The organism is Terrabacter sp. RAF57, assembly GCF_052113925.1.
Taxonomy (GTDB): domain Bacteria; phylum Actinomycetota; class Actinomycetes; order Actinomycetales; family Dermatophilaceae; genus Terrabacter.
This window is the reverse complement of the sequence record NZ_JBFRDT010000016.1, coordinates 56,075-98,616: the sequence shown is the minus strand read 5'-3', so window position 1 is coordinate 98,616 and position 42,542 is coordinate 56,075. Positions and strand designations below refer to the sequence as shown.

The following is a 42,542-nucleotide window of genomic DNA, read 5'->3' as shown; positions in this document are numbered from 1 at the left end:
AGGACCGCGACGACGAAGTCGACGAGCCGGGCGTGCGCGTCGTGCAGGTCGGCGGCCAGGGACGCGACGTGGTCCCAGTCCTGCTCGATCTGCTGCGTGCTCCGGCTCTGCTCCATACCCTTGATCGTACAGGTGTTCGAACGCCCGGACAAGGCTTGTCCACACGAAAACGTCTGTCCCGCAATGGTTTACCTCTCAACGGGACGCGCCGGACGGCATACCTCTGCGGCTGGACGGCCGCTCGTGGGTAAGGATGGGGCATGCCAGAGCCCACGCGCCCGCAGACCCCGGACGACACCATCGGGGCGCGTGACCTCACCGCCTGGCACACCCGCTTCGGCCGGTGGCTCGTCGACCTCTTCGCCGTCCTGGCCCGAGTCTCGCGCCCCGCCGCACGACGCGTCGCATCGTGGTCCTCCGCGCACGTGGCTTTCGTGGTCTTCGCCGTCATCGCACTCGTCGTCATGGTCGCCCTCGTCGAGGGCATCGAGACGGTCTACGAGGGTGTCGTCGGGCGCGACGGGCTGACCGCCGTCGACCAGCCGGTGCTCGATGCGGCGATCACGCTCCGCTCTCCCGGGCTCGACTCCGCGGTCACGGCCTTCACCGACGTCGGCGGTCCGGTCGGCATGCCGATCCTCGCCCTCGTCGCCGTCGCGATCATCACGTGGCGCCGGCGCCGGTGGACGCCGATCGTCCTCACCGTCATCGCCGCGGCCGGGTCGCTCGCGATGACGATCGTCGGCAAGAACGTCGTCGACCGTGCGCGCCCACCGGCCTCGCTCGCCGTGCCACCGCTCGAGCTCTCGCCGTCGTTCCCGAGCGGTCACACCCTCAACGCGACGGTGCTGACGACGATCGTGGTCTACCTCGTCCTCATCGAGACGACGGCCGCCTGGCAGCGGACCCTCGCGATCACGATCGGCACGATCTTCGTCCTCACGATGGGGCTCTCTCGGGTCTTCCTCGGGCACCACTGGCTCACCGACGTGCTCGCCGGCTGGCTCATCGGCTTGGCCTGGGCCCTCGCCGTCATCACCGCCCACCGCCTCTGGCTCACCCTGCGAGAGCGGCCCGAGACGGTGCGCGGCGAGGCCACCGACACCACGGACACCGCTGTCGCGTGACTACTCCTTGACCGCGCCCTCGAGCGAGCCGGAGATGATCCGCTTCTGGAAGACGAAGAACATCAGCGCCACCGGGATCGTCATGAGCACCGCCGCGGCGAGCTTGAGCGGGTAGCGGTTGCCTGCGCCCAGCGCTCCCGTGAGCAGCCCGGCGACACCGGTCGTCAGGGTGTTCGTCTCGGGCGAGGCCCGCGACACGAGGAAGTGCGGCAGCTCGTTCCACGACGACTGGAACGCGATGATCGTGATGGTGATGAGCGCCGGCTTCGCGACGGGCAGCACGACCGACCAGAAGGTTCGGAAGACGCCGGCCCCGTCGAGCTTGGCGGCCTCCTCGAGGCTGACCGGGATCGACTCGAAGAAGTTCTTCATGATGAAGACGCCGGCCGCGTCGGCGACGAGCGGCAGGATCATGCCGCTGTACGTGTCGTACATCCCGAGCTGCTTGATGATGAGGAACTTCGGGATGAGCAGCACGACGCCCGGCACCGCCAGCGTCACGACGATCGCCAGGGTCACCGCCCCGCGGCCGCGGAACCGCAGGCGCGCCAACGCATACCCGGCGAGCGAGTCGAAGAAGACGCGTCCCGCGGTGACGAAGAGCGCGACGACCACCGAGTTGGTGAACCACAGCCCGAAGTCCTGCTGGAAGAGCTGCTGGTAGGCCGCCGTCGTGAAGTTCGACGGGATGGGGTTGAGTGGGTTGGCCGTCGCGTCCGGGTCGGTCTTGAAGCTCGTGCCGATCTGGATGATGAAGGGGAAGAGGTAGAGCAGCGCGAAGACCGTGAGCGCCGAGTAGCCGAGCGCCTTGAGGATCGCCGTCCGCCTCGCGTTCGGTCGTGGAGCCGCCTTCGGCGTCTCGGGCTCGGGGAAGCTGACGTGACGGTCGGTCAGGGTGGTCTGGCTCATGTCGTCGGTCCCGTCGTCGACGTCGGGTGCTGGGGTGGTGCGCCGACGGGCTGGCTGCGCAGCCGCCCGAAGAAGCCGCGCGTGCTCGAGTCCCGGTCACGCAGGATGAGCGACTGGATGGCGGTGAAGACGATGATGATCGCGAAGAGCACGAACGACATGGCCGTGCCGGATCCCCACTGCCCGTTGTTGATCGACTGGTCGTAGCTGAGGAAGGCCGGGGTCAGGGTCGTCTTGCCCGGGTTGCCCTTGCTCATGATGTAGACCTGATCGAAGACCTGCCACGTGCCGATCAGCCCGAGGGTCAGCACCGTGAAGAGCGTGGGGCGCAGCAGCGGGATCGTGATCGAGCGCATCGTCCGCCAGCGCGACGCGCCGTCGATCGACGCGGCCTCGTAGACGTCGGCCGAGATGTTCTGCAGTCCCGCGAGGAAGAGCAGCATGTAGCCGCCGGCAGACACCCAGATGACGAGCGCGATGATCGTCAGCATCGCCACGGACGGGCCGGAGAGCCAGTCCCACCAGGTCAGCCCGAGGAAGTCGCGCGACGTCAGCGCCGCCGGACCGGCGCCGTCAGCGCCACCGCCGATCCCGACCCAGCCGAGCATGATGTGGAGCACGCCGCGCGGGTCCGCGAACCACTGCGGGCCGTCGATGCCGAAGATCCCGAGCAGGGCGTTGACCGAGCCGCCGCCGGCGAAGAGGAAGAGGAAGACGGACGCGATCGCGACCGAGCTCGTCACGGACGGGAAGTAGTAGGACGTGCGGAAGAAGCTGAGGCCCTTGAGCCGTCGCTGGTTGAGCAGCAGCGCGAGGGCGAGGGCGAGCACCGTCTGGATCGGCACGACGATGAGCACGTAGTAGAAGTTGTTGCGCAGCGACGTCGCGAAGTCGCTCCGGGTCAGGGAGTCCTCGGTCAGCAGCTGCCGGTAGTTGTCGGCCCCGACGAAGGAGACGCCCGAGCTGAGGGGTGAGCCGCGGCCGTTCCAGTCACTGACGCTCACCCAGAAGGCGATGAGGATCGGCGCGACGAGGAACAGCCCGAGGACGATGATGACGGGGCTGACGAAGAGCCAGCCCGAACGGGTCTCTGACGCGCGTGCGGATCCGCCTCTGCGCATGGTGGTGCCCTCCTGGTCAGAGGAGTGGCGTGGGGACCGGGATGGGGGCCGGCCGCCACGCCGGGGGTGGGGTCGGGAGGACTTACTTGAGGACGGYGTCGCCGTTCTTCTGGAGGCGGGCCAGCATGGCCTTCGGGTCGGCGCCCGGCAGGCCCTGCAGCTGCGTGTCGAAGTCCTTGAGCACGGGGTCCATGCCGGCGACGGTGACCGGGCCCTGGGCGTACTCCGCTCCGGCGAGGAACGCGGCCTCGTCGGGGAAGGCGGCCTTGTAGCCGTCGGAGGCCGACTTCAGGGACGGCATGACGCCGAGGCCCTTGGCGAGCGCGAGGGCCGGCTCGGCGGTCGAGAGGTACTTGACGAGGTCGACGGCCGCGGCCTGGTTCTTGCTCGCGGAGGCCACGCCGTAGCACTGCGTGAACGACAGCGTGCCCTTGCCCTTCGGGCCCTCGGGCAGCTCGAAGGCCTTCCACTTGAGGTCGGGGAAGTCGCTCTTGACGGCGCCCTTGATCCAGTTGCCCTCGATCGTCATGGCGGCCTTGCCCTTGCCGATGGCCTCGCCGCCCCAGCCGGAGTCGACGCCCTTCGGGTAGGACGTGGAGCCGCTCGCGAGCAGCTTCTGCACCTCCTGCAGGCCGGCGAGGTTCTCCGGGGAGTCGGCCGTCATCTGGGTCTGGTCGGCGTTCGTGATCCAGCCGCCGGCCTGCTTCATGAAGGCGCCGACGCGGTCACGCGTGTCGCCGATGACGAGGCCCTTGACGCCGCCGGTCGTCAGCTTCTTGGCGACGGTCTCGAGGTCGGCCCACGTCTTGGGGACGTCGGCGTCGGTCAGCCCGGCCTTGGTCCACAGGTCGGTGTTGACGATGAGGGCAAGCGTCGAGAAGTCCTTCGGCGCGCAGTAGAACTTGTTGTCGTACGTGAAGGTCTTGACGAGGCCGTCGTAGAAGTCGCTCTTCATGTCGAGCTGGTCGCCGTAGGCCAGCATGTTGCCGGCCTTGGCGTACGTCGGGAAGACGTTGGCGTCGGTGAAGAAGACGTCGGGCGGTGAGCCGGCCGCGAAGCCCTGCGTCAGCTGCTGGTTGATGTCGGAGGCGGCGACGACCTCGACCTTGTTGCCGGTCTGGGTCTCCCACGCCTTGACGGTGTCCTGCTGGAGCTTGACGTCGGCCGGGCCGTTCGAGGTGATCATGAACTTGATCGTGACCGGGCCGCTCGCGGGGGGCTGCGTCGCGCCGCTGCCGCCGCCGTTGTCGAAGCCGCCTCCGCCGCCGCACGCGGCGAGCGCGAGCACTCCGGTGAGGCAGGCTGCGACGGCCGCCGTGGTGGTCTTGCGTGACATCGGTGTCTCCTGTTTCGGGTGTGGTGTGGGTCAACGGCACGTGCCCCGTGGATCAGGGGCGTATGCCGGGTGGGTCGTCGTCGGACCGCGCTTGCTTGGCGGTGGGTCGGGTGTCGGCACGCGTAGGGGCGGCCGGCTCGCGCACGCTCGAGGCGCGCACGGTCAGGGAGGGCTCGAGCAGCACCGGGCCGGGCGTCGACGTGGGGTCGACGAGCATGTCCCAGGCGGTGCGGGCGGCCTCGGCGACGGGCTGGTGGACGCTCGTCAGCTGCATGGCGGCGGCCACGTCGGTGTCGTCGAAGCCGACGACCCCCACGTCGCGCCCGGGCTCGAGGCCGCGGTTGCGCACGGCGCGCAGGACGCCGAGGGCGAGCAGGTCGGAGGCGCAGACCACGGCCGAGTCGGGTCCGAGCCGGTCGAGCAGGCGCGCGGCGGCGTCGGTGGCCTCGTCGAGGTCCTGGACCGCCTCCGCGGTCGGAGCATCGCCCGTGACGCCGAGCTCGGCGAGGCCGTCGGACCAGCCCTGCCGGCGGTTGTCACCGACGGGTGAGCCGGCGGGCCAGCCGAGCCAACCGATCTGGGCGTAGCCGGCCTCGGCGAGGTGCCGCACGGCCTGGAGCACGCCGGCGTGGCCGTCGACGTCGACCCAGCGCGTCAGCTCGGGCAGGTCCCACACGCGTCCGAACGACACGAACGGCACGTGCTGTTCGAGCAGCCAGGGCGGGCGGGGGTCGGAGTGCCGGGTGTCGGCGAGGACGAAGCCGTCGACGAGGCCGCTCGCCAGGGTCTGGCGGTAGCCCGCGATGACGTCGTCGGGGTCGGGCGCGAAGGCGACGAGGTGGCTGGCGTGCGACGGGGCCGACACGGTGAGCTCGACGAGGAACTCGTCGAGGATGTGGCCGAGGCGGCGGTGGCCGGACGGGTTGACCTCGAAGCCGTAGGCCGAGGCGCGCTGGCGGCGCAGCTGCTGCGCGGACACGTGCGGGGTGAAGCGCAGCCGCTCGATCTCACGGAGCACCCGCTCGAGGGTGTCGGGGGCGACCTTGTGCGGCCGGTTGAGGGCGTTGCTCACCGTCTGGCGCGACACGCCCGCAGCCTCGGCGACATCGACGATCGTCGGGCGCGACGGGGTGACGACAGCGTCGCGCCCGGCCTCTCGGCTCTCGTCGGTGGTCACCCGTCACGCTCCCTTGCGCTTGGTCGCGGCCCGCCTCGGGGCCGTGTTGATCGTTCAAACCAGATCAGACTTGAACGTTCATACGTGAGGGAGCATGCTCTTGTCTGCCCCGATGGTCAAGCGTGCTTGACCATTCCGTGACAGGTTGGTCGGGCGCCCTCGGCGTCCCCCAGCACCCCTCCGGCAACGACCCCTGCTCCCGACGGAAGGCCCCTCGGTGTCCGAGCGCGACGCGCCGCTCCCCCCTCGCCAGCCCTGGCTGCACGAGCTGTCCATCGTCGTCGACGGGAACGCGACGGTGCTCTCGGACCGCTCGGGTGACGTGCTCCCCGGCACGAGCCAGGGGCTCTACGTCGACGACCGGCGCATCCTCGGCACGCTGCGCCTCGAGGTCGCGGGAGAAACACCGGACTTCGTGGCCGAGCGCGCGTCGGGCGCCGCCGCCGACTACGCCGCGGCCGCGCGCGGGCTGGGCAACCCCGGCCCCGACCCGACCGTCGAGGTGCTCCGCAGCAGGCGCCTGCTCGGCTCGGGCACCCGAACCCTCACCGAGCACGTCGCCATCACCTCGCGGGCCGCGCAGACCGTGCAGGCTCCCCTTCGACTCGTCGTCGCCGGCGACGGCCTCGACATCGGCGCCGTGAAGTCCGGCCACCTCAGCGGGCCCCCCACCGCGGCCACCGCGACGGCCAACGGTCTCGTCCTCACCGACGACTGGCACCGCACGACCGTCGCCCTCGAGGAGCTCCCCCCGGGCGCCACGGTGGCCGTGCGGCCGGGTGACGACGGTTCCGTCGCGCTCGAGACGACCCTCGTCGTCGAGCCCGGACGCACCACCTCGGCCTGCCTGCGCATCACCACGGAGCGGCTGCAGGCTTCCGCCTTCGACGCCGACCCCGGCTCCGACGCGCTGGCCTGGGACGACGTGCGCGTCACCGCCCAGGACCACCGGCTCGCACGCACCGTCGAACGTGGCCTCGACGACCTGCGCCACCTCGTCCTGCGCGACCCGGAATCGCCCGATCACGTCTTCGCGGCAGCCGGAACCCCTTGGTACCTCACGCTCTTCGGCCGCGACTCCCTCTGGACGGCACGCCTGCTGCTCCCCTTCGGCACCGACCTGGCCGAGGGGACGCTGCACACCCTCGCCCGACGCCAGGGCACGACGCACGACCCCGTGACGGGCGAGGCGCCCGGCAAGATCCCGCACGAGCTGCGGCGCCACGTGCACCGCGACACGACCACGGGGATGACGCTGCCGCAGGTCTACTACGGCACCGTCGACGCGACCGCCCTCTGGGTCTGCCTCCTCGCCGAGGCGTGCGACTGGGGCCTGCCGCCCGAGCGCGCCCGCCCCCTGCTGCCGCCCCTGCGGGCGGCCGTCGCCTGGCTCATCGGCGACGGTCAGCCCGGCGACGACGGTCTGCTCAAGTACCTCGACACGTCGGGTACCGGCCTCGCCAACCAGGGCTGGAAGGACTCCGGCGACTCGATCCGCTGGCGCGACGGCACCGTCGCCGACGCCCCCATCGCGCTCGTCGAGGCGCAGGCGTACGCCGTCGAGGCCCTCCGCGCCGCCGCACGCCTCCACCGGTCGCTCGGTGACGACGACACCGAGGCCGCCACCGAGGCCGACGCCGCGGACGCCGCGGCGACCGCTCTCGAGGGCCGGGTGCGCGACCGCTTCTGGGTCGACACCGACGCGGGCCACCACCTCGCCATCGCCCTCGACGGCGCGGGCCGAGCGGTCGACGGGCTCGGCTCCAACATGGGCCACGTGCTCGGCACGAGCGCACTGACCCCCGCCGAGGCGGCTTCGGTGGCGGCCACCGTGACCGGTCGCGAGCTGCTCGACGACTTCGGCGTGCGCACCTTCGGCACCGGCAACGGCGGCTTCAACCCCATCGGCTACCACACCGGCTCGATCTGGACCCACGACACCGCGATCACGGCGATCGGTTTGTCCCGTGAGGGATTCGGCGCCGAGGCGAGCGAGGTCGCGCGGACCCTGCTCGCGTCGGCCGAGGCCTTCTCCTACCGTTGGCCCGAGCTCTACTCCGGTCTCGCGCTGGCCGGTGCGCCGACGCCCTACCCGGCGTCGTGCCGGCCGCAGGCGTGGTCGGCGGCCTCCGCCGTCGCGTTGCTCACGGTGGCGCTCCGTCCACGACCCGACGCGGCCACCCGAACGCTGCACCTCTCGCCGGTGCGACCCGCCCCCTACGGGGCGCTGCGCGTCGAGGGATTGCGCTTCTGCGGCGGCCGCGTCGACCTCGCCGTCTCGGCCGACGGTGATGTCGAGGTGCTCAGCGCACCCGACGACGTCACGGTCGTCACCGACTGAGGCGACGGCATACTCCACGGCATGTTCCCGGAGGGCCGGGGCTCCTAGGATCGGCAGGGTGAAGCCGGCGATCATCCTCGTGTCCGAGACCCGCTGCGACGAGCTGCTCGACGAGTTCGGGCGCTACGCCCGCGACTACGAGCTGCCCACCGCCACCTCCGCGCACGAGGCGAAGCTGGCCGCGAAGCGCGTCGTCGCCGAGGGCGGCCAGGTGGCGATGTTCGTCACCGAGTCCCGCCTGCCCGACGCCGACGTGCACGAGGCCTTCCACTGGTGGCGCCAGACGGTGCCGACCGCCCGCCGGGTCATCGCCGCGCACGTGTCGACCTTCAGGGAGGACGCCGAGCGTCTCCGCGGTGGCATGGCCAAGGGCAAGTACGACGCCTACCTGCTCGCGCCGCGGGGTGCCCGCGACGAGGAGTTCCACACCGCCATCTGCGAGCTGCTGTCCGACTGGGGCTCGACGGTGGCCGAGCCCGAGGTCGTGGCGGTTGCCCTCGTCTCGCCCGACGAGGACGCCCTGACCCTGAGCATCCGCGACTACCTCGACCGGATGGGCCTGCCCAACCGCGTGTACGCGCCCGAGAGCGAGAAGGGCCGGCACGTCCTCGCGCTCGTCGCTGCCGAGAGCGGCGAGGCGGAGTTCCCGCTCTTCATGGACCTCAACCAGCGCGTCGGCAGTGCCAGGAGCGTGCGCGACGTCGCGTCCGCGATCTACGGCCGCCCGGCCGACGTCGACGTCGACCGCGTCGTCGACGTCGCCATCGTCGGAGCCGGCCCAGCGGGTCTCGCGGCCGCCGTCTACGCCTCGTCCGAGGGACTGAGCACCGTCGTGCTCGAGGCCGAGGCCGTCGGCGGGCAGGCGGGCACCTCGTCGATGATCCGCAACTACCTCGGCTTCCCGAGGGGCATCAGCGGTATGCGGCTCGCCCAGCGGGCGCGCAACCAGGCCATCCGCTTCGGCACGCAGTTCTTCTCCGGCTGGCCGGTGACGTCACTCGTGCCCGGCGAGGTGGACGCCGAAGGCGTCCTCGCGCCGCACCGCCTCCGCACCGAGGGCGGCGACCTGCTCGCCCGCGCAGTCGTCGTGTCGGCCGGGGTGAAGTACCGCCGCCTCGACGCGCCGGGCATCGAGCGCCTCGTCGGGCTCGGCGTGCACTACGGCAGCGCCATGACGGCGGCCCGCGAGATGGAGGGGGCCGACGTCGTCGTCGTCGGTGGCGGCAACTCGGCGGGGCAGGCGGCGATCCACCTGGCCCGCTTCGCCCGCACGGTGACGATCCTCGTGCGGCGCGCATCGCTCGCCGAGACGATGTCGAGCTACCTCGTCGGCGAGATCGCCTACAACCCTCGGATCTCCGTGCTCGCCTGCTCCGAGGTCGTCGAGGGTGGGCCCGGCGAGGACGGCCGGCTCGGGTGGGTCACCGTGCGCAACACCGCCGACGGCACGCAGGAACGGCGCGAGTGCCGCGGCCTCTTCCTGCTCATCGGCGCGGCGCCGCACTGCGACTGGCTGCCCGACGAGGTGGTCCGGGACGAACGGGGCTTCGTCCTGACCGGCCGCGACGTGCCGCAGGACCGCTGGCGCGACGGTCTGCCGCCCGAGAGCCTCGAGACGACGGTTCACGGCGTCTTCGCGGCCGGGGACATCCGCGCGGGCTCGATGAAGCGCGTGGCGTCGGCGAGCGGCGAGGGCGCCTCGGTCGTGCCGCTCGTGCACGCCTGGCTCGACCCGTCGCACTGACGACCGGGACGAGGACGAGCGGTCAGAGGCGGATGAGCTGGCCGTCGCGGAACGAGTAGCGGTAGGCCGTCGTCGTCGCCGCCGGCAGGTTGGCCGGGTGAGCCGCGTGGTTGCGGTGCGGGTGCGGCGTCGGTGCGGACGCGGTGCGGACGGGCGTCAGACCGCCGGCGACGCCTGCGGCGTGCGCCTCCCCGGCCCCCAGGGCCGTGGTGCCGACGAAGGCGACGGCAACGGCAGCGCCGGCTGCGCCGAGGCCACGACGGAGCGTGGCACGGAAGGTCGAGGGAGCAGTTCCGGGGCGGGGTGTCGTGTCCATGTCCCCACGTTCGCGCCGGTGCCTGTGGGGCATCTGTGCCCGGGTGATGCATTCGGCATGGGCTGGGCGGCCTTGTGCCGCAGCGGCGTTCAGCCCCGGAGGGTACGTTCCATCTCGTCGGCCACCACGAGCGCGGCACCGGTGCCCTCGGCACGCATCCCCGCGATCGCTCCCTCGCGGTCGGCGTCCGACCGGTTCTGGCTCAGCTTGGCCTTGCCCTCGACCGACTGGACGACGACCTCGATGCCGACGATGGCCCGCAACCGCCCGCGGACGTACTTCGGCGGGGCATCGGTGACGGACCACGGCAGCTCGCGCCCGGACTCGTGCCGCTCGGTGAGCCGGGTGACGACGTCGAGCACCCAGTCGGGGTCGTCGTGGACGGTGACGGCGCCACGCAGCTGGACCTCGGTGTAGTTCCACGTCGGCACGACGCGTCCGTGCTCGGCCTTGGTGGCGTACCACCCCGGGGAGACGTACGCGTCGGCACCGCCCACGACGACGAGTCCTGGCGACCCCGGCGCGATGCGCGCCCAGTGGTCGTTCGCCCGGGCGAGGTGGCCGACGACGCGGTCGCCGTCGACGATGACGGGCAGCAGGGTGGAGTCCGGACGACCGTCGGGCCCGACGGTCACGAGGCGTGCGGCCGGATGGGCCGCGAGGAAGGCCGTGACGTCGGGGTCGGCCATGGCGTTCGCCGTGGGCACGTACATCCTCCGATGGTGCCACGCGCCCGGTGGGCGAAGCTGCACGGAGCCCGCCGACGGGGGTCGACGGGCTCCGGGGTGTGGGATGGGCTTCAGCTGTGCCGGTGCGGGGCCCTACGGGGTGCCGCGGTCCAGGGACGCGGGCTGCCGGCGTGCGGCGCGGGCACGACGTGCAGGTCGGCGCCCCCGGGACGCTCGGCGGAGGGGTCGAGCCGCTCGGCGAGGCTGCGCAGCAGGAGTGCGGCCCGGACGTGCCGGCGGGTGCGACCCGACTTGGGGGCGTGGTGGCGGGCGGCGACGCGCTCGACGATGCGGTCGCGGGCGATCGCCTCCTGGGGCGACAGGCTCAGCGTCCCGGTGCTCATGCGAGGCTCACCTGCGCCCGCTTGACCCGGATGTCGCCGCTGCCCGAGTGTACGACGAGGCGCGCCTGGGCCTCGGAGTCCCCCGGTCCCGAGGTCTCCTCGAGGTCGATGTCGACGTCGCCGGTGACGGTGTTGAGGTCGAGGTAGGCCGCGACCCCGTGGGCGACGGCGATGGTGACGTCGCCCGTGCCGGTCCTGGCCCGGACCTCGCCGCCGTGCACACCGTCGAGGCTGACGTCCCCCGTGCCGGTCGTCAGCTCGAGGTCGCCGGTCGAGGCGCCGATGTGGAGGTCGCCCGAGCCCGTCTTGGCCTTGACCGCCGCGTCGGAACGGCGGAGGGAGATGTCGCCGCTGCCCGACGTCAGGTCGAGGCGGCCCCCGCCCGTGCCGACGGTGATGTCGCCCGAGCCGGTCTTGGCGTCGAGGTCGCCGCTCGCCGACTGGAGCGTGATGTCGCCGGAGCCGGACTTGAGCCGGGCCGAGCCGACCTCGTGGAAGGTGAGGTCACCGGCCCCGGTGGCCGCGCGGACCTCGCCGAGCAGCCCGGCCGCCGTGATGTCGCCGGCCCCCGTCTTGGCATCGACCGTGCTCGACGCCGGCAGCTCGACCTCGACGTCGACCGAGCCCTTGGTGCCGAGCGAGAAGAAGCTGTCGCGCAGCTTCGGCGCCAGGACGGACACGTCGTTGCCGTGGGCCTCGACCGTGAACTTCTCGGCGATCTCGGCGCCGTGCTTGCCGTGCGGGTGCAGGCGGACGGTCGTCGTCGGACCGGTGCCGACGGTCAGCGTCAGGTCGCCGACGAGGAGCTCGGCCTTGAGGGTGATGGGACCCGTCGTGTCGAAGCGGGTCTCGAGGGTGGTGCCCATGGGAAATCCCCTTTGCTCTGTGGTCGTGAGGGTGGCGGTCGTGCTGTCGGTGCGCTGGCCGTGAGGCGTCTCGGTGCCGGTCATCGGACCCAGCCCTGCACGCGCTTGTTGGAGGAGCGGTTGCGGCCGGGGGCGCCGGGCCCGAACTGCGGGCCGGGCGGCATCGGCGGGAAGCCGGGCATCGGCGGCACGCCGCTCCCGGTGGCGGCGCGGACCGCGTTGACGATCCACGTGTTGAGCGACTGGCCGCGGCTCGTCGCGAGCTCCTCGGCCCGGACCTTGAGGGCCTCGGGCAGTCGGAGCGTGATCCGCGACGTCTCGGCACCCTCGTCCTCGGGTGACACCACCGTGGTGTCAGCGGTGTCGATCGCCTGGGTGTCGTCGGCGAGAGCCGACGGGCCGCCCCCGACGACGACGAAGACGGGCTCGCGGCCCTGCAGGCGGACCTCGACGGACGTGCCGTCGAGCTCGTTGGTGATCTCGGCCGCAGCGTGCGAGAGGGCGTCCATGAGAGCCAGGCGTGCTGACGAGTCGAGCGCGAAGCCGATCCGCTCGGCGGCCTGCTCGGTCTCCGGACCCATCGCCCTGGCCGCCTGGGCGAGATCCCGACGCAGTGCGTCGACGTACTCGGTGATGTCCATGTGCATCACTATGACACCACCGTGGTGTCACGTCAACACCATGATGACGCCGACGTGTCACGGGGTACGTTCACCCCACTCCTCACGCCTCGCTGAAAGGTGCCCGATGCGCAGCCTCGGAACCTCCGACCGCCCGTCCGTCCGCGCCGTCTCGTCCGCCATCGAGAAGGTCTCCTCGCGCACCCGGGCGCGCCAGTTCGTGCGGGTCATGAACCGGATGGGCGCGTCGCCCGCGGCGATCCTGCCGTTCGTCCAGGACTCCCCGAACTTCACGAACCGCCGCTTCGAGGGCGAGGAGCCGTCCCTGCGTCCGCGGGTCAAGGCCCAGACGAGCGCCCTGCTCGCGGCGATCCGGGTCAGCGGCCGGGGCCGGCCGGCGGGCACCGTGCCGGTCGTCACGGCGAAGCCGCCCCGGCAGCCGGGCGAGCTCGCCGTCACGTGGTACGGCCACGCCACGAGCGTCCTCGAGATCGACGGTGCCCGCTTCCTCATCGACCCCGTCTTCAGCGAGCGTGTGTCGCCGATCCGGCACTCCGGGCCGAAGCGGATGCACCCGGTCCCCGGGTCGATCGCCGACCTGCCGAGCATCGACGCCGTCCTCATCAGCCACGACCACTACGACCACCTCGACCAGCCGTCGATCGTCCGGCTCGAGGAGACGCACCGGCCGCACTACGTCGTGCCCCTCGGCGTCAACGCCCACCTGCTCGCCTGGGGCGTGCCCGAGTCGCGCATCACCGCGCTCGACTGGCGCGGCCAGACCGAGGTCGCCGGCATCCGGCTCACGTGCACCGAGGCGCGGCACAACTCCGGGCGCGGGCTCGTCGACAGCCAGACGCTGTGGGCGGGCTGGGCCCTGCACGGCCCGCGCCACACGGCCTACTTCGCCGGGGACTCGGGCACGTCGAAGCGCTTCGCGGCGATCGGCGCGGACCTCGGCCCGTTCGACGTCACCCTGATGCCGGTCGGGGCCTACGACTCGTTCTGGCCCGACATCCACATGGACCCGGAGCAGGCCCTCGCCGCGCACCGCGACGTCAACCGCATCGGCGACGAGGCCCACGCCCTCACCGAGGACGCCGCGGGCGTGGCCGACGACTTCATCGAGGGCGACCAGCGCATCGACACGCCGGGCGGCACCCACGAGGAGGGCGATCCCACCGAGACGACCCGCACCGTGCAGACCGCCGCACGCGAGTCGCTCCTCATCCCGATCCACTGGGCCACCTTCAACCTCTCGATGCACTGGTGGGCCGAGCCCGTACGCCGCATCCGCCGGGCCGCGGTCGAGGCGCGGGTCCCCGTCGCCTTCCCCCGCGTCGGCGAGCGCGTCGACCTCACGACCGGTGACGCCGTCAGCGTCGCGGCCGCCCACGCCGAGCCGTGGTGGGAGGACTGCGCGGCGCCCGAGGACCGCGACTGAGGGTCGGGAACTCGGGCGGCCCGCCCGACGCTGGACGAGAATGACGGCAGCCCGCACTCGCGTGGCCGCCCGAGCCGTGAGGCACGACAGGCAGGAGAAGCCCGTGCAGCTCCCGATCCTCCGACGGATGGGCGCGTCGACCGCGACCCAGCGTCAGCGCGCGAGCGCGTCGCCGAACTACCGCGACGGCGAGTTCCGCTCCCACGAGCCCACGCACGTCGTCGCGACGTCCGAGGCCGAGGGCCCGGGCAGCATCCTGACGACGATGGTCCGCGAGTTCGGCCGCGGCCGACCCCGGGGCACCGTCCCGCTCGTGACGCCCCGGCACCCGCACGAGCCCGCCGACCTGGCGGTCACGTGGTACGGCCACGCGACGAGCGTCGTCGAGCTCGACGGGCGACGCTTCCTGCTCGACCCCGTCTTCGGCAAGCGGGCCTCGCCGTCGCTCGTCGCCGGGCCCAAGCGCCTCCACCCGGTCCCGGGCCGCATCGCGGAGATCCCGCACCTCGACGCCGTCGTCATCAGTCATGACCACTACGACCACCTCGACGAGCCGTCGATCCGGCAGCTCGAACGCACCCACCGCCCGCACTACGTCGTGCCGCTCGGGGTCGACGCGCACCTGCTGGCGTGGGGCGTGCCCATCGGGCGCATCACGAGCCTCGACTGGCGCGAGGAGACCGAGATCGCGGGCATCCGCATCACGTGCTCCGAGGCCCGACACTTCTCGGGCCGCGGCTTCGTGCGCAACCAGACACTCTGGGCGGCCTGGTCGCTGCGCGGGCCGCGCCACGCGGTCTTCTTCGGGGGCGACTCGGGGCCGACCCACCGCTACGCCGACATCGGTGCCGACCTCGGACCGTTCGACCTCACGATCATCCCGATCGGCGCCTACAGCGTGCACTGGCCCGACATCCACCTCAACCCCGCAGAGGCGATCGACGCGCACCTCGACGTCAACAAGGGTGAGACCGACGCGGTCCTGCTGCCCATCCACTGGGCCACCTTCAACCTCGCGACCCACTGGTGGAGCGAGCCGATCCGCTGGGCGCGACGAGCTGCCGCCGAGCGTGGGGTGCGTATGGTCGCCCCCCGCGTCGGGACGCGGATCCAGTTGAGCGACAACGACATCGACGAGGTCGTCGCCGCGCATCAGGACCCGTGGTGGGAGTCGTGCGCCGACCCCGAGGACCACGACTAGGAGCCCATCCGCTCCGACGGAGCGGCGTCAGCGCTCGCCCTGTGGGCTCTCGAGCACGCCACCGCTCGCGTATGCCGGGTCGTGGCGGTCCGTCGGCTCGCCCGGCGTGCGGAAGATCCACCCGCGCATCGCCAGGAACCTCGCCGCTGTCGACAGCAGGTTGGCCACGGCGACGACGAGGGTCTGGACGAGCGTCCCCGCGGAGGGGGCCACCGTGCCGAGCACGGCGAGCGCGACGGTCGTGGCGGCATACGTGATGGCGAAGATGACGAGCGCCTGGCCGTGGTGCGTCACGAGGTTGCGGCGCCCTGACACCCCGAAGGTCCACGCCCGGTTGAGCCCGGTGTTGACGACCGTCGCGATGACGAGGGCGACGCCGTTGGCCGGCTGGGACGGGGCACCGCCCCGCACCAGGGCCGCGAAGAGGCCGAGGTGCAGGGCGGTGGAGATGACTCCGACGCCGGCGAAGCGGATGACCTGCTGCGAGAGGCGGGCTCGGGACACCGACGCGGAGTCCGACGTGCTCGTCACGGTGGTCCCCGCCGTCACTGGAGGGGCTGGGTCAGGTCGTAGAACGTCGAGCCGTCGATCGTCACCGAGGTGAAGTTCGCCTCCACCCACGAGCTGATCTCCGACGAGGCACTGCTGCCACCGTTCTGGTTGCCGAAGCCCCTGCCGCCACCGGCGAAGTAGTGGATCTGGCCGTTCGCGACGTACTGCTGGAACTGGGCGAGCGTCGGGCTGGGGTCGGAGCCGTTGAAGCCGCCGATCGCCATGACGGGCAGCTGCGTGCCGAGCTGGAGACCGGCCGCCGTCTGGGATCCGACTGCTGCGGCGACCCACGTGTAGTGTCCGGCATCGGCCGAGAGGGCCGCGACGACTGCGGTGCTCGGCGTCGAGGCGTCGAGCAGACCGCCCATGCCGCCGCCACCGGGGCCACGGCTCGACCCGGCGGGACCGGCCGTCACGATGGAGCCGCTGTGGCCCTGGGCGGTGGTCGACACGGCATACGCCCCCGAGCCGGCGAGGCCGGCGACGAGCGCGGCCGCGAGGACGAACGGGACGGCACGGGCGTGCATCCAGCGGGTCGCGAGGATGAGCAGGGCGGCAGCCATGCCGACCGCAAGCACCGAGATGCGCAGCCAGTCGCCGTAGGCCGTCGTCCGCGACAGGAGGATGAAGCTCCACGTCGCGGCGGCCGCGGTCGCGGCGGCGAGGGCGATGGTGCCGACCGCGCTCGAGCGGCGCTGCCAGGCCTCGACCGCACCCATGCCGACGACGGCACCGATCGCGGGGGCCAGGGCCACGGTGTAGTACTCGTGGAAGATGCCGGCCATGAAGGAGAAGACGAGCATCGTGACGACGAGCCAGCCTCCCCAGACGAGGTAGGCGGCGCGGCGCAGGTCCGTGCGCGGGCGACGGCCCCGCAGCCAGACGCCGGCCGCGAGGAGGATCAGCGCGCTCGGGATGAGCCACGAGATCTGGTCGCCGACACTCGAGGAGAACATCCGGAAGAGACCGGTCGAGCCCCACATGCCGCCACCTGCGGTCGGGCCGCCACCGCCGACCGAGCCGGTCTCGTCACCGCTGAGGCGGCCGAGGCCGTTGTAGCCGAAGGTCAGCTCGAGGAACGAGTTGGTCTGGCTGCCACCGATGTAGGGACGGGCCGAGGCCGGGACGAGCTCGACGATCGCGACCCACCAGCCGGCCGAGAGCACCATCGTGCCGACGGCGAGCAGCGAGTGGACGATCCGCTTGCGCAGCGTCGTCGGGGCGGCGATGAGGTAGGCGAGCCCGAAGAAGGGCACGACGAGCAGGACCTGGAGGGTCTTGGTGAGGAAGCCGAGGCCGATGAAGACGCCGACGATCATCATCCACTTCGGCGAGGCCTGCTCGATCGCCCTGATCGTGGCCCAGGCGCCGAGCGCCATGAGGAGCGTCAGGAGCGCGTCGGGGTTGTTGAAGGTGAACATCAGGACCGCGACGGGCGTCAGCGCGAGGACGACACCGCCGATGAGTCCGGCCGCCGCACCGAAGTGGCGCTTGACCGTCGTGTAGACGACGCCGACGGTCGCGACGCCCATGAGCGCCTGCGGCAGCAGGATCGCGAAGGAGCTGAGGCCGAGGAGCCGCACCGAGAGGGCCATCACCCAGAGGGAGGCCGGCGGCTTGTCGACGGTGATCGAGCTCGCGGCGTCGGAGCTGCCGAAGAAGAAGGCCTTCCAGCTGTCGCTGCCGGCCTGGACGGCCGCGGAGTAGAAGGAGTTCGCGTAGCCGCTCGCGGTGAGGTTCCACGTGTAGAGCACGAGAGTGACGAGCAGGAGGCCGAGGAGTGCGGGGCGTGCCCACGACGGGTCGGCGTCGGCTCCGCGCCACAGACGCTGGAGTCGGCCGGGACGACCCGCACGGCTGGCCGGCTGGGTGGTCTGGGGGCGGGCGTCCACCGGCCCGACGGGCGCCGGCGTGGCGCTGCCCGCTGTGCCGGTCGCGCCCGTGGTGGTGAGGGTCATCGTGTCCATGGCTCAACGTTCGGGCGGGCGGCTGTGCCGTTCCTATGACCCGACTTTGGTGCCGGCATGAGGTCCGGGTCGCACTCCGGGCTCACGCCGGAAGCGCGCCATGGCGCACTCCCCGTGGCGTCGAGGTCGGGATGACGGCGGGAAGTGCGCCACGGCGCGGGTCGTCCGGGTGGGGCCCCCGGGCGCGGTCAGGGGGCGGCGGGGAGGAGCAGGCTGAAGGTCGTGTCGCCGGGGCGGCTGTCGAGCTGGACGCGACCACCGTGCGCCTTGCTGACGGCAGCCACGATCGAGAGACCCAGACCGGTGCTGCCACCGTCCCGCACGCGCGCATCATCGCCACGGGCGAAGCGTTCGAACACGTTGGGCTGCAAGGTAGCCGGCACACCTGGTCCGTCGTCGTGGACGGCGACCCGCACCCACTCACCCTCGGGGCGCACCGACGTCGTGACGCGGGTGCCGTCCGGTGTGTGCGTACGCGCGTTGGCGAGCAGGTTGGCCACGACCTGGTGCAGGCGGGCACCGTCACCCGTCACTTCGACGGGCTCGGGCGGCAGGTCGAGGTCCCAGTGGTGGCCGGGCGACGCGGCGTGCGCGTCGCTCACGGCGTTGATGACGAGCATCGACATGTCGACCGTGGTCTCCTCGAGGGGGCGGCCGGCGTCGAGGCGCGCGAGCAGGAGCAGGTCCTCGACGAGGGAGCTCATCCGGTCGGCCTCCGACTCGATGCGGCCCATGGCGTGGGTCACCGTCGGCGGGACGGGGTCGGGCTCGCGGCGCGACAGCTCGGCGTAGCCCTTGATCGAGGCCAGCGGCGTGCGCAGCTCGTGCGAGGCGTCGGCGACGAACTGCCGCACCCGCTGCTCGCTCTGGTGGCGCGCGTTGAGCGCCTCGTCGACGTGGTCGAGCATCTCGTTGAAGGCCGCGCCCACCTGACCGACCTCGGTGCGCGTGTCGGTGTCGATGGGGTCGACCCGAGCCCCGAGCGCGACCTTGCCCGAGTCCAGCGGCGTCTGCGAGACCTTGGTCGCGGTCGCGGCAAGCCGCCGGAGCGGCTCGAGGTTGCGCCGGACGAGCCACGTCCCGAGGACGGCCACGAGGATGATGCCCGCGGCGACCGTGCTGATCGCGAGCACGACCATGCGCCCCACGATGGCGTCGGTCGGGGCGGTCGAGATCCCGGCCACGTAGGTGCCCAGGACCTCGTTGCCGGTCTGGAGATTACGGATCGGACGGGTGGTCGCGACCACGCGGTAGCGCCCGGCGTCCCCGAGATCGAGGGTCTTCGGGACCGATCCGAGGCCAGCCGCCTTGACCATGGCGATCTGGGCGCTCGTGAGACTCGTGCGCTCACCGGACCGGTAGACGTAGCCCGCGTCGCCGTCCGTCGTGAGGAAGACCTCGGTCCGGTCCGCTCCAGGACCGCCGACGGCGACCCCGTCGTTGTCGCCACCGCGGACCGGATGGAGGAGGGAGTCGGAGAGCTGCTTGTCGACCTGTCCGATGAGGGACTGGCTGAGCGCCGTCACGGTGAAGACCGCGGTCATCATGCTGAGCACGGTGAAGAGAGCGAGCATCGAGGCGACGAGCTTGGCGCGCAGCGTCCAGGCCGACCACGGCCGGACCTGGTCGCGCGCGTGGGCGAGGCGCCGGCGCAGCGGCACGCGGGCCTCGGCACCGCCGTCCTGTCCGGACTCGGGACGCACCGCGGCCTCGGCAGGAGCCGGCGCGGCATACGTCATCCGGTCGTCGGTGTCGTCGTCGAAGTCGTCGCGGAAGCCGACGCCCTCGGGGAAGAGGTCGGGCGCGGTCGCGCCGTCGTCGTCGGGCAGGTCGGCGCGGTCCGGCAGCTCGGTGCCCGCCTCAGGCGGCCGGCTTGAGGACATACCCGGCTCCTCGCATGGTGTGGATCATCGGCTCGCGACCCGCGTCGATCTTCTTGCGCAGGTAGGAGATGTAGAGCTCGACGACGTTGGCCTGGCCGCCGAAGTCGTAGTTCCACACGCGGTCGAGGATCTGCGCCTTCGAGAGGACCCGCTTGGGGTTGCGCATGAGGTAGCGCAGCAGCTCGAACTCCGTTGCGGTCAGGTGGATCTCCTCGCTGCCGCGCATCACCTCGTGGCTGTCCTCGTCGAGGGTGAGGTCACCGACGACGAGCACCGAGTCGGACGCCGACACGGCGATGGTCGTGCGGCGCATGAGGGCACGGACGCGTGCGACGACCTCCTCGAGCGAGAAGGGCTTCGTGACGTAGTCGTCGCCGCCGGCGGTGAGGCCCGAGACGCGGTCCTCGACCGCGTCCTTGGCGGTGAGGAAGAGGACGGGCACGTTGCTGTTGTCGGCACGCATGCGTCGCAGCACCTCGAGGCCGTCGAAGTCGGGGAGCATCATGTCGAGCACGACGGCGTCGGGGTCGAACTCGCGGGCCGCGCGCACGGCCTCCATGCCGGTGCCGGCGGCGCGCACCTCCCAGCCCTCGTAGCGCAGGGCCATGCCGAGCAGCTCGGTGAGGTTGGCCTCGTCGTCGACGACGAGCACCCGCACCGGGGATCCGTCGAGTCGCTGGAGTCGGGCCGCTGCGGGCTTGGTCTTCTCGCTCATGTCATCCAGTGAAACCCCTGGGCCTGTGCCGTGACCAGTACCTTCCTGTGCGAATCCTGTGGAGCGACTGTCCCGAAGTCCCAGCGGCTCGATGGCTGCGCCACAGCACCCGCACAGGCAGCCGCCCGACCGTTGGCCCCATGAGCAACGAGTCCACGCCACAGGTCCCGGCGTCGCAGCCGACGCCCGCGCTGCCGCAGTTCGACCCGAACGCGCCTGTCGCCCACCACACCGACGACACCCAGCAGCTCCCGTCGGCGACGACGACCGAGATGCCGGTGACCCCGCCGGCCACGCCGTACGCGTATGCCGTGTCGCCGGGGGCCGCGACCCCCCTCGTCGGTCCCGACGTGCCGCTCTCACCCACCGGCCTGCCCGTCCGCGAGAGGGCGGTCCGCGAGAAGGCGGTCCGCGAGAAGGCGGTCCCCGAGAACCCCGCCGGCGTCGCGGGGACCGGTGACGGGCCTCGCTGGAACGCGAAGAAGACCGCGGTGACCGCCGGGCTCGCGCTCGTGCTGACGTCTGCGGGCGCCATCGGTGCCGCGGCCGCCATGCCGGCCGGGTCGACGGGCGGGGACACGGGCTTCCGCGGTCCGGGCGGCGGCCGCGGCTTCCACTTCCCCGGGGGCCAGCAGGGCCTGCAAGGCCTACAGGGTCAGCAGGGTCAGCAGGGTCAGCAGGGTCAGCAGGGCCTGACGAACCAGAACCCCAACCAGCAGGGCACGACCCCGCAGCAGCTGCCCAACCTGCAGAACGGCGTGCCGGGCGGCGGACTGAGCGGCATCGACCCGAACCAGCTGGGCCAGCTCGACCCACAGGACCTGCTCCAGCAGCTCGGTCAGGGCATCGACCCGTTCTCCGACCAGGACCCCAGCCAGGACCCCAGCCAGGACCCGAGCCAGGACGACTCGAGCTCGTCTGGAAGCGCCACGACGACCTGATCACCGACGCAGCGCTGCCGCGTACTCCTCGAGAGCCCGCGTCGCCCGGTCGACCTCCTCCTCGAGCCGGGCGACGAGGGCTTCGTCGGCCAGGCCTCCCGCGGCCCCGAGGTCCTCGATCTGGTGGCACAGGTCGGCGAGGGCCGAGGCCCCGAGGTTGGAGGCGGTCCCCTTGAGCCCGTGCGCGATCCGGCCCTGCATCTCGGCGTCGCCCTCGGCGCGCGCGCCGACGAGGTCGGACAACCGCTGACGCGAACCCGAGCCGAAGCGGTCGATGAAGCGCAGCAGCAGCGAGGGGTCTCCGGGGTCGAGGTCGCGCAGCTCGTCGAGGCGCCTCAGGTCGAGCACCTCCGAGCCGGCCGCCGCCGCAGCAGCCGCCACGGAATGCGGGCGCGGCGCGGGTCCCGAACCGGTCCAGCGCTGCAGGGTCGAGGCGAGCAGCGCGACGTCGATGGGCTTGGTCAGGAAGTCGTCCATGCCCGCCTGCAGGCACCGCTCCCGCTCGCCGGCGATGGCCGAGGCGGTCATCGCGATGACCGGGAGGCGATGGCCCGGCTCCTCCTGGGCCCGGATCGCCCGGGTCGCCTCGTAGCCGTCCATCTGGGGCATCTGGCAGTCCATGAGGACCGCGACGACGTMGTCACCCCGGGCGGCATGGGCCGCGACGCCTTCGACACCGTTGCCGGCGAGCACGACGGCGTAGCCGAGGCTCTCGAGAACGCCCTGCGCCACGAGCTGGTTGACCTCGTTGTCCTCGACGACGAGGACCGTGCCGAGGTGCCCGTCGGGACCCGGCGGCGCGACGACGGACCTGGCCGTCAGGGGCTCGGGCACGAGGTGGCGACCTGCGACGTCGGCCATCGCGTCGAAGAGCGCGGACGGCATGACGGGCGCCGTGAGCGTCGCGTCGACGCCAGCCTCCTTGAGCGTCGCCACGTCGGGAGGCGGGACGTGCGCGCACACGAGGAGGACGCGTACGCCCGCGAAGCGTTCGTCGGAACGGATCATCCGCGCCACCTGCAGCCCGCCTGAGCCCGAGCCCGGGTCGTCGAGCACGACGACGTCGAGCGGGCTGCCACCGCGGTCGGCCCGGTCGAGCTGGACGAGACCGTCGACGCCGGAGCCGGCCGACGTGACCGACATCGACCATGCGGAGAGCTGCTCCTCGACGCGGACGCGGTGCGGCACGTTCGAGCCGACGACGAGCGCCCGGAGCCCCGACACGGCCGCGGCCTGCGACTCGGAGCGGCCGAGGCTGCGGGCCGAGGCCGGCCCGAACGCCGCGGTGAACCAGAAGGTGCTGCCCTCCCCCGGCTTGCTCTCGACGCCGATCTCGCCGCCGAACGCCGTGACGATCTGCCGGCTGATGGCCAGGCCGAGCCCGGTGCCGCCGTATTCGCGGGTCGTCGACGAGTCGCCCTGGGAGAAGGACTCGAAGAGTCGGGACCGCACCTCGGGTGCGATGCCCGCCCCGGTGTCGGTGACCTCGACCCGCAGCACGGGTCCGGTGTCGGTCACGTGGTCGAGCGCGAGGTGGATGACGACGCTCCCCGAGTCGGTGAACTTCACGGCGTTGGTCGTGAGGTTGGCGACGACCTGCCCGAAGCGCACGGGGTCGCCCGAGACCATGAACGGCACGTCCGGACCGTGGGTCACCGAGAGGTCGAGCGACTTGGCCCGGGCCCGTTCGGCGAGCAGGGCGACGCCGCGCTCGAGAACGGCGGCCGGGTCGAAGTCGACCGACTCGAGCTCGAGCCGTCCGGCCTCGATCTTGGACAGGTCGAGGATGTCGTTGACGAGCTCGAGCAGCACGTGGCCCGCCTGGTCGATGCCGTCGGAGAGCCGTCGCTGGTGCGGGGTCAGCTCGGTGCGTCCGAGCAGCTCGCTCAGGCCGATGACGCCGTTGAGCGGGGTGCGGATCTCGTGGCTCATCGTCGCGAGGAACTCCGACTTGGCCCGGGAGGCCTCCATGGCGGCGTCACGCGCCTGGGCGAGCCGCTCGGCCGTCCACTCCCGGTCGGCCACCCGGGCGAAGAGGGCGGTGATCTGGGAGATCGTCACGGCGTCCGACTCGACGGGCGGCGCTGCGCTGCGCATGTCGAGCACGACGACGCAGGCCACGCGGTCCTCGTTGACGACGGGCACAGCGACGATCGTCGACCCCTCCGGTGACGGCTGCGCCACCACCGACAGGCTGGCCGCAGCACGCGACGCGAAGGCGAGGCCGAGCTCGACCGGCAGGGTGCTCGACTCGATGCCCTCACCCGCCAGGACGGGGACCCCGAGGGTGCCATCGGCGTCGGCGACCGCGGCGAGCACGGGACGCCAGGTCGTGTGCCGGGCCACCTCGGCCAGGACGGCCGGGAGCGCCTCATCGAGCGTCGCCGCCTCGTTGGCCGCGGTCGCCATCGCGGTGACGAGGCCGAGGGCCTGCTCGGCGTCCTTCTTCTCCGTGATGTCCTGGGTCGTGCCGCCCATCCGGATCGCACGACCCTCGGGATCGCGCGTGACGAGCCCTCGACCGCGGATCCAGGCGATGTCACCGGACGTGCGGACCACGCGGGCGTCGAACTCGAACGAGTCCGTGGCGACGAGCGCCGCGCCGACGACCTCGGACACGTGGGCCCGGTCGTCGGCGTGGATGCGGGCGAGGAAGCCCTCGTAGGTGGGGGTGAGGTCGGTGCGGTCCAGCCCGTAGATCCGGTAGAGCTCGTCGGACCACGACACGCGGTCGGCCGTGACGTCCCACTCCCAGCTGCCGATCTTGGCGATCGACTGCGCCTCGGCGAGCTGGTCGAGCAGCTTGCGCTGCGCGCTGTGCTCGCTGACCCGGTGCATCCAGCCCCGCCGCGCGCCCGAGTCGTCGACGAGCGGCGTGTGCGACACGAGCGCCCAGAAGCGGTTGCCATGGGCGTCGAGGAGGCTGCACTCGATGTTGTCGCCGGGCTCGCCCCGGGCCGCGAGCTCGGCGAGGTGGTGGCGGAACTGCTCCTTGCCGATGTCGTCGACGGCGTCGAAGACGGAGAAGCCGACCATGTCGTCGGGGTCGCGACCGAGCAGCTCGGCCATCCGGGCGTTCGCGAAGAGGGTGCGCCCCTCCCCGTCGAAGACCCACAACCCGTCGGGCGAGGCGGCCACCATCCAGCGGAAGAGGTCGTCCCCCGCCGACTCGCGACCGCCCGCAATGCCCGACATGTCCCGATCCTCGCGCATGTGGGGCCGCGGCGCCCGGATGGCGCGCTCTTTTCGGCCCGGGAGGCCGGGCGAGCCGCAGGTGAGCCTCACCTTCGGTGACAGCGTCCCCGGCGGGTGCCACGATCGACGGGCACCGCCCCACCGTCGATCGGAGCACCACCCATGTCCGACGTGCGAGCGTCCGACGAGCCCACGCCCCTCGACAACGGCCACGACCGCGAGGAGCCGCACGACGCCAACGTCGGCGCGCGCCTCAACTGGCTCCGGGCCGGCGTCCTCGGCGCCAACGACGGCATCGTGTCGACCGCCGGCGTCGTCGTCGGCGTCGCGGGTGCGACCGCCGACAAGGCCGCGATCATCCTCGCGGGCATCGCCGCCCTGTCCGCCGGTGCCATGTCGATGGCTGCCGGCGAGTACGTCTCGGTCAGCACCCAGCGTGACTCGGAGCGGGCGCTCCTGACGCTCGAACGCAAGGAGCTGCACGAGGACCCCGAGGGCGAGCTCGAGGAGCTGACCCAGCTCTACGAGGCCAAGGGGATGCGACGCGAGCTGGCAGCCGAGGTCGCGCGCGAGCTCACGGCCCACGACGCGCTGACCGCGCATGCCGAGGCCGAGCTCGGCATCGACCCGACCGACCTGACCAACCCGTGGCACGCTGCCGGCGCCTCGATGCTCGCCTTCGTCGTCGGCGCCATCCTGCCGATGCTCACCATCACCTTCAGCCCGGCCTCGATCCGGATCCACGTCACGGTCGTCAGCGTCGCTGCGGCCCTCGCCCTCACCGGCGCGGTCAGCGCCCGCCTCGGACGCAGCCCGGCCACCCGGGCGGTCCTGCGCAACGTCGCCGGCGGCCTGCTCGCCATGGGCGTGACGTATGCCATCGGCGCGGTCGTCGGGGTCAACATCGGCTGAGCGCGCGGCCACTTCACGGCCCGCACGCGGCATACGACCCGATCAGCGCCCAGCGGGCTGTAGAGTCGAGGTGTCCCAAGCGCCCGTCCGTGGCGCAACCGCCGGTCCGGCGCTCGGGGCACAGGGCGCGCGAGCCGCGTCCACCGGGACTCGAGCCGAGTCCGCCGCCGACACCGACCCAGTCAGGCACGGTGTCGTCCGGGGGCCCAGCCCGCTCGACGTCCTCCGCGTCATCAGGAGGAACATGGCAACGCGCGTCCGCCGCCGACCGACCGACGGCCAGGGCCCCAAGCAGGGGCAGAACGGCCAGAACCAGGGTCAGCGGAAGGCCACCCAGCGCAAGGACGACCCTGCGCCGCTCATCCCCGTGCTCGCGCGGCGGGTCCGCGAGGTCGAGTCCCGCGTCTCGAGCAAGGGCAAGGCCAGCCCGACGAACCGGACCAAGTTCCTCGTCGTGGCCACGCTCATGCGGTCCGAGCGCGCCCGGGTCCGCGAGGACGTGTCGATCCCGTCGGCCACGCGAGCCGACCTGCTCAAGCGCCTCGACGGCATCGCGACGATCCTCGCGCAGATCGCGGCCCGTGACACGAGCCTGCTGACGCTGCTCGACGCGAACGCCAAGCCCGGCCCCGCGGCCCAGCAGATGCGGCGCGACTGGCTCCTCGAGTCGGGCGCCGAGCTCGCCGAGGAGGACCTCGTCATCCAGGCGCCTGAGCCCCCGCGGCCGGTCGTCCCGCCGCAGATCGCGGCCCGCCAGGTGATGCCGCAGTCGGTGCCGTCGCGGGCGCTCGCCAACCCGTTCCTGACGCCCGACGTCGGTCGCGCCCAGAGCGACTACCTTCCCAACCGGCTCGCCGGGTGGGACCTGCTCAGCCCCCTGTACCGCGCCTTCGAGCAGGGCGCCGGCGGAGAGGCAGCGTCGATGGACCTGCCGCCGACGCCGCAGATCGACCGCTTCTCCCCACCCGGGTCGCAGCTCATGGTCCACCAGTCCCGCTTCCTCCAGAGCGTCCAGGAGGGCCACCGCACCTTCCTGCTCGCCGACGAGCCCGGTCTCGGCAAGACGGCCCAGTCGGTCATGGCCGCCTCGATCGCCGGCGCCTACCCGATGCTCGCCGTCGTGCCGAACGTCGTGAAGATCAACTGGGCCCGTGAGGTCGAGCGGTGGACGCCGCAGCGCCGGGTCACCGTCATCCACGGCGACGGCAACGACGTCGACGCCTTCGCCGACGTCTTCGTCGTCAACTACGAGATCCTCGACCGGCACTTCGGGTGGCTCTCGAGCTTCGGCTTCCGCTCGATGGTCGTCGACGAGGCCCACTTCATCAAGAACCTCCAGTCGCAGCGGTCCCAGCAGGTCCTGGCGCTCGGCGACCGGCTGCGGTCGACGACGCCCGGCGGCGACCCGCTCCTCATGGCCCTCACCGGCACGCCGCTCATCAACGACGTCAAGGACTTCGACGCGATCTGGCGCTTCCTCGGCTGGATCAAGGACGGCAAGCCGACCGCCGAGATCACGCGGCGCCTCGACGACACCGGGCACACGCCCGCCGACCGCGCCTTCTACCCGGAGGCCCGTCGCGCGGTCATCGACATGGGCATCGTGCGCCGCCGCAAGGTCGACGTCGCCAAGGACCTGCCCGACAAGCGGATCGCCGACATCACCGTCGAGCTCGACGACGACCTCGGTCGGTCGATCCGCGAGGCCGAGCGCGCCCTGGGGCGCCGTCTGGCCCAGCGCTACCAGTCCCTCCTGGCCGCCGGCGACGGTCGCGAGGAGGACGGCGAGCCCGACACCGCCCTCATGCGTCGGGTCGCCGCCGCGGAGCTGCGCGCCGCGTCGGCCGAGAAGGGCACCGACAACGTCTTCTCGCTCGTGCGCCGCATCGGCCAGGCCAAGTCGACGCTCGCCGCCGACTACGCCGTGCAGCTGTCGCACTCGGTGGGCAAGGTCGTCTTCTTCGCCAAGCACATCGACGTCATGGACGCCGCTGAGCGCGTCCTCGCCTCGGCCGGCCTGCGCACCGTGTCGGTCCGCGGCGAGCAGACCTCGAAGCAGCGCCAGGAGGCGATCGACGCCTTCCAGAAGGACCCCGAGGTCGCCGTCGCGGTCTGCTCACTCACCGCCGCCGGCGTCGGGCTCAACCTGCACGCCGCCTCCAACGTCGTGCTCGCCGAGCTGTCGTGGACCGCGGCCGAGCAGCAGCAGGCGATCGACCGGGTGCACCGCATCGGCCAGGACGAGCCCGTCACGGCCTGGCGCATCCTCGCCTCCGGCACCATCGACTCCAAGATCGCCGAGCTCATCGATGCCAAGCAGGGGCTCGCCGCGCGCGCCCTCGACGGCAGCGACGAGGACATCACGTCGGGCGACACGCTCCAGCTCGACGCCCTCGTCGAGCTGCTGCGCCAGGCGCTCGTCGAGCCCTGACGCCCAGCTGACTCGGGACCCTGGTCCCGTCCCCGCACCCCCGGGGCGGGACGTATGGCCCTACCTCCTCACCGGTCCCCGCGATGGACTGGACCCGCGCCGCTGACCTGCGGCCCGAGGAGGAGACATGAGCACCATGCACGCGATCGTCTACCACGGCCCCGGCCGGAAGACCTGGGACGAGGTCCCGAAGCCGACGGTCCAGGCCGACACCGACGCCGTCGTCCGGGTCGACAGCGTGACCATCTGCGGCACCGACCTGCACATCCTCAAGGGTGACGTCGCGGCCGTCACCGAAGGTCGGATCCTCGGCCACGAGGCGGTCGGCACCGTCGAGGAGGTCGGCCCGGGCGTCAAGAACGTCAAGCCCGGCGACCGCGTGCTCGTCTCCTGCATCACCGCCTGCGGCGCGTGCCGGTACTGCCGTGAGAGCAGCTACGGCCAGTGCATCGGCGGCGGGGGCTGGATCCTTGGCCACACGATCGACGGCACACAGGCGGAGTACGTCCGCGTCCCCTTCGCGGACACGTCGACGTACGCCGTCCCCGAAGGAGTGACTGACGAGGAAGTACTCATGCTCGCCGACATCGGGCCCACGGGCTACGAGGTCGGTGTGCTGAACGGCCGGGTCCGTCCCGGTGACGTCGTAGCGGTGGTGGGCGCCGGCCCGGTCGGGCTCTCCGCCATCATGGGTGCCAAGCTCTTCAGTCCGGCGCACGTCGTGGCCATCGACCTGGCCGATGCCCGACTCGAGGCGGCCAAGCAGTTCGGGGCCGACATCACGGTGAACCCCTCCCGCGAGGACGCCGTCGCGATCGTCCGGGACCTGACGCAGGGTCTCGGCGCCGACGTCGCCATCGAGGCGGTGGGGGTGGCATCGACGTTCGAGCAGTGCGCGGCTCTGGTGCGCCCCGGTGGCACCGTCGCCAACGTGGGCGTCCACGGCGGCCCGGCCACCCTGCACCTGGAGGACCTCTGGATCAAGAACGTCACCATCACGACGGGTCTCGTCGACACCTACTCGACGCCGACCCTGCTCCGGCTCCTGGCCACCCACCACATCGACCTGGCGCAGTTCGTGACGCACCGTTTCCCGATGGCCGACTTCCTCGACGCCTACGACACGTTCGCCCGCGCGGCGGACACCGGAGCCCTCAAGGTGGTGCTGACGCGCTGAGGGGCGCGGGACCTCAGAGGTCGACGTGCATGATCCGCAGGCCCACGCGCTCCCCGGTCGGGAGCTCGTGGGCCCGCGGCACGGTGCCGACGACCGTGAAGCCGAGACTCTCGTAGAGCCGCACCGCACCCGTGTTGGTGGCGACGACGGCGTTGAACTGCATGGCGGCATAGCCGGACTCGCGGGCCCAGTCGAGGGAGTCGACGACGAGCGCCCGCCCGGCGCCGAGACCTCGGGCCTCGGCCGACACCATGTAGCTCGCTGTCGCGACGTGCGACCCGGGGCCGGGACGGTTGCGCCCCATCTTCGCCGTGCCGAGGACGCGATCGCCGTCGACCGCGACGGTGACACGTCCCCCGGGACCGTTCTCGAGCCAGATGCCGCGCGCCTCCGTCTCGGTGAGGTCGGTCGGGAAGGGGAAGGTGTCGCCCGCGCGGACGACCTGCTCGATGACGGGCCACACGAGCGGCCAGTCGGCCTCGTCGAAATCCCGGACAGTGATGGTGGAAGCCACTCGGATCGCCTTACTTCTCAGGGACATTCGCGTCCAGCTCACTCAGCCACGCCACCGACGTCGCGTCGGACGGCATACGCCAGTCCCCACGCGGCGACAGCGATCCGCCCGCCACGACCTTGGGCCCGTTGGGCAGCGCGGAGCGCTTGAACTGGTTGGCGAAGTAGCGCTTGACGAAGACCTCGAGCCAGTGCCGGATCGTCGCGAGGTCGTATGCCGTCCGGTCGGCCTCGGGGTAGCCCGCGGGCCACTCCCCCGCCTCGCTGTCCCGCCACGCGTTCCACGCGAGGTAGGCGATCTTGGAGGGGCGGTAGCCGCGGCGCAGCACGTGGAAGAGCGTGAAGTCCTGCAGGTCGTAGGGCCCGATCATCGCCTCCGTGCTCTGCGGCTTCTCGCCCTCCTTGGCCGGCACGAGCTCGGGCGTGATCTCGGTGTCGAGGATCGAGGTCAGCGTGCCGGCGACCTCCTCGTCGAACTGGCTCGACGACACGACCCAGCGGATGAGGTGCTGCATCAGGGTCTTGGGCACGCCGGTGTTGACGCCGTAGTGGCTCATCTGGTCGCCGACGCCGTAGGTGCACCAGCCGAGGGCGAGCTCGGACAGGTCACCGGTGCCGAGGACGATGCCGCCGCGCTGGTTGGCGATGCGGAAGAGGTAGTCGGTGCGCAGGCCGGCCTGGACGTTCTCGAAGGTGACGTCGTAGAGCTCCTCGCCCCGGCCGAACGGGTGGCCCATCGCCTCGAGCATCTGGGTCGCCGCCGGTCGGATGTCGAGCTCCTCCCACGTGACCTCGAGCGACTCCATGAGCGCGATGGCGTTGCTCTTCGTGTGGTCGCTCGTCGCGAAGCCGGGCATCGTGAAGGCGAGGATGTCACTGCGGGGCCGGTCGAGCCGGTCCATGGCCTTGGCCGCGACGATGAGCGCGTGGGTCGAGTCGAGGCCGCCGCTCACGCCGATGACGACCTTGGGCTGCCCGATGGCGCGCAGGCGCTGCTCGAGACCGGAGACCTGGATGTTGTAGGCCTCGTAGCAGTCGAGCGCGAGGCGGTCCTCGTCGTCGGGCACGAAGGGGAAGCGGTCGACCTTGCGGAGCAGGCCGAGGTCGCCGGCCGGCGGGTCGAGCTCGAGCTCGACGGTGCGGAAGCCGTCGGTGCGCGCGGCGTGGGTGCGGCGGTTGTCGTCGAAGGTGCCCTGCCGCTGGCGCTCCTGGCGCAGCAGGTCGAGGTCGATGTCGGCGACGGAGGCGCGGGCACCCTCGGGGAAACGCTCGCTCTCGGCGAGGAGGGCGCCGTTCTCGTAGACCATCGTCATGCCGTCCCACGACAGGTCGGTCGAGCTCTCGCCCTCGCCGGCCGCGGCGTAGAGGTAGGCGGCGAGGCAGCGGGCAGACGCGCTGCGGGCGAGCAGGTGACGGTCCTCGGCGCGCGAGACGGTGATCGGCGAACCGGAGAGGTTGGTGAGGATCGTCGCGCCGGCGAGCGCCGCCTCGTGGCTCGGCGGGACGGGGACCCACATGTCCTCGCAGACCTCGACGTGCAGGACGAAGCCCGGCACGTCGGTGGCCCGGAAGAGCAGGTCGGGGCCGAACGGCACCCGGTCGCCCGCGACGTCGATCGTCTGGCCGCGCTGGTCGTCGCCGGGCGCGAAGTGCCGCCGCTCGTAGAACTCGCGGTAGTTCGGCAGGTAGGACTTCGGTGCGACACCGAGGATGCGACCGCCGTGGATGACGACGCCGCAGTTGTAGACGCGCGAGCCCTTCTCCAGCGGCGCGCCGACGATGACGACGGGGCGGAGGTCAGCGGTGGCCTCGGCGATGCGGGCCAGGGCGTCGTCGACGGCATCGAGGAGCGGGTCCTGCAGGAGCAGGTCGTCGATGGCGTAGCCCGACAGGCACAGCTCCGGGAAGAGCACGAGGCCGACGCCCTCGTCGTCGAGCTCGCGCAGCTGCGTGATGACGGCGTCGGCGTTGCGCTCGGGGTCGACCGCCACGATCGGCAGGGTGCACGCGGCGACGCGGGCGAAGCCCTGGGCCCAGGAGCTGTAGAAGTCCATGGGCACAGTCAATCGCACGCCCGTGCGGGCAGTGCGTGTGACGCGGGACTCGCCGCGAGCGCGGGCGTGTCCGGGACCATCTTTACTACCATCAGTAGTAGTCGGACACTCGCCCGACGAGCAACCGAGGAGGTCACCATGTCGGACCAGAACCCGGTCCACGTCCTTCACCCGGAGGAGTCCTGGGGCTTCCTCCGCGCCCACGAGTTCGGCCGCCTGGCCTTCCACCTCGTCGGTGAGGTGCACCTGACGCCGATCAACTACGCCCTCGACGGCGAGCGCATCGTCTTCATGACGGCCGAGGGCAGCAAGCTCTTCGGCGTGACGGCCAACCCCGACGTCGCCTTCGAGGTCGACGAGATCGTCGGAGAGCGCGCCACGAGCGTCATCTGCCGGGGCCGGGCGCGCACGCTCGAGGGACAGGCCGCCTACGTCGTCGAGCGCCTCCCCGTGCGGCCGTGGATCGACACCCCGAAGTCCGTCGTCGTCGCGATCGAGGTCGACGAGATCTCCGGACGCCGCTTCGACCTCACGAGGCCGTGGCTGCGGGACCTGCCCACTGGCTGACCGCCTGACCGCCGGGCCGGCACGCGCCCTCGTCTACCCTAGGCGGGTGCCCACGTCCGCCCGGAGCCCGCGCGCGCAGGCCCTGCGGGCGCTCGTGCTGGCGCTCGTCGCCTCCGGCGGAGCCACGGTCGCGCACGCGGTCGGTGGCGGCCACCTCGTCTCGGGCTCCGGCGTGCTCGTGGCGACGGCCCTCCTGACCGGCGCCACCCTGCCGTTCGTGCGCTCGGGCCTGACGGCCGTCCGGTCCGCGGTCCTGCTCGCCGCCCTCCAGGTGGCTGCGCACGTCGTGCACGGGCTCGCGGCGATGGCCGCGGGCTCCCCCGTCCACGGGACCGGCACCGGCCCCTCCCACGCGGCACACGGCATACGCCCCCTCGGTCGCATCGACACGGGCGTCGGCACGGGCGCCGGCACGGCTGACCCCGGTGGCGTGGTCGCGACGAGCGCGCTCACCGACCTGCTCCCGACCCCGACGATGCTGCTCGCGCACGTCGCCGCTGCGGTCACGATCGGCGTCCTGCTGACCCGCAGCGAGGAGTCGTGGCGGGTCGCCTGCGCACTCCTGGCCACGGTCGGCGTCGCGCTGACCCGTGCAGTGCTGTCACTCGCCCACGGCGCCGTTGCCCTGATCCACGCTGTCGCGGCCACGTGCGCGGGACTCCGCGACCCGCGACCCCGGCCGTCGGACGTGCGCGTCCCGGCCGACGTGTGGCGCGCCCGCACCCCGGTGCGTCGCGGCCCGCCCGCCTGCCTCCTCACCTGACACCACCTCGCAGCGCCGGCCACCGCCCGGCCGCTGCCCCACCGTCATGCCCGAGGAGCACCATGTCCGTCATCGATCCCGCACGTCCGAAACCCCTCGCCCGCAAGGGTTCCCGCCCGACCACCGGCCTGTTCCGCGCTTTCTGGCGGTGGCACTTCTACGCCTCCGTCGTCGTCGTCCCGGTCCTGCTCGTCCTCGCCGTCACCGGCCTCGTCTACCTCTTCCGCTTCCAGATCGAGCTGCTCGTCCACCCAGACCTCATGCGCGTCGACCACGCGGCGGGTCAGCTGACGCAGCCGTGGCAGACCCAGCTCGAGGCCGTCCAGGAGGCGTCTCCGGGGGCCACCGTCGTCTCGTTCACGGAGCCGACCGGCGCCGACGCCAGCGCCCGCTTCACCGTCGAGACGGCCGAGGGCCTGACTCGCGACGTCTTCGTCGACCCCTACACGGTGCGGGTGCTCGGCTCGCTCGACCCCGACTCGACGATCAGCGGCACCGCCGTGCGCCTGCACGCCGACCTCATGGCCGGCCGGGTCGGCGACGCCGTCATCGAGCTCGGCGCGTGCTGGGCGATCGTCATGGCCGTCACCGGCTACTACCTCTTCGTCCGCGGTCGGCGGGGGCGGCGTCGGCGGCGTGAGGGCGATGCACCCGGCGCCCGGCTGCGGACGACCCACGCCCGCACCGGAGCGTTCGTCGGCGCCGGGCTGCTGCTCCTCGTGGTCTCGGGCCTGCCGTGGACCGGCATCTGGGGCGAGCAGGTGCAGCAGCTGGCCACCGACCGCGGCACGTCGATGTGGGCCGAGGACCCGGGCGCCCTGTCCAACCCGACCTCGACCTTGGACGAGTCGCTACCGCACAGTCACCACGCCGTCCCATGGGCACAGGGCAAGAGCCTTGTGCCGCAGTCGGATCCGGTCGCGGCCGGAGACGAGGTCAGCGTCGCGAACCTCGACACCGCAGTGGAGGTGGGTGACCGTTCGGGGCTGGCGCACCCGGTGACGGTCGCGCTGCCGTCGGACGACCGCGGCGTCTACTCGGTCATCGGCTACGCCTTCGAGGACCCCGGGGCCGAGCGGACCGTGCACGTCGACCGCTTCGGCGGCCAGGTCGTGAGCACGTACGGCTACGACGACTACCCGGCGCTCGCGAAGGTCGTCAGCCAGGGCATCGCCGTCCACGAGGGGCGCCGCTTCGGCGCGCTGAACTTCTGGCTCACCGCGCTCTTCTGCGTGGCCGTCATCGTGTCGTGCGTGACCGGGCCGGTCATGTGGTGGCGCCGCCGTCCGCGCGGCTCGCGCGCCGTCGGCGCACCCCGAGGGCGTATGCCGCTCGCCTCCTCGCCGCTGCTCGCCGTGCTCGTCGTGGGGCTGGCGGTCCTGCTGCCGGTCTTCGGCGCGTCACTCGTCGTCGTGCTGCTGCTCGACCGCGTCGTCATCCGGCGAGTGCCGCGCCTACGCCAGGCGTTCAACACCGCCGACCGGTAGCGGTCACGACAGGTGCACGCTCACCCCAGAGGTGCCCCCTCCCCGCAGGAGTGCGCGGTGCAGCGCGCACTCCTCGCGGGAACCCGCACCTCTGGCACGAGCGCGCACCCGCCCGAGCGCTCAGCCGACGGCGTCGCGGGCCGCGACGAAGGCGTCGACGCACGCGCGCACGTCGGCCTCCGAGTGCGCGGCCGAGAGCTGCACACGGATGCGGGCCTTGCCCCGCGGGACGACCGGGAAGCTGAAGGCGATGACGTAGACGCCGTTGCCGAGCATGTGGTCGGCGATCTGCGCGGCCTGACGGGCGCCGTCCTCGCCGGGGAACATGACGGGACGGATCGGGTGCGTGCCCGGGAGCAGCTCGAAGCCGGCCTCGGTCATGAGCGAGTGGAAGAGCGCCGTGTTGGCCTTGAGCGTCTCGCGCTTCTCGGCCGAGCTCTCGACGAGCTCGAGGGCGGCCATGGAGCCCGCGACGACGGACGGTGCCACGGAGTTGCTGAAGAGGTAGGGGCGCGAACGCTGGCGGAGCAGGTCGACGATCTCCTGGCGCGAGCTCACGTAGCCGCCGGACGCACCGCCGAGCGCCTTGCCGAGGGTGCCCGTGATGATGTCGACACGGTCCATGACACCGAAGAGCTCGGGCGTGCCCCGACCGCCGTCACCGACGAAGCCGACGGCGTGGGAGTCGTCGACGAAGACGAGCGCACCGAACTCGTCGGCCAGGTCGCAGATCTCGTCGAGCGGGGCATACGACCCGTCCATCGAGAAGACGCCGTCCGTGACGACGACGGTCCGCCTCGCGTCGGCGTCCCGGGCTGCCTCGAGCTGGGCCCGCAGGTCGGTCATGTCGGCGTTCTTGTAGCGGTAGCGCATCGCCTTGGACAGCCGCACGCCGTCGATGATCGAGGCGTGGTTGAGCTCGTCGCTGATGATCGCGTCCTCGGCGCCGAAGAGCACCTCGAAGACGCCGCCGTTCGCGTCGAAGCACGACGAGTAGAGGATCGTCGCCTCCGTGCCGAGGAACTCGCTGATCTGGTGCTCGAGGGAGGTGTGCAGCGTCTGGGTGCCGCAGATGAAGCGCACCGAGGCCATGCCGAAGCCCCACTCGTCGAGCGCCTTCTTCGACGCCTCGACGACGCCCGGGTCGTTCGCGAGACCGAGGTAGTTGTTGGCGCAGAAGTTGAGCGCCTCCGCCTTGAGGGTCGTCACGTGCGCCGACTGCGGCGACGTCAGCTCCCGCTCGCTCTTGTAGAGGCCGGCGTCCTTGATCTCCTGCAGCGTCGCGGCGATCTCGTCCTTGACTGAGCCGTACATCGGTGTCCTTCGCGGGTCGGTGGGGCGTGTGGCGCCACCCAGCGTATGCCCGGCCGTGTTCGCGGAACCGCTGACGTCCTGCGCGGCAGCGGAGGACGTCAGAAGGACGCCCGCGTCCGCGGGCCGGAGGAAGGAGTGAGGTCATGACGACACGACAGGGAAGCCTGGGCTCTCAGGGACGGTGACCGCGCGGCCGTGTCCGTCGACACGGACGAGATGCCCTACAAGGTGCTGCAGATCTGCGGGCGGGTGCGCACCGACACAATCGAGAGGAGGCCGCGAGCGACTGACGGACTCACGCCGAAGTCCCTGCCGACGGGCGCGACCCGGCGTAGCGTGGAGCCACCGTTCATCGGGGGATCGACGACCCAGCGAGGCGATCACATGCCAGAGTTCATGGACGTTCACACCAACATGCCGGGTGTGACATCGGAAGCACTGATGGAGGCCCACCAGGCCGACCTCGACATCCAGGACGACGAGGGCGTCGTGTTCAAGCACGCCTGGGCCGACCCCACGAGCGGCCATGTGTTCTGCCTGTCCGAGGGACCGAGCGCCGACGCCGTGAGGCGCATCCACGAGCGCACCGGTCACCCGGCGGACGAGATCCACGAGATCACGGTCACCGCCTGAGCCTGCAGACCCCGTCGACCGACCCAACCGTTCCTCCTGAACCGGCTGTATCAGCAGCCCCTCAGGAGAACACTGGTTCGCAGGGGCCGTCGCGCCCACTGCGCGGCCCGGGTCGAAGGAGTCCACCATGTCCAAGCGCGCGCTGCTCATCGGGGTCAACGAGTACGCGATCCCGTGGGCGAACCTCCGGGGCTGCGTCAACGACGTCCACGCCGTCGCCGGCGCGCTGACCGACCTCTACGGCTTCGCCGAGTCCGACATCACGATGCTCCTCGACGGCGCCGCGACCAAGGGCGCGATGACGCAGAGCATCGCCGACCTCGTCGACACGGCCCGGTCCGGTGACGTCCTCTACCTCCACTACTCGGGCCACGGCTCGAACGTCCCCGACACCAGCGGGGACGAGACGACCGACCACCGCGACGAGATCCTCTGCCCGCACGACCTCGACTGGAACGACCCACTCACCGACGACTGGCTCCGCACGACGTTCGACCGGCTCGACCCCGGCGCGTCGCTCACCGTCGTCATGGACTGCTGCCACTCCGGCAGCAACACCCGCGAGCCGGTGCTCCTCGGCGGCCCAGCGCCGGAGGTCGTGTCACGCTTCCTGCCCAACCCCGACGACGAGGCCCGCGGTGGCGGCTTCACGGGGACGCCACGACGCGTCCGCCGCCGTCGCCGCGCCGAGGACGTGCACGTCGTCGACATCGCCGAGACCCTCGTCAGCGGCTGCCGCGACGACCAGACCTCCGCCGACGCGCACATCGACGGCGACTACAACGGCGCCCTGACCTACTACCTTGTCCGGGCCATGCGCGAGGACCCGCAGTCGACCTACCGGGCCCTCCACACCCGCACGCTCGCCGGCCTGCGCGGCAACTACGACCAGGTGCCGCAGCTCGAGGGGCGCGCCCCGCGCCTCGACCAGACCTTCCTGTCGGGGGTGGGCTGAGCCGTGTCGACCCTCGTGGGCGCCACGCCCCCCGCAGACCACGAGCCGTATGCCGTCCCGACCGACGCGCACGCGCCTGTCCTCCCCGAGCAGCCGCTGCCCGACCCGCCGAGCGCCGAGGCCACGGCGCCGGCACCCCAGCACGTGGTCACCCCGCCACCCGAGCCGAAGCCGGCCGCCGACGCCGGCCCCGCCCCGGCCCCCGCTCCAGCCCCCGACGCCGACCCCGACGCCGACCCGTCGCGGCCGCTGACCCGGGTCCGCATCTCGCACGGCGACCTGCGCTTCGCCCGCCACCACGTCCTCGTCGGGCACTACCCGGGCAGCACCCTCGTCGGCGGCGAGGGCGCCCTCGACGAGCTGCTCGACGGCCGGCTCTCGCGGGCCGCCCTGCTCGGCATCTACCCCGGGCCGATCGAGACGTGCCAGGTGTTCACCGACCCCGACGAGTGGACCCGCCCGCCGGGTGCGGTCGTGGCCGGGCTCGGCCCCATCGGCGGCCTGAGCGCCGCGTCGCTGGCGCGCGCGACCGCCCACGCGGTGCTGACGTCGGCCCTCGGCCACCTCACGGCCGGGGCCTCGGCGACGAGCACCGAGGTGCGACAGCTGAGGCTCTCCAGCCTGCTCATCGGCACCGGTCAGGGCGGCCTCCCGGTCCGCGACAGCGTGCAGGCCCTGCTGACCGGGGTGCAGCGAGCCAACGACCGGCTCGCCGACACCGACCTGGGGGTGCACATCGCCGAGCTCGAGATCATCGAGCTGTGGCAGGACCGCGCCCTCCAGGCGGTCGAGGCCCTCGGGTCGTCGCTGACGAGCGGCGAGCTCGCCGACTCCTTCACGGCCGGCCTGCGCCTCGAGGAGCGCCCGGGCCGCCAGCGTCGGCTGCTCTTCCAGGAGCCGACCGGCTGGTGGCAGCAGGTGCGGGTGCGCAGCGAGCCCGACGGCGGTCTGTCGTTCGAGGCGTCGATGCGACGGGCGGGCACGCCGACGCGCACCGTCCCGACGCAGCGGGCCCTCGTCGACCGGCTCGTCGAGTCGCTCGTCGACTCCCCGTCACCCGACCCGTCGGCGGCCCGGACGCTCTTCGAGCTGCTCTTCCCCAACGACCTCAAGGCGCAGGCGCCCGACACCGACAACCTCGTGCTGCTCGTCGACCGCGGCTCGGCGCACTACCCGTGGGAGCTGCTCGACGACCACGGCACCGAGGAGGACCGCGAGCCGCTCGGCGTCCGGCGCGGGCTCGTCCGCCAGCTCGAGGGCTCCTCGATGCGAAGCCACGTGCTCTCGGCCACGAGCAGCCGAGCCCTGGTCGTCGGCGACACCGCGAGCGGTCTGAGCGCCCTCCCCGCCGCCCAGAGAGAGGCCCGTGGGGTCGCAGATGCCTTGCGACAGAGCGGTTTCGAGGCCGAGCCGCTCATCGCCGAGAGCGGCACGAAGGTCATCCAGGCCCTCTTCGCGACGTCCTACCGCGTCGTCCACCTCGCCGGTCACGGTGTCTTCGAGTGGCCGCTCGGCGACGGGACGGACGCCACGGTCACCGGCATGGTGCTCGGCAACGGGATGTACCTCACGGCAGGTGAGGTCGGCCAGATGCGGCAGGTGCCCGAGCTCGTCGTCGTCAACTGCTGCCACCTCGGGTCGATGGGACCGAGCACTCCCGTCGGCCCGGCAGTCCCGGGTGCTCCGGGCATGCCGACCGAGCGCGCCGGCAACTACCACCGGCTCGCCGCGAGCTTCGCGACCGAGCTCATCGACATCGGCGTGCGGGCCGTCGTCGCCTGCGGCTGGGCCGTCGACGACGCCGCGGCCTCGACCTTCGCGGCGACGCTCTACGACCGGCTGCTCTCCGGGCTGACGTTCGGCGAGGCGATCGCCGCGGCCCGCTGGCAGACGTGGAACGACCACCCGGCCGTCAACACGTGGGGCGCCTACCAGTGCTACGGCGACCCGGACTACCGCTTGGCCCCCGACGCGGTCGTGCATCGCGCGACGACGGTGCGGCCGGCGCCCGCGAGCGCCGAGCAGGCCAGGGTCGAGATCGAGAACCTCGGACAGTCCGTCGACGTCAGCCGCAACACCCGCTTCGGGCTCGACCGGCTGAGCGAGCTCTACGAGGCCCTCTCGCCCGAGGACCGCGAGGACGACGCGCTCCAGGTGCTCATCGCCCGGACGTACAACAAGTTCGGCGACTTCGGGCACGCGAGGCAGTACTTCGAGCAGACCCTCGAGCGGGGCGGGACGGCCCTGACGGTGCGCGACTTCGAGGTCTGGATCGACCAGGTCGTCCGGGCGGCGGCGGCGAGCGACGACCCCGTCGACGACGCGGTCGCCACGATCGAGTCGGCCATCGACCGGCTGCGCACGCTCCTCGACAACCCCGCGTCCCTCGTGCTCGGGTCGCACGCACCCGAACGGGTCGCCTTCCTCCCGGGCCAGGCCCCCGGGGCGTCGGGTGGCGTCGGCATCGACCGGCTGTGGCGGGTCGCGAGCGCCTACAAGCGGCTCGCCCTCGTCACGTGTCCCGAGCGCCCCGGCTCGACCCGCAGCGGCGACTGGACACGCACGCACGACGCGCTGGCCCAGATGTCCGACTGGTACGCCGCGGCCCGGACCGCCTCGGGAGCCACCGACCGGCGTCGCCACGGCGCGCTCGCCAACTGGCTCGCCGCCGAGCTGGCCCTGCGCTGGCGACCGGTCGAGGGGCGCACCGGGCTCGACCGGTCCGAGGCGCGCCGGCTCATCGACGAGTCGATCGGCGCCGCCCGCGAGGAGGCCTACCTCGCCCCCACCTTCTGGACGGTCGCGGTCTACGGCGACCTGCTCGTCCTCGACGCGCTGTGGAGCCCCCGGGCCACCGACGCCGAGGCCGAACACGCCCTCGACCTCTACCGGCGTGCGAGCGATCTCGGCAGCGAGGAGCAGCTGCGCCAGGTGCGCGACCAGGTCGACTTCCTCATCGTCATGGCCGGCACGGAGGCGCAGCGCCGCGCCGAGTTCCTCCAGACCCTGCGCGATGGTCTCGTGGCCCTCGACGCACCCCCGCCGGAAACGGACGACACGGACGGCACGGTCACCGCGTGACGGCATACCTCGCGTACGTCGTGCCGCCGGCGAAGCGGCGGTGCTCGAGCAGCTCGAGGTCGAGGCGTATGCCGTCCGGGATGGTTCGCGTGCCGCCACCCACGACGACGGGCACCGTCAGCAGGCGCAGCTCGTCGACGATGCCGGCGCGCAGGGCCTCGGCCGCGAGGGTGGGACCGCCGATGCTGACGTCGCGGTCGGCCGAGGCCACGAGCGTCGCGACGGCGGCGGGGTCGAAGTCGCGCTCGAGCCGCGTCCGCGGGCCCGACACGGCCTCGAGGGTGCGCGAGTAGACGACCTTCTCGGCCGCCTGCCAGATGCGGGCGTAGTCGTGCTCGACGGCGTCGTCCGGATCGTCGGAGTCCTCGGTGGGCGCCGTCTGCCAGTAGACCATCACGTCGTGGAGGCGGCGTCCGGTGAGATAGGTGCCGACGTCGCGCTCGAGGTCGTTGACGAACGAGTGCACCTCCCGGTCGGGGGCGGCCCACTGGAAGCCGCCGGCGGCGTCGTTGACGTAGCCGTCGAGCGAGGCGATGGTCGTGTAGATGAGGCGGGCCATGTGTCGACTCTGTCACTCACGCACGCTCAGGGCACCTCGTTCGGGTGGGTCCTGCGCCGGCCCGAGGTCTAGCATGACCGGGGTTTGCGCCCGGCCACCCCGGGCCGATCCCCCTCCATCCCCCACCCTCAGGGAACGCTCTCGTGCTCCGACGCCTCACCCTCGCCTGCGCCACGGCCGCCCTCGCCCTCCCCCTCGCGGCCTGCGGTGGCAGCTCGCCCGCCTCGTCCCCCGAGGCCGCCGCGCACCCCGACTGGGCCGCCGTCGCCGAGCTCGTCTGTCCGTCGAGCGGCGACATGCAGGGGTCGCTGGCCGAGCACAAGATCACGTGCACGGGAGCGCAGGGCAAGCCGGTCGAGGCGGCCTTCTACGACCAGGCCGTCGAGCTCGACCGGCGGGTCAGCACGTTCGAGTGCACGAACGGCGTGAAGTCCGTGGCCGGCAAGAACTGGATGGTCCCCGCGGTCACCGACGAGAAGGTCGTGGCCAAGCTGCTCGACGCCGGCGGCATCAACCTCTGCTGAGCCCGTCCACCCCGCAGCTCAGGACGACGAAGGAGCCGCGTCCCGGCGCGCGAAGGGACCGAACCACGTCAGCACCGTGTTGACGACGACCACCACGGCGACGACGACGGCCCACGCGAGCGGCAGGACCGCGAAGGCTGCGACCGCAGCGCCTCCGAGCACGACCACCTTGGTCAGGACGCCGAGCACGGGCACCTGCACGACCGCCCGGGGCGCCGCGAAGAGTCCCCAGAGGGTGACGGCGGCCGCGGGGACGAGGACCCCGCCGAGCACGTGGGCGGCGGTGGTGGTCCCGAGCGTGGCTCCCCAGACCGCGAGCAGGACGACGGCCAGCACCTCGACGCCGAAGGCGATGACGTCATTCGCGTTGACGCCCGCGACGGAGCGCGCGGTCACGGGTCCGGCTCGTCGAGGAAGGCGTGCGTGAGGTCCGCGAGCTCGCGCGCCGACTCGGTGTTGACGAGCGCCCCGGCCCCGTCGACGACCTGCAGACGTGCGGTCGGCAGGTGCTGCGAGAGCTCCTGCGCCGCGACGATCCCGGCCTTGTCCCTCGACCCGGCGACGAGGAGCACCGGCGCCGCAACGGCACGCAGCGACTCCGTGCCGTCGAAGCCCTTGAGCGCGTCGAGGACCGCGAGCATCCGCGGGCGCGAGACCCCTGCGTCGACGAGCCTGCTCTCCGGCACGAGACGCATCGCGAGGCGCTGCATCCGCAGGGCTCCCCGGCCCGGGCGCACGAGCGCGCCGCCGAGGACGAGACGCCCGACGAGTTCCGGCCGCTCGACGGCGAGGCGCAGCGCGACGCTCGCACCCACCGAGACCCCGACGAAGTCGGCCTGCTTGACGCCCTGGAGCTCGAGCTCGTCCGCGACGCCCGACGCCGCGTCGCCGAGGTCGAAGCCGACGGGGTCCTTGGGCTTGAGCCCCTTCATCCAGGGGGCCGTCATCGGGCGGCCGGCGCCGTAGGCCGACACGAAGTCCTGCCACGCGATCGGCGACTGGCCGAGACCGTGCAGCAGGACGAGCGGGCGAGGAGCCACGTCAG

The 42,542-nt window shown here is 72.2% G+C and carries 37 protein-coding genes (1 of these 37 cut by a window edge); 16 read left to right on the top strand and 21 right to left on the bottom strand.

Annotated features, from left to right (window positions below; genetic code table 11):
- Window positions 1-260 precede the first annotated feature (260 nt).
- Complete coding sequence (locus tag AB4Y83_RS17380; protein WP_442297625.1) at window positions 261-1,127, top strand: phosphatase PAP2 family protein; 867 nt, start codon at window positions 261-263, stop codon at window positions 1,125-1,127.
- On the opposite strand, the gene AB4Y83_RS17375 is transcribed toward AB4Y83_RS17380, so the two are convergent.
- The 4 genes from AB4Y83_RS17375 to AB4Y83_RS17360 all read right to left on the bottom strand — a co-directional run bounded on the left by AB4Y83_RS17375 (window position 1,128) and on the right by AB4Y83_RS17360 (window position 5,670).
- On the bottom strand, window positions 1,128-2,036 hold the full coding sequence (locus AB4Y83_RS17375; protein ID WP_442297624.1) for a carbohydrate ABC transporter permease: 909 nt from the start codon (window positions 2,034-2,036) through the stop codon (window positions 1,128-1,130). It abuts the gene before it with no gap.
- Window positions 2,033-3,157, bottom strand: coding sequence for a carbohydrate ABC transporter permease (locus AB4Y83_RS17370; RefSeq protein WP_442297623.1), 1,125 nt, complete (start codon window positions 3,155-3,157; stop codon window positions 2,033-2,035). Before AB4Y83_RS17370 ends, AB4Y83_RS17375 begins: the two co-directional genes overlap by 4 nt.
- A gap of 82 nt (window positions 3,158-3,239) precedes the next feature.
- Window positions 3,240-4,493: a sugar ABC transporter substrate-binding protein gene (locus AB4Y83_RS17365; protein ID WP_442297622.1), complete on the bottom strand. Its 1,254-nt coding sequence runs from the start codon at window positions 4,491-4,493 to the stop codon at window positions 3,240-3,242.
- 52 nt (window positions 4,494-4,545) lie between these two features.
- The gene (locus AB4Y83_RS17360; RefSeq protein WP_442297621.1) at window positions 4,546-5,670 is read right to left on the bottom strand and encodes a LacI family DNA-binding transcriptional regulator; all 1,125 of its coding nucleotides are present in this window, start codon (window positions 5,668-5,670) and stop codon (window positions 4,546-4,548) included.
- 217 nt (window positions 5,671-5,887) lie between these two features.
- Here AB4Y83_RS17360 and AB4Y83_RS17355 point away from each other — a divergent pair, with 217 nt between their 5' ends.
- A complete protein-coding gene (locus AB4Y83_RS17355; RefSeq protein ID WP_442297620.1) occupies window positions 5,888-8,011 on the top strand; it encodes a glycogen debranching N-terminal domain-containing protein in 2,124 nt (707 codons plus the stop codon).
- 58 nt (window positions 8,012-8,069) lie between these two features.
- Window positions 8,070-9,755 carry an FAD-dependent oxidoreductase gene (locus tag AB4Y83_RS17350; RefSeq protein ID WP_442297619.1) on the top strand — a complete coding sequence of 562 codons (1,686 nt, stop codon included), beginning with the start codon at window positions 8,070-8,072 and terminating at the stop codon, window positions 9,753-9,755.
- 22 nt (window positions 9,756-9,777) lie between these two features.
- Here the strand turns inward: AB4Y83_RS17350 and AB4Y83_RS17345 are convergent, their stop codons facing one another.
- The 5 genes from AB4Y83_RS17345 to AB4Y83_RS17325 all read right to left on the bottom strand — a co-directional run bounded on the left by AB4Y83_RS17345 (window position 9,778) and on the right by AB4Y83_RS17325 (window position 12,650).
- Window positions 9,778-10,071 (bottom strand): hypothetical protein, encoded by a 294-nt coding sequence (locus tag AB4Y83_RS17345; RefSeq protein WP_442276533.1) that lies wholly within the window; start codon window positions 10,069-10,071, stop codon window positions 9,778-9,780.
- 89 nt (window positions 10,072-10,160) lie between these two features.
- Window positions 10,161-10,784 (bottom strand): FMN-binding negative transcriptional regulator, encoded by a 624-nt coding sequence (locus AB4Y83_RS17340; protein ID WP_442276532.1) that lies wholly within the window; start codon window positions 10,782-10,784, stop codon window positions 10,161-10,163.
- Between the two features lie 86 nt (window positions 10,785-10,870).
- Window positions 10,871-11,143 (bottom strand): hypothetical protein, encoded by a 273-nt coding sequence (locus AB4Y83_RS17335; protein ID WP_442276531.1) that lies wholly within the window; start codon window positions 11,141-11,143, stop codon window positions 10,871-10,873.
- Window positions 11,140-12,009: a DUF4097 family beta strand repeat-containing protein gene (locus AB4Y83_RS17330; RefSeq protein ID WP_056772331.1), complete on the bottom strand. Its 870-nt coding sequence runs from the start codon at window positions 12,007-12,009 to the stop codon at window positions 11,140-11,142. Before AB4Y83_RS17330 ends, AB4Y83_RS17335 begins: the two co-directional genes overlap by 4 nt.
- An 80-nt stretch (window positions 12,010-12,089) precedes the next feature.
- Window positions 12,090-12,650 (bottom strand): toxin-antitoxin system HicB family antitoxin, encoded by a 561-nt coding sequence (locus AB4Y83_RS17325; protein WP_056772334.1) that lies wholly within the window; start codon window positions 12,648-12,650, stop codon window positions 12,090-12,092.
- A 106-nt stretch (window positions 12,651-12,756) separates the two neighbouring features.
- On the opposite strand from AB4Y83_RS17325, the gene AB4Y83_RS17320 reads away from it, so the two are divergent.
- Both AB4Y83_RS17320 and AB4Y83_RS17315 read left to right on the top strand, forming a co-directional pair.
- Window positions 12,757-14,073 (top strand): MBL fold metallo-hydrolase, encoded by a 1,317-nt coding sequence (locus AB4Y83_RS17320; protein ID WP_442297618.1) that lies wholly within the window; start codon window positions 12,757-12,759, stop codon window positions 14,071-14,073.
- Between the two features lie 103 nt (window positions 14,074-14,176).
- Complete coding sequence (locus tag AB4Y83_RS17315) at window positions 14,177-15,274, top strand: MBL fold metallo-hydrolase (protein WP_442297617.1); 1,098 nt, start codon at window positions 14,177-14,179, stop codon at window positions 15,272-15,274.
- 27 nt (window positions 15,275-15,301) lie between these two features.
- Here the strand turns inward: AB4Y83_RS17315 and AB4Y83_RS17310 are convergent, their stop codons facing one another.
- From AB4Y83_RS17310 to AB4Y83_RS17295, 4 genes are all read right to left on the bottom strand, one after another.
- Entirely contained in the window at window positions 15,302-15,805 is a 504-nt protein-coding gene (locus tag AB4Y83_RS17310) for a GtrA family protein (RefSeq protein ID WP_442276528.1), read from the bottom strand.
- A 14-nt stretch (window positions 15,806-15,819) separates the two neighbouring features.
- Window positions 15,820-17,793, bottom strand: coding sequence for a glycosyltransferase family 39 protein (locus AB4Y83_RS17305; RefSeq protein ID WP_442276527.1), 1,974 nt, complete (start codon window positions 17,791-17,793; stop codon window positions 15,820-15,822).
- Between the two features lie 188 nt (window positions 17,794-17,981).
- Window positions 17,982-19,676: a sensor histidine kinase gene (locus AB4Y83_RS17300; RefSeq protein WP_442297616.1), complete on the bottom strand. Its 1,695-nt coding sequence runs from the start codon at window positions 19,674-19,676 to the stop codon at window positions 17,982-17,984.
- On the bottom strand, window positions 19,654-20,391 hold the full coding sequence (locus AB4Y83_RS17295) for a response regulator transcription factor (protein WP_020142123.1): 738 nt from the start codon (window positions 20,389-20,391) through the stop codon (window positions 19,654-19,656). The genes AB4Y83_RS17300 and AB4Y83_RS17295 overlap by 23 nt, the downstream gene beginning before the upstream one ends.
- A 140-nt stretch (window positions 20,392-20,531) precedes the next feature.
- Here AB4Y83_RS17295 and AB4Y83_RS17290 point away from each other — a divergent pair, with 140 nt between their 5' ends.
- On the top strand, window positions 20,532-21,332 hold the full coding sequence (locus AB4Y83_RS17290) for a hypothetical protein (RefSeq protein WP_442297615.1): 801 nt from the start codon (window positions 20,532-20,534) through the stop codon (window positions 21,330-21,332).
- Here the strand turns inward: AB4Y83_RS17290 and AB4Y83_RS17285 are convergent, their stop codons facing one another.
- Complete coding sequence (locus tag AB4Y83_RS17285) at window positions 21,333-24,527, bottom strand: response regulator (RefSeq protein ID WP_442297614.1); 3,195 nt, start codon at window positions 24,525-24,527, stop codon at window positions 21,333-21,335.
- A gap of 162 nt (window positions 24,528-24,689) precedes the next feature.
- Here AB4Y83_RS17285 and AB4Y83_RS17280 point away from each other — a divergent pair, with 162 nt between their 5' ends.
- The 3 genes from AB4Y83_RS17280 (at window position 24,690) to AB4Y83_RS17270 (ending at window position 29,047) form a co-directional block, all read left to right on the top strand.
- A complete protein-coding gene (locus AB4Y83_RS17280) occupies window positions 24,690-25,439 on the top strand; it encodes a VIT1/CCC1 transporter family protein (RefSeq protein WP_056772354.1) in 750 nt (249 codons plus the stop codon).
- Window positions 25,440-25,683: 244 nt separating this feature from the next.
- Complete coding sequence (locus tag AB4Y83_RS17275; RefSeq protein ID WP_442276523.1) at window positions 25,684-27,870, top strand: DEAD/DEAH box helicase; 2,187 nt, start codon at window positions 25,684-25,686, stop codon at window positions 27,868-27,870.
- 127 nt (window positions 27,871-27,997) lie between these two features.
- Window positions 27,998-29,047: a zinc-dependent alcohol dehydrogenase family protein gene (locus tag AB4Y83_RS17270; RefSeq protein WP_442297613.1), complete on the top strand. Its 1,050-nt coding sequence runs from the start codon at window positions 27,998-28,000 to the stop codon at window positions 29,045-29,047.
- Between the two features lie 13 nt (window positions 29,048-29,060).
- Here AB4Y83_RS17270 and AB4Y83_RS17265 read toward each other — a convergent pair whose 3' ends face one another.
- Window positions 29,061-29,561 carry a GNAT family N-acetyltransferase gene (locus AB4Y83_RS17265; RefSeq protein WP_200958954.1) on the bottom strand — a complete coding sequence of 167 codons (501 nt, stop codon included), beginning with the start codon at window positions 29,559-29,561 and terminating at the stop codon, window positions 29,061-29,063.
- A gap of 10 nt (window positions 29,562-29,571) precedes the next feature.
- Complete coding sequence (locus tag AB4Y83_RS17260) at window positions 29,572-31,614, bottom strand: NAD(+) synthase (protein WP_442297612.1); 2,043 nt, start codon at window positions 31,612-31,614, stop codon at window positions 29,572-29,574.
- 138 nt (window positions 31,615-31,752) lie between these two features.
- On the opposite strand from AB4Y83_RS17260, the gene AB4Y83_RS17255 reads away from it, so the two are divergent.
- The 3 genes from AB4Y83_RS17255 to AB4Y83_RS17245 all read left to right on the top strand — a co-directional run bounded on the left by AB4Y83_RS17255 (window position 31,753) and on the right by AB4Y83_RS17245 (window position 34,431).
- Window positions 31,753-32,181, top strand: a complete 429-nt coding sequence (locus AB4Y83_RS17255; protein WP_442276520.1) for a pyridoxamine 5'-phosphate oxidase family protein — start codon at window positions 31,753-31,755, stop codon at window positions 32,179-32,181.
- Window positions 32,182-32,227: 46 nt separating this feature from the next.
- Entirely contained in the window at window positions 32,228-32,944 is a 717-nt protein-coding gene (locus tag AB4Y83_RS17250) for a hypothetical protein (protein ID WP_442297611.1), read from the top strand.
- A 62-nt stretch (window positions 32,945-33,006) separates the two neighbouring features.
- Window positions 33,007-34,431: a PepSY-associated TM helix domain-containing protein gene (locus tag AB4Y83_RS17245; protein WP_442297610.1), complete on the top strand. Its 1,425-nt coding sequence runs from the start codon at window positions 33,007-33,009 to the stop codon at window positions 34,429-34,431.
- 120 nt (window positions 34,432-34,551) lie between these two features.
- Here the strand turns inward: AB4Y83_RS17245 and AB4Y83_RS17240 are convergent, their stop codons facing one another.
- Window positions 34,552-35,745, bottom strand: coding sequence for a glycine C-acetyltransferase (locus AB4Y83_RS17240; protein WP_442276517.1), 1,194 nt, complete (start codon window positions 35,743-35,745; stop codon window positions 34,552-34,554).
- 216 nt (window positions 35,746-35,961) lie between these two features.
- Between AB4Y83_RS17240 and AB4Y83_RS17235 the strand changes: the two genes are divergently transcribed.
- The 3 genes from AB4Y83_RS17235 (at window position 35,962) to AB4Y83_RS17225 (ending at window position 40,414) form a co-directional block, all read left to right on the top strand.
- Window positions 35,962-36,378, top strand: coding sequence for an SCO4226 family nickel-binding protein (locus tag AB4Y83_RS17235; RefSeq protein ID WP_442297626.1), 417 nt, complete (start codon window positions 35,962-35,964; stop codon window positions 36,376-36,378).
- A gap of 127 nt (window positions 36,379-36,505) precedes the next feature.
- Window positions 36,506-37,333 (top strand): caspase family protein, encoded by an 828-nt coding sequence (locus AB4Y83_RS17230; RefSeq protein WP_442297609.1) that lies wholly within the window; start codon window positions 36,506-36,508, stop codon window positions 37,331-37,333.
- Window positions 37,334-37,336: 3 nt separating this feature from the next.
- Complete coding sequence (locus AB4Y83_RS17225; protein ID WP_442297608.1) at window positions 37,337-40,414, top strand: CHAT domain-containing protein; 3,078 nt, start codon at window positions 37,337-37,339, stop codon at window positions 40,412-40,414.
- Here the strand turns inward: AB4Y83_RS17225 and AB4Y83_RS17220 are convergent.
- The gene (locus AB4Y83_RS17220) at window positions 40,404-40,973 is read right to left on the bottom strand and encodes a dihydrofolate reductase family protein (protein WP_442276513.1); all 570 of its coding nucleotides are present in this window, start codon (window positions 40,971-40,973) and stop codon (window positions 40,404-40,406) included. The genes AB4Y83_RS17225 and AB4Y83_RS17220 overlap by 11 nt on opposite strands.
- Window positions 40,974-41,116: 143 nt before the next feature.
- On the opposite strand from AB4Y83_RS17220, the gene AB4Y83_RS17215 reads away from it, so the two are divergent.
- The gene (locus tag AB4Y83_RS17215; protein ID WP_442276512.1) at window positions 41,117-41,497 is read left to right on the top strand and encodes a hypothetical protein; all 381 of its coding nucleotides are present in this window, start codon (window positions 41,117-41,119) and stop codon (window positions 41,495-41,497) included.
- An 18-nt stretch (window positions 41,498-41,515) separates the two neighbouring features.
- On the opposite strand, the gene AB4Y83_RS17210 is transcribed toward AB4Y83_RS17215, so the two are convergent.
- The 3 genes in view from AB4Y83_RS17210 to tdh are tightly spaced (at most 1 nt apart) and all read right to left on the bottom strand, a layout consistent with a single transcriptional unit that may run on beyond the window.
- On the bottom strand, window positions 41,516-41,893 hold the full coding sequence (locus tag AB4Y83_RS17210) for a DUF2568 domain-containing protein (protein ID WP_442297607.1): 378 nt from the start codon (window positions 41,891-41,893) through the stop codon (window positions 41,516-41,518).
- Window positions 41,890-42,537 (bottom strand): alpha/beta fold hydrolase, encoded by a 648-nt coding sequence (locus tag AB4Y83_RS17205; RefSeq protein WP_442297606.1) that lies wholly within the window; start codon window positions 42,535-42,537, stop codon window positions 41,890-41,892. Before AB4Y83_RS17205 ends, AB4Y83_RS17210 begins: the two co-directional genes overlap by 4 nt.
- 1 nt (window position 42,538) lies before the next feature.
- Window positions 42,539-42,542 carry the 3' portion of an L-threonine 3-dehydrogenase gene (gene tdh, locus AB4Y83_RS17200; RefSeq protein WP_256795024.1) on the bottom strand. 1,034 nt of this gene lie beyond the right edge of the window, so 4 of the gene's 1,038 nt are visible here — the last part of the coding sequence; its start codon lies off the right edge, out of view; its stop codon occupies window positions 42,539-42,541.

Coding starts and splice junctions, on each gene's coding strand:
- AB4Y83_RS17380 (WP_442297625.1), top strand. CDS start 261: ATGCCAGAGCCCACGCGCCCGCAGACCCCGGACGACACCATCGGGGCG.
- AB4Y83_RS17375 (WP_442297624.1), bottom strand. CDS start 2,036: ATGAGCCAGACCACCCTGACCGACCGTCACGTCAGCTTCCCCGAGCCC.
- AB4Y83_RS17370 (WP_442297623.1), bottom strand. CDS start 3,157: ATGCGCAGAGGCGGATCCGCACGCGCGTCAGAGACCCGTTCGGGCTGG.
- AB4Y83_RS17345 (WP_442276533.1), bottom strand. CDS start 10,071: ATGGACACGACACCCCGCCCCGGAACTGCTCCCTCGACCTTCCGTGCC.
- AB4Y83_RS17340 (WP_442276532.1), bottom strand. CDS start 10,784: ATGTACGTGCCCACGGCGAACGCCATGGCCGACCCCGACGTCACGGCC.
- AB4Y83_RS17335 (WP_442276531.1), bottom strand. CDS start 11,143: ATGAGCACCGGGACGCTGAGCCTGTCGCCCCAGGAGGCGATCGCCCGC.
- AB4Y83_RS17330 (WP_056772331.1), bottom strand. CDS start 12,009: ATGGGCACCACCCTCGAGACCCGCTTCGACACGACGGGTCCCATCACC.
- AB4Y83_RS17325 (WP_056772334.1), bottom strand. CDS start 12,650: ATGGACATCACCGAGTACGTCGACGCACTGCGTCGGGATCTCGCCCAG.
- AB4Y83_RS17320 (WP_442297618.1), top strand. CDS start 12,757: ATGCGCAGCCTCGGAACCTCCGACCGCCCGTCCGTCCGCGCCGTCTCG.
- AB4Y83_RS17305 (WP_442276527.1), bottom strand. CDS start 17,793: ATGGACACGATGACCCTCACCACCACGGGCGCGACCGGCACAGCGGGC.
- AB4Y83_RS17300 (WP_442297616.1), bottom strand. CDS start 19,676: ATGTCCTCAAGCCGGCCGCCTGAGGCGGGCACCGAGCTGCCGGACCGC.
- AB4Y83_RS17295 (WP_020142123.1), bottom strand. CDS start 20,391: ATGAGCGAGAAGACCAAGCCCGCAGCGGCCCGACTCCAGCGACTCGAC.
- AB4Y83_RS17290 (WP_442297615.1), top strand. CDS start 20,532: ATGAGCAACGAGTCCACGCCACAGGTCCCGGCGTCGCAGCCGACGCCC.
- AB4Y83_RS17280 (WP_056772354.1), top strand. CDS start 24,690: ATGTCCGACGTGCGAGCGTCCGACGAGCCCACGCCCCTCGACAACGGC.
- AB4Y83_RS17275 (WP_442276523.1), top strand. CDS start 25,684: ATGGCAACGCGCGTCCGCCGCCGACCGACCGACGGCCAGGGCCCCAAG.
- AB4Y83_RS17270 (WP_442297613.1), top strand. CDS start 27,998: ATGAGCACCATGCACGCGATCGTCTACCACGGCCCCGGCCGGAAGACC.
- AB4Y83_RS17260 (WP_442297612.1), bottom strand. CDS start 31,614: ATGGACTTCTACAGCTCCTGGGCCCAGGGCTTCGCCCGCGTCGCCGCG.
- AB4Y83_RS17255 (WP_442276520.1), top strand. CDS start 31,753: ATGTCGGACCAGAACCCGGTCCACGTCCTTCACCCGGAGGAGTCCTGG.
- AB4Y83_RS17245 (WP_442297610.1), top strand. CDS start 33,007: ATGTCCGTCATCGATCCCGCACGTCCGAAACCCCTCGCCCGCAAGGGT.
- AB4Y83_RS17240 (WP_442276517.1), bottom strand. CDS start 35,745: ATGTACGGCTCAGTCAAGGACGAGATCGCCGCGACGCTGCAGGAGATC.
- AB4Y83_RS17235 (WP_442297626.1), top strand. CDS start 35,962: ATGCCCTACAAGGTGCTGCAGATCTGCGGGCGGGTGCGCACCGACACA.
- AB4Y83_RS17230 (WP_442297609.1), top strand. CDS start 36,506: ATGTCCAAGCGCGCGCTGCTCATCGGGGTCAACGAGTACGCGATCCCG.
- AB4Y83_RS17220 (WP_442276513.1), bottom strand. CDS start 40,973: ATGGCCCGCCTCATCTACACGACCATCGCCTCGCTCGACGGCTACGTC.